Source organism: Streptomyces mesophilus (genome assembly GCF_040300965.1).
Classification (GTDB): Bacteria; Actinomycetota; Actinomycetes; order Streptomycetales; family Streptomycetaceae; genus Streptomyces; species Streptomyces mesophilus_A.
Genome location: NZ_JBEPEW010000010.1, coordinates 1 through 57037, shown reverse-complemented (window position 1 = coordinate 57037; position 57037 = coordinate 1). Strand labels below are relative to the sequence as shown.

At 70.8% G+C, this 57037-nt stretch carries 51 protein-coding genes, 3 tRNA genes and 1 pseudogene (1 of these 55 cut by a window edge); 24 read left to right on the top strand and 31 right to left on the bottom strand.

Annotation, left to right across the window (positions count from 1 at the left end):
* Positions 1 to 2332 carry the 5' portion of a tetratricopeptide repeat protein gene (locus ABT367_RS06240; RefSeq protein ID WP_352250113.1) on the bottom strand. The gene continues 785 nt to the left of window position 1, outside the view, so only the first 2332 of its 3117 coding nucleotides appear in the window; the start codon lies at positions 2330 to 2332; its stop codon lies off the left edge, out of view.
* Positions 2329 to 4194 (bottom strand): HSP90 family protein, encoded by a 1866-nt coding sequence (locus ABT367_RS06235; RefSeq protein ID WP_352250112.1) that lies wholly within the window; start codon positions 4192 to 4194, stop codon positions 2329 to 2331. Before ABT367_RS06235 ends, ABT367_RS06240 begins: the two co-directional genes overlap by 4 nt.
* A 239-nt stretch (positions 4195 to 4433) precedes the next feature.
* On the opposite strand from ABT367_RS06235, the gene ABT367_RS06230 reads away from it, so the two are divergent.
* Positions 4434 to 5177, top strand: coding sequence for an aquaporin (locus tag ABT367_RS06230; RefSeq protein ID WP_352250110.1), 744 nt, complete (start codon positions 4434 to 4436; stop codon positions 5175 to 5177).
* Here ABT367_RS06230 and ABT367_RS06225 read toward each other — a convergent pair.
* The 5 genes from ABT367_RS06225 to ABT367_RS06205 all read right to left on the bottom strand — a co-directional run bounded on the left by ABT367_RS06225 (position 5134) and on the right by ABT367_RS06205 (position 10574).
* Positions 5134 to 5691: an RNA 2'-phosphotransferase gene (locus ABT367_RS06225; protein WP_352250108.1), complete on the bottom strand. Its 558-nt coding sequence runs from the start codon at positions 5689 to 5691 to the stop codon at positions 5134 to 5136. The genes ABT367_RS06230 and ABT367_RS06225 overlap by 44 nt on opposite strands.
* A gap of 166 nt (positions 5692 to 5857) precedes the next feature.
* Positions 5858 to 6814 carry a MerR family transcriptional regulator gene (locus ABT367_RS06220; protein WP_352250106.1) on the bottom strand — a complete coding sequence of 319 codons (957 nt, stop codon included), beginning with the start codon at positions 6812 to 6814 and terminating at the stop codon, positions 5858 to 5860.
* 114 nt (positions 6815 to 6928) lie between these two features.
* Positions 6929 to 7900, bottom strand: coding sequence for a metal-dependent hydrolase (locus tag ABT367_RS06215; protein WP_352250104.1), 972 nt, complete (start codon positions 7898 to 7900; stop codon positions 6929 to 6931).
* Positions 7897 to 9693: an SDR family oxidoreductase gene (locus ABT367_RS06210; protein WP_352250102.1), complete on the bottom strand. Its 1797-nt coding sequence runs from the start codon at positions 9691 to 9693 to the stop codon at positions 7897 to 7899. The genes ABT367_RS06215 and ABT367_RS06210 overlap by 4 nt, the downstream gene beginning before the upstream one ends.
* A 38-nt stretch (positions 9694 to 9731) precedes the next feature.
* A complete protein-coding gene (locus ABT367_RS06205; protein ID WP_352250100.1) occupies positions 9732 to 10574 on the bottom strand; it encodes a M24 family metallopeptidase in 843 nt (280 codons plus the stop codon).
* Positions 10575 to 10779: 205 nt separating this feature from the next.
* Here ABT367_RS06205 and ABT367_RS06200 point away from each other — a divergent pair, with 205 nt between their 5' ends.
* The 7 genes from ABT367_RS06200 to ABT367_RS06170 all read left to right on the top strand — a co-directional run bounded on the left by ABT367_RS06200 (position 10780) and on the right by ABT367_RS06170 (position 16692).
* Positions 10780 to 11589, top strand: a complete 810-nt coding sequence (locus ABT367_RS06200; RefSeq protein WP_352250098.1) for a hypothetical protein — start codon at positions 10780 to 10782, stop codon at positions 11587 to 11589.
* Positions 11590 to 11718: 129 nt separating this feature from the next.
* Complete coding sequence (locus tag ABT367_RS06195; RefSeq protein ID WP_352250179.1) at positions 11719 to 12696, top strand: ABC transporter ATP-binding protein; 978 nt, start codon at positions 11719 to 11721, stop codon at positions 12694 to 12696.
* Positions 12697 to 12710: 14 nt separating this feature from the next.
* Positions 12711 to 13610, top strand: coding sequence for an ABC transporter permease (locus ABT367_RS06190; protein WP_352250096.1), 900 nt, complete (start codon positions 12711 to 12713; stop codon positions 13608 to 13610).
* A gap of 4 nt (positions 13611 to 13614) precedes the next feature.
* Entirely contained in the window at positions 13615 to 14526 is a 912-nt protein-coding gene (locus ABT367_RS06185; protein ID WP_352250094.1) for an ABC transporter ATP-binding protein, read from the top strand.
* Positions 14527 to 14540: 14 nt separating this feature from the next.
* Entirely contained in the window at positions 14541 to 15260 is a 720-nt protein-coding gene (locus tag ABT367_RS06180; protein WP_352250092.1) for an ABC transporter permease, read from the top strand.
* Positions 15261 to 15367: 107 nt separating this feature from the next.
* Positions 15368 to 15988, top strand: coding sequence for an NADPH-dependent F420 reductase (locus ABT367_RS06175; protein ID WP_352250090.1), 621 nt, complete (start codon positions 15368 to 15370; stop codon positions 15986 to 15988).
* A gap of 41 nt (positions 15989 to 16029) precedes the next feature.
* Positions 16030 to 16692 carry a rhomboid-like protein gene (locus ABT367_RS06170; RefSeq protein WP_352250088.1) on the top strand — a complete coding sequence of 221 codons (663 nt, stop codon included), beginning with the start codon at positions 16030 to 16032 and terminating at the stop codon, positions 16690 to 16692.
* 14 nt (positions 16693 to 16706) lie between these two features.
* Here the strand turns inward: ABT367_RS06170 and ABT367_RS06165 are convergent.
* Positions 16707 to 16798: transfer RNA gene (locus ABT367_RS06165), tRNA-Ser, on the bottom strand.
* 42 nt (positions 16799 to 16840) lie between these two features.
* A tRNA-Ser gene (locus ABT367_RS06160) sits at positions 16841 to 16928 on the bottom strand.
* Between the two features lie 631 nt (positions 16929 to 17559).
* Between ABT367_RS06160 and ABT367_RS06155 the strand changes: the two genes are divergently transcribed.
* Entirely contained in the window at positions 17560 to 19002 is a 1443-nt protein-coding gene (locus ABT367_RS06155) for a DEAD/DEAH box helicase (protein ID WP_352250086.1), read from the top strand.
* A 29-nt stretch (positions 19003 to 19031) separates the two neighbouring features.
* Here the strand turns inward: ABT367_RS06155 and ABT367_RS06150 are convergent, their stop codons facing one another.
* The 10 genes from ABT367_RS06150 to ABT367_RS06105 all read right to left on the bottom strand — a co-directional run bounded on the left by ABT367_RS06150 (position 19032) and on the right by ABT367_RS06105 (position 29456).
* Positions 19032 to 19382 carry a DUF488 domain-containing protein gene (locus ABT367_RS06150; protein WP_352250084.1) on the bottom strand — a complete coding sequence of 117 codons (351 nt, stop codon included), beginning with the start codon at positions 19380 to 19382 and terminating at the stop codon, positions 19032 to 19034.
* A 253-nt stretch (positions 19383 to 19635) separates the two neighbouring features.
* The gene (locus ABT367_RS06145) at positions 19636 to 20457 is read right to left on the bottom strand and encodes an HAD family hydrolase (RefSeq protein ID WP_199549037.1); all 822 of its coding nucleotides are present in this window, start codon (positions 20455 to 20457) and stop codon (positions 19636 to 19638) included.
* Complete coding sequence (gene serS / locus ABT367_RS06140) at positions 20454 to 21731, bottom strand: serine--tRNA ligase (protein WP_352250082.1); 1278 nt, start codon at positions 21729 to 21731, stop codon at positions 20454 to 20456. Before serS ends, ABT367_RS06145 begins: the two co-directional genes overlap by 4 nt.
* A gap of 605 nt (positions 21732 to 22336) precedes the next feature.
* Positions 22337 to 23272 (bottom strand): prephenate dehydratase, encoded by a 936-nt coding sequence (gene pheA / locus ABT367_RS06135; protein ID WP_352250080.1) that lies wholly within the window; start codon positions 23270 to 23272, stop codon positions 22337 to 22339.
* 69 nt (positions 23273 to 23341) lie between these two features.
* Entirely contained in the window at positions 23342 to 24613 is a 1272-nt protein-coding gene (efeB, locus tag ABT367_RS06130) for an iron uptake transporter deferrochelatase/peroxidase subunit (RefSeq protein WP_352250078.1), read from the bottom strand.
* A gap of 3 nt (positions 24614 to 24616) precedes the next feature.
* Positions 24617 to 26566, bottom strand: coding sequence for a copper resistance CopC/CopD family protein (locus ABT367_RS06125; protein ID WP_352250076.1), 1950 nt, complete (start codon positions 26564 to 26566; stop codon positions 24617 to 24619).
* 19 nt (positions 26567 to 26585) lie between these two features.
* On the bottom strand, positions 26586 to 27050 hold the full coding sequence (locus ABT367_RS06120) for a copper chaperone PCu(A)C (protein WP_352250074.1): 465 nt from the start codon (positions 27048 to 27050) through the stop codon (positions 26586 to 26588).
* On the bottom strand, positions 27047 to 27757 hold the full coding sequence (locus ABT367_RS06115; RefSeq protein ID WP_352250072.1) for an SCO family protein: 711 nt from the start codon (positions 27755 to 27757) through the stop codon (positions 27047 to 27049). The genes ABT367_RS06120 and ABT367_RS06115 overlap by 4 nt, the downstream gene beginning before the upstream one ends.
* Positions 27758 to 27794: 37 nt before the next feature.
* Positions 27795 to 28532, bottom strand: a complete 738-nt coding sequence (locus ABT367_RS06110) for a YcnI family copper-binding membrane protein (RefSeq protein WP_352250070.1) — start codon at positions 28530 to 28532, stop codon at positions 27795 to 27797.
* A 129-nt stretch (positions 28533 to 28661) separates the two neighbouring features.
* Entirely contained in the window at positions 28662 to 29456 is a 795-nt protein-coding gene (locus tag ABT367_RS06105; protein WP_352250068.1) for a hypothetical protein, read from the bottom strand.
* Positions 29457 to 29672: 216 nt separating this feature from the next.
* Here ABT367_RS06105 and ABT367_RS06100 point away from each other — a divergent pair, with 216 nt between their 5' ends.
* Positions 29673 to 30146 (top strand): ATP-binding protein, encoded by a 474-nt coding sequence (locus tag ABT367_RS06100; protein ID WP_165335032.1) that lies wholly within the window; start codon positions 29673 to 29675, stop codon positions 30144 to 30146.
* Positions 30147 to 30232: 86 nt separating this feature from the next.
* Here ABT367_RS06100 and ABT367_RS06095 read toward each other — a convergent pair whose 3' ends face one another.
* Positions 30233 to 31108, bottom strand: a complete 876-nt coding sequence (locus tag ABT367_RS06095) for a LysR family transcriptional regulator (RefSeq protein WP_352250066.1) — start codon at positions 31106 to 31108, stop codon at positions 30233 to 30235.
* 176 nt (positions 31109 to 31284) lie between these two features.
* Here ABT367_RS06095 and ABT367_RS06090 point away from each other — a divergent pair, with 176 nt between their 5' ends.
* Both ABT367_RS06090 and ABT367_RS06085 read left to right on the top strand, forming a co-directional pair.
* A complete protein-coding gene (locus tag ABT367_RS06090; protein ID WP_352250065.1) occupies positions 31285 to 31656 on the top strand; it encodes a DUF4267 domain-containing protein in 372 nt (123 codons plus the stop codon).
* A 30-nt stretch (positions 31657 to 31686) separates the two neighbouring features.
* A pseudogene (locus ABT367_RS06085) lies at positions 31687 to 31935 on the top strand (DUF2871 family protein); the annotation flags it as partial.
* Between the two features lie 24 nt (positions 31936 to 31959).
* Here the strand turns inward: ABT367_RS06085 and ABT367_RS06080 are convergent.
* From ABT367_RS06080 to ABT367_RS06070, 3 genes are all read right to left on the bottom strand, one after another.
* Positions 31960 to 33504 carry a PLP-dependent aminotransferase family protein gene (locus tag ABT367_RS06080; RefSeq protein ID WP_352250063.1) on the bottom strand — a complete coding sequence of 515 codons (1545 nt, stop codon included), beginning with the start codon at positions 33502 to 33504 and terminating at the stop codon, positions 31960 to 31962.
* A 95-nt stretch (positions 33505 to 33599) separates the two neighbouring features.
* Positions 33600 to 35072 (bottom strand): aminopeptidase P family protein, encoded by a 1473-nt coding sequence (locus ABT367_RS06075; RefSeq protein ID WP_352250061.1) that lies wholly within the window; start codon positions 35070 to 35072, stop codon positions 33600 to 33602.
* A 268-nt stretch (positions 35073 to 35340) separates the two neighbouring features.
* Positions 35341 to 36879: a PP2C family protein-serine/threonine phosphatase gene (locus tag ABT367_RS06070; RefSeq protein ID WP_352250058.1), complete on the bottom strand. Its 1539-nt coding sequence runs from the start codon at positions 36877 to 36879 to the stop codon at positions 35341 to 35343.
* 493 nt (positions 36880 to 37372) lie between these two features.
* On the opposite strand from ABT367_RS06070, the gene ABT367_RS06065 reads away from it, so the two are divergent.
* Entirely contained in the window at positions 37373 to 38038 is a 666-nt protein-coding gene (locus ABT367_RS06065; protein WP_352250056.1) for a bifunctional DNA primase/polymerase, read from the top strand.
* A gap of 96 nt (positions 38039 to 38134) precedes the next feature.
* Positions 38135 to 38767, top strand: coding sequence for a hypothetical protein (locus tag ABT367_RS06060; RefSeq protein ID WP_352250054.1), 633 nt, complete (start codon positions 38135 to 38137; stop codon positions 38765 to 38767).
* A gap of 358 nt (positions 38768 to 39125) precedes the next feature.
* Here the strand turns inward: ABT367_RS06060 and ABT367_RS06055 are convergent, their stop codons facing one another.
* From ABT367_RS06055 to ABT367_RS06045, 3 genes are all read right to left on the bottom strand, one after another.
* Complete coding sequence (locus tag ABT367_RS06055; protein WP_352250052.1) at positions 39126 to 40094, bottom strand: DUF5926 family protein; 969 nt, start codon at positions 40092 to 40094, stop codon at positions 39126 to 39128.
* Between the two features lie 90 nt (positions 40095 to 40184).
* Positions 40185 to 40763, bottom strand: a complete 579-nt coding sequence (locus ABT367_RS06050; RefSeq protein WP_352250050.1) for an ATP-binding protein — start codon at positions 40761 to 40763, stop codon at positions 40185 to 40187.
* A 120-nt stretch (positions 40764 to 40883) separates the two neighbouring features.
* A complete protein-coding gene (locus ABT367_RS06045; protein ID WP_352250048.1) occupies positions 40884 to 41699 on the bottom strand; it encodes a glycerophosphodiester phosphodiesterase in 816 nt (271 codons plus the stop codon).
* 217 nt (positions 41700 to 41916) lie between these two features.
* On the opposite strand from ABT367_RS06045, the gene ABT367_RS06040 reads away from it, so the two are divergent.
* Entirely contained in the window at positions 41917 to 43536 is a 1620-nt protein-coding gene (locus ABT367_RS06040; protein ID WP_352250046.1) for a S1C family serine protease, read from the top strand.
* A 67-nt stretch (positions 43537 to 43603) separates the two neighbouring features.
* Here ABT367_RS06040 and ABT367_RS06035 read toward each other — a convergent pair whose 3' ends face one another.
* From ABT367_RS06035 to ABT367_RS06020, 4 genes are all read right to left on the bottom strand, one after another.
* The gene (locus tag ABT367_RS06035; protein ID WP_352250044.1) at positions 43604 to 44512 is read right to left on the bottom strand and encodes an oxygenase MpaB family protein; all 909 of its coding nucleotides are present in this window, start codon (positions 44510 to 44512) and stop codon (positions 43604 to 43606) included.
* Between the two features lie 150 nt (positions 44513 to 44662).
* Positions 44663 to 45097, bottom strand: coding sequence for a hypothetical protein (locus ABT367_RS06030; protein ID WP_352250042.1), 435 nt, complete (start codon positions 45095 to 45097; stop codon positions 44663 to 44665).
* 246 nt (positions 45098 to 45343) lie between these two features.
* Positions 45344 to 45428: transfer RNA gene (locus tag ABT367_RS06025), tRNA-Ser, on the bottom strand.
* Between the two features lie 71 nt (positions 45429 to 45499).
* Positions 45500 to 46369, bottom strand: coding sequence for a bifunctional DNA primase/polymerase (locus ABT367_RS06020; protein ID WP_352250040.1), 870 nt, complete (start codon positions 46367 to 46369; stop codon positions 45500 to 45502).
* A 375-nt stretch (positions 46370 to 46744) separates the two neighbouring features.
* Between ABT367_RS06020 and ABT367_RS06015 the strand changes: the two genes are divergently transcribed.
* The 9 genes from ABT367_RS06015 (at position 46745) to ABT367_RS05975 (ending at position 55861) form a co-directional block, all read left to right on the top strand.
* Positions 46745 to 47056, top strand: coding sequence for a hypothetical protein (locus ABT367_RS06015; RefSeq protein ID WP_352250038.1), 312 nt, complete (start codon positions 46745 to 46747; stop codon positions 47054 to 47056).
* 235 nt (positions 47057 to 47291) lie between these two features.
* The gene (locus ABT367_RS06010; protein ID WP_352250036.1) at positions 47292 to 48458 is read left to right on the top strand and encodes an acyl-CoA dehydrogenase family protein; all 1167 of its coding nucleotides are present in this window, start codon (positions 47292 to 47294) and stop codon (positions 48456 to 48458) included.
* On the top strand, positions 48455 to 49396 hold the full coding sequence (locus ABT367_RS06005; RefSeq protein WP_352250034.1) for a bifunctional MaoC family dehydratase N-terminal/OB-fold nucleic acid binding domain-containing protein: 942 nt from the start codon (positions 48455 to 48457) through the stop codon (positions 49394 to 49396). The genes ABT367_RS06010 and ABT367_RS06005 overlap by 4 nt, the downstream gene beginning before the upstream one ends.
* Complete coding sequence (locus ABT367_RS06000; protein WP_352250033.1) at positions 49396 to 50436, top strand: acyl-CoA dehydrogenase family protein; 1041 nt, start codon at positions 49396 to 49398, stop codon at positions 50434 to 50436. The genes ABT367_RS06005 and ABT367_RS06000 overlap by 1 nt, the downstream gene beginning before the upstream one ends.
* 28 nt (positions 50437 to 50464) lie before the next feature.
* A complete protein-coding gene (locus ABT367_RS05995) occupies positions 50465 to 50935 on the top strand; it encodes a MaoC family dehydratase (RefSeq protein ID WP_352250031.1) in 471 nt (156 codons plus the stop codon).
* On the top strand, positions 50932 to 52098 hold the full coding sequence (locus ABT367_RS05990) for a lipid-transfer protein (RefSeq protein WP_352250030.1): 1167 nt from the start codon (positions 50932 to 50934) through the stop codon (positions 52096 to 52098). Before ABT367_RS05995 ends, ABT367_RS05990 begins: the two co-directional genes overlap by 4 nt.
* Positions 52099 to 52242: 144 nt before the next feature.
* Positions 52243 to 53064 carry a glycoside hydrolase domain-containing protein gene (locus ABT367_RS05985; protein WP_352250029.1) on the top strand — a complete coding sequence of 274 codons (822 nt, stop codon included), beginning with the start codon at positions 52243 to 52245 and terminating at the stop codon, positions 53062 to 53064.
* A gap of 299 nt (positions 53065 to 53363) precedes the next feature.
* A complete protein-coding gene (locus tag ABT367_RS05980) occupies positions 53364 to 53993 on the top strand; it encodes a SigE family RNA polymerase sigma factor (protein WP_352250027.1) in 630 nt (209 codons plus the stop codon).
* Between the two features lie 215 nt (positions 53994 to 54208).
* Entirely contained in the window at positions 54209 to 55861 is a 1653-nt protein-coding gene (locus tag ABT367_RS05975; protein ID WP_352250025.1) for a long-chain fatty acid--CoA ligase, read from the top strand.
* 85 nt (positions 55862 to 55946) lie between these two features.
* Here ABT367_RS05975 and ABT367_RS05970 read toward each other — a convergent pair.
* Positions 55947 to 57037 (bottom strand): response regulator (locus ABT367_RS05970; RefSeq protein ID WP_352250023.1); only part of this gene is annotated, 1091 nt, incomplete at its 5' end.

Genomic DNA, 57037 nt, shown 5'->3' with positions numbered 1-57037 from the left:
CGAGCGCGGACTGCAGCACCTCCGCCGCCTCCGGGACACGGCCTTGTGCCCGGTACGCCCGGGCGAGCAGCCGGCGCGCGTGGGCGCCGCCGTCCGCCTCGAGGCCGGCCTGGTCGAACCAGTGCGCCGCGTCCAGGGCATGCTCGGCCGCCTCGGCCGGCCGGTCGCGCCGCATCAGCACGTCCGCAAGGACCAGCCGTACGGTCCCCTGCTGCTCCGGGTCGGTCAGCTCGGCGCCGGCGTCGAGTGCCGCACGGGCCGAGGCCTCGGCCTCCTCCGGCCGGTCGAGGGAGAGCAGCAGACCGGCCCGCCGGACGAGCGGCTCGGCCGCGTCCCAGGGGCGGCCCGCGGCACGGAAGCGGGCGGCTGCCGAGGCGAGCAGCGGTTCGGCCGCAGTGATGTCCTCGTCGGCCAGGGCGAGTTGGGCGAGCGTCGTCTCCGCCTCGGCGGCGAGGTCGGCGAGGTCGGTGAAGTCAGTGAGGTCGGCGAGGTCGGTCCCGTCGGTACGCTCCCCGGTCTCCGCGACGAACGCCCGCAGTTCGGATACGTACACGGGGTCGGCCCCCTCAGCTTGTCCACCGGGGTCGACCCCGTCGGCATCGGCCCCGCTGTCCCGCCCCGACGCCGCCCGCTCCCGCAGCTGTGCCTCGATCCGGATCCGTATCAGCGCAGCCGAGGCAATCCGCCGCGACCGCCAGGGATCCGCGGGATCCAGCGACTCGGCGGCCTCTGCGGCCACGGCCAGCTGCTCCCGTACGGACTCGGGCGCCTCACCCGTCAAGGCGGTGTGCACGGCGAGATGCAGCTCGGCCAGAGCGGCCCGCGCCGCCTGTCCGGCGGACCGGTACGCAGCGGAGCAGGCACGCAGCAGCGCGCCCGCGTCCTCGGCACCGTTCTCGGCGGCCGTCACCGCTCGGTGCTCGAGAAGTTCGGCGACCAGGACCGGATCGGCCGGCTCCTGCGCACCGACGGCCTCGGCCACCCGCTCCCACGCGAGCCGGGCACCGGGGTGGCGCCGGTCACGCAAGGTCCGGGCCTCCTCGACAAGTTCGGCCGGCCCGGAGGACGCTGCGGAGCTCCGGCCGGCCCCCTGCGCACCGACCCCGGCCACCGCACCAGCCCTGCCGGACCCGGCCACCGCACCAGCCCTGCCCACCCCACCAGAACGCGTCACCCCACCAGAACGCGTCACCTCACCAGAACCCGCCACCCCCAAGAGCCGCCCACTGCGGATGCCCAGCGGCAGCGCATCCGTCAGCGGCTCCCGCGCCGCGCGCTCCTCGAAACGGTCGGAGATATACGTGTTCCCGTTGCGCAGATCGAAGCGCTCGGCGATCGCACGCGCCTGCCGGTACAGCAGGTCGTACAGCTCGCCCACCGTGCGCTCGGCGCCGCCGTGCCGTATCGCCGCCAGATCGGAGTGCCCCAGCTCCTTCAGCCGTCGCAGCAGCACCAGGATGCCGCCGTTCAGGGAGAGTTGGGCGTCCGCGTCCGCCAGCGGTCCGAGGTGGGCGGCGTGCTCGGTGAGGATCTCCAGACCGCGCGGCTCATTGCCGGTCAGGGCGCAGAACTCGATGTGCTGACCGATGGTCCGCAGCAGACTGTCGTTGCCCCGCGCGAGGCGGTAGCCCTTCAGGTGGTGGGTGCGGGCCTCGGCGAAGCGGCCCAGGCGGAGCAGGGGCAGCAGGGAGTGCCCGAGCACCCGGTGCGGCTCCTCACGGCAGGCCGAGCTGCCGCTCGTCACCGGCCGCCAGACGTCCAAGGCCTTCTCGTCCTGTCCGCGGGTGGCCCAGTAGCGGCCCTGCGTACCGAGCTCGCAGGCGTGGCAGTTGCTCATGCGGTCGCGCCGGGCCGCCATCCAGCCGGCCACGGCACGGTCGGCGCGCTCCAGGTCGCCGGTCGACTCGGCGAGATAGAACTCGCTCTGCCGTACGGCCCGTTCACTGTGCCCGGCCAGCCGGTAGCGGCGCTCCATCTCCTGGAACCAGGTTTCGACATCGGCGATCGCGACCTCGGGCAGGTCGATGATGTCGCCGGTCACCCACTTGAACGACCAGAACAGACTGTGGGTCTGCCAGCTCTCGAACGCACCGGGGTCGCGGTCGTACTCCTGCAGCAGCCGGGAGAACGGCACGAGCGCCTTGGTCCGCTCCGAGCTCCATGTGTACGCGTCGACCAGCGCGAAGAGCGCCTGGCGAAGGACGGCCGCGTCCCCCGACCGCTCGGCGGCAGCGGACAGCTCCTCTGCGCGGGCGGAGCGGGCCGTGCCGTACGGAGTGCCGTTGTTCTGGTGGATCGCCCGCTGGATGTCCTGCGGATCCGAGAGGTTCACTGCGAACCCTCCCCTTTCTCGGCCGCGCTGTGGGTCGCCCACTCCAGGAGCCCCAGGAACGACCGGTTGAGCAGTGTCGTATCGGCGGGCCGCAGCGGGCGCTGCGACATCAGCAGGGCCTGGCCGTACAGCGACTCGATCGCCATGCCGGTCAGCTCCGCGTCCGGGAGTGCCGAAATCCGCCTGATCAGCGCATTGTTGTGGTTCAGGACGAGCCGGGCGCGCGGCGCCGAGCCGCGCAGCGAGCCGAGGATGCTGCTCCACAGCGCATCGCCGCTCGCCTGCGCGCCCTCCTGGGCGCTCGCCCGGTCGCGCTCATGGCGGGCCTGCCGGTCGTCGAGGAACAGCGCCGGCACGGCCACCGGCTGGAAGGCGCGCAGCGCCACATCGCAGTCGAGCGCGTCCAGTCGGGCCCGCGCCGTCGCCAGGAACGGGGCGAGGGCCAGCTCGGTGGAGACCTCGACCGTGTCGAGGCGGTCGGTGACGGCGCCCGCGTCCAGTTCGGTGACGCTCACACCCGGCCGGATCCCGGGCAGCAGGGCGAGCAGCTCGGCGTCGTACGTATAGCCCGCATTGATCACGCCGAGGCCGTGCGCCGCCGCGATCGGGGCGATCTGGCGGAACTCCTCGACGGTGCGCGTGAAGTGGATCTGCTGGTGCGCCGCCGTGAACTCGTCCAGGTTCGCGGTGCCGTCGCTGGTCTCGAACGGCAGCCAGGGCAGCATGAGTTCGAGCAGTTCGGGATCGTGCCGCGCCAGGGACTTCACGCCCAGGTGGTGCACCTGGAGGAAGGCGGAGAGGCGCTGCGGATCGCCGACGGCGAGGCCTGCCAACCACTCCCGTACGCGGCCGCCGAGCGCTTCCCGTACGGCTTCGAGGGTCTCGTCGTCGTAGAGGCTCTCGCGCGAGGCGGTCGGGCGCAGGGTGTCGGTGTCGAGCACGGCGCGCACGAAGAAGGCCCAGTCCGGCAGCAGATTGTCCGCGCGGTCCGTGAGCAGCATGCCCTTCAGGTGCACGCGGTGGCCGGCGCGATGCGCGGGGCTGGTCGGCTCCGGCAGCACGTACGCCACCCCGCGGACGCCCGCGACCGGCAGATCGAGGTCGATGGAGTCGAGCGGCGTGAAGCCGAAGGTCCTGGTGCAGTGCCCGGCGAGCGCGACGCGGCGGGCGGCCGGGGACGGGAAGCCGCGGTCCCAGACGGCCGGCAGTTCGGTGATCCGCCGCTGCGCCGAGCCGTCGCTGAAGACGATGTCGTACGGGAGCAACGCACCGAAGTCCCGGGCCAGTTCCTCCACACGGGCCGGGGCGGTCCACTCCTCGGCGCCCCGACGCGGCTCCAGGTACACCGTGGTGCCGGGCTCGGTCCTGGCGTCATCGGGCAGGACGCGCACGGTGTACGAGCCGTCGTCCGATGCCAGCCACTCCACGGGCGGGGCCTCGGGGGAACGCGCGGACCGGGTGACCACCCGGATCCGGTGCGCGACCACGAAGCAGGCGAGCAGTCCGATCCCGAACTGCCCCAGGAACTCCTGTCGCGCGCTCTGAAGACCTTCGGCACCGCCGCGCTTGGAGCTGCGCCCGATCGTGGCGAGCAGGGTGTGCACCTCGGCCTCGGTCAGACCGATGCCGCTGTCCTCCATGGCCACCCGGCCGCCGCTCGCGGTCAGTTGGATCCGCTGCGGTGCGTCAGCGTCCGCGGCCCGGCGGGCGGTCACGGCGTCTACCGCGTTCTGCAGCAGCTCCCGTACGTAGACCCGAGGGCTCGAGTACAGGTGGTGGGAGAGCAGATCGACCAGGCCGCGCAGATCGACCTGGAAGGTGTCGGGGGAGGTCGGCGGACTGCCGGTCTCGGCGGACGTCATGGGTGATCACCTCGCGTGTGCGCATGGACGGATGGCGACCGCGAGGCCCCCCCTCACAGATCGCGAAGACGGGTGAAGCGTAGAGCCCGGGACTGACATCGAGCTCGGCAATTTCCCTCCACCCTCTGTTGAAATTCCAATCTACGGAATACATTTTCCGCGATGTGGTGACGGGGGTGCTCATCTCGCAATGAATCGGGCATCGGGTCGACCCCCGGCGAACAGAAGAGGGGAGTCCCGTGCACAGCAGCGCTTCGCCGGTCCGTAAGGCCGCGGCCGAACTCATCGGCACCGCGGCCCTGGTGGCCGTCGTCGTCGGTTCCGGACTGCAGGCCGCCCGCCTCACGGAGGACACCGGGGTCCAGCTCCTGGCCAACTCCCTTGCCTCGGCGATCGGACTCGGGCTGCTCATCGCGCTGTTCGGGCCGGTCTCGGGCGGACAGCTCAATCCGGTGGTGACGCTGTCGGCCTGGTGGCTGGGCCGGCGCGACGGCAGCGGACCCGGCTCGCGCGAAGCGCTCGCGTACGTCGCGGCGCAGACGGTGGGCGCGGTCGCCGGTGCGCTGCTCGCGGAGGCGATGTTCGGGCGCGCGGAGGTCGTGTGGTCCACGCAGGAGCGCATCGGGGACCGGCTGCTGCTCGGTGAGGTCGTCGCCACCGCGGGTCTTGTGCTGTTGATCTGCGGGCTGAGCAGGATCGGGCGTACGCAGCTCGCGCCGGTCGCGGTGGCCGCGTATATCGCCGCCGCGATCTGGTTCACGTCATCCGGCTCGTTCGCCAATCCGGCGGCGACGGTCGGGCGGGCGTTCACCGACTCGTTCACCGGGATCTCCCCCGGTTCGCTGCCGGGCTTCATCGCGGCCCAACTGGCCGGTGGCGCGCTGGGCCTTGCCCTGGCCGCGGTCCTTTACGGGAAGCCGGCGGGCCGGGGCGGCGGGATCAGCCCTGAAAGCGCAGATACTGCGGCGGTACGGATGCCGTGAGCCACACCCCGTTCGCGCTGACCTTGAAGACATGGCCGTCGCGGTGCATCGCGCCCGCGTCCACGGAGAGGATCACGGGGCGGCCGCGGCGGGCGCCGACGCGTGTGGCGGTTTCGCGGTCGGCCGAGAGATGGACGTCATGGCGGGCCATCGCGCTCAGGCCGTGGGCGCGGATCGCGTCCAGATTGCGGGCGACGGTGCCGTGGTAGAGGTACGGCGGCGGTGCGGCGGGCGGCAGGTCCAGGTCGACCTGGACGGTGTGGCCCTGGCTGGCGCGGATCCGGCCGCTGTCGACGGCGAACCGCCTCTTGTCGTTGTGCGCGACCACATGTTCCAGCTCGGCCCGGCTGAACACGAATCCGTGCGCGGCCGCGGCGGCGATCAGGGTGTCGATCTCGACCCAGCCGTTGGCGTCGAGCGTGAGGCCGATCCGGTCCGGCTGGTGGCGCAGGTGCTTGGAGAGGTATTTGGAGACGCGTACGGTCCGCCTCTCGTCGGGTGTTCTGTCAGTCATCGTCACAGAATGCCCGGAGGTCTTCGGGATGCGCATCAGGTTTTCCCGAGTCCAGATCCATGTGGCCCGTAATTCCCGGAAATTTAAGGAGAGTTAGGCATGATCCACAGGTAACCCGGGTTATCCACAGGCTGATTGAGGATTATGTGGACAACTCTCAGGCATCTCAGGGCACTTGATCAACTGCCGGTGTCTCACTCCGCTTTGCGGCCAAGGCGTCCAAAGTCCGTGCATGCACCTCGCGTTCGGCGGCCGTGGCGATGAATACGGAGATGCCTTCCGCGCCAACCAGACTCCGCACCACGTCGATTGTGTGGACGGGGAGCGCCACCGGAACGTCGCCCGAGTGGGTGGGCGGCGGCAGCGCGGCACCCAGATGCTGCTGCAGATGACGGGTCGCGAACGTGCGCATGGCGCGGGCGAGTTCGGCGTCCACTGTCTGCTGGGCGAGCGGCCGGAGTCTGCGGACGAGTGCGGCCGCTTCGGCCGCGTCCGCGTCCGTGGGCGGCTGATGTTCGAGGTAGCGCTGGAAGACATGCTCGGTCGTGAACTCCAGGAAACGGGAGGCTATGTGCTCCACCTGGACCCGCAACTCCCGCAGATGCCCGGCGATCGCGTGCAGCGGCACCCCCGCCGCGTGCAATTCGGCCGCCACTGCCAGCTCTTGAGGACTCGGCACAAGGAACTCGTCGTCCCGGCCCGGAATCCTTTCCAGTACGCCGAGTTCGACCGCTTCCTCGACCGCGGCCTCATCCGGTTCTCCGCCGAACTTCAGGTCAAGATCGGCGCGGCTGATCCGGTCGGCCTTCTCGTCCGTCCAGGGGCCGTCGACCTCGGCCACCAGACCGAGCACCCCGCCCAGGCCCCGGCCGGAGTCCCAGGCCTCGAGGAGTTCCTTGATCGACGCCAAGGTGTAGCCGCGGTCCAGGAGATCGGCTATCTGCCGCAGCCGGGCGAGATGGGCGTCCCCGTACACATTGGACCGCCCCCTGCGCTCCGGGCGGGGGAGCAGGCCGCGGTCCTGGTAGGCGCGGATCGTACGGACCGTGGCGCCGCTGTGGTGGGCGAGGTCCTCGATCCGGTACTCGGCCCGGTGCCCCGTGCCCGTCGTCTGCTCCGCCACGCTCCCCGCCCTCTCCTCAGCGCCGCGCACCCGGCGCGCTCACCGTTCCGCGCACCGGCTTGCGCTCCGGTCCGCTCACCGGCTTGCTCTCCGGTCTGCTCACCGGCGTACCCCTCATGCGATGGCCGACCGCCCGATCGCCCCCGCCGCGGCGCGCGCCGCCGGGGATACGGCCAGATACTCCACCGCTGTGCGCAGGGAGCCCTCCTGCGAGGGATGGTACGTCCGCCGCAGATAGCGGGGTACGGCCGCGCCGATCTCCTTCCAGGTGGGCAGCAGCCCTTTGCGTACGGCCCGGTTGTGCTCGCGCAGCGAGTACCTGAGCCGGCCGGCGGACCTGGGGATCCTCCGCGGCCCGGCGTCGCCCGTGCCCGTGCCCGTGCCCGAAGAGCTCAACGAGGGATCGTGCCGCAGCAGATACGCGGCACCCCACACCCAGAGGTAGAGCATCACCGGCGCGGTCACCGCCATGCCGGCGATGCGCCGCGTGTAGCGGGGCAGTCCTTCGCCGCCGCAGTGCTGGTACATGTCGAAGGCGACCGAGCGGTGCTCGACCTCCTCCGCGCCGTGCCAGCGCAGCAGATCGAGCATCACCGGATCCGAGCCCGCCTCGTCAAGGCCGTCCGCGTCCAGCACCCAGTTGCCCAGGACCGCGGTGAACTGCTCGATCGCCGCGATCACCGCAAGGCGGAAACGCAGCCACTCCTGGGCGGATATCGGTGCGCCCAGTGGCGGGCGCTCGCCGAGCAGCCGGTCGAAGAGCAGATCCACGTAGCGCGTGTACGGCTCCGTCTCAAGGCCCTTGACCGCGAGGTGGTCGAGCACGTGCGCGTGCTGCACGCTGTGCGTCGCCTCCTGGCCCATGAAGCCCTTGACGTCCTTCAGGAGCACCGGGTCCCCGACCAGCGGGAGCGCCTCCTTGAACACCTTCACGAACCAGCGCTCGCCCGCCGGAAGCAGCAGATGCAGCACATTGATGACATGGGTGGCCGTCGGCTCGTCCGGTATCCAGTGCAGCGGGGTGGACTCCCAGTCGAACGAGACCCGGCGCGGCACGATCGCGTAGTGGCCCTCCCCCTCGCTCATACCGGCGGCTCCAAGCGTGCGATGGCCCGCAGTGCCTTGGGCGTGAAGCGGGACAGCAGATGGGCGCCGCGCGCCTCCGGGGTCACGGGCACCACCGCCTGGTTGGTGAGCACCGCGTTCAGGATGGCGTCGGCCACCTTCTCCGGCGGGTAGTTGCGCAGCCCGTACAGCCGCGAGGTGCGCCTCTGCCGGCGCTTCTCCTCGGCGGCGTCGACCCCGGCGAAGCGGGCGGTCGCGGTGATGTCGGTGTTCACGAAGCCCGGGCAGATCGCGGAGACTCCGATGCCCTGGCCTGCCAGTTCGGCGCGCAGGCACTCGCTGAGCATCAGGACCGCGGCCTTCGACGTCGAGTACGCGGGCAGCGCCCTCGAGGGCTGATACGCCGCCGCGGACGCCGTGTTGACGATATGGCCGCCCTGTCCGCGCTCGGCCATCTGTCCGCCGAAGATCCGGCAACCGTGGATCACACCCCACAGATTGACGTCGAGGACCTTCTTCCAGTCCTCGCTCGTGGTGGCGAAGAACGAGCCGGACAGGCCGATCCCCGCATTGTTGACCAGCACATCGACAACGCCGTACTCCGAGGCGACCTTCTTGGCCAGCTTCTCCATGGCGGCCTCGTCCGAGACGTCGAGCTGCTCGCCCCAGGCCTCGGGCGCGCCGATCAGACCCGCCAACTCGGCGGTACGGGCGGCGCCTTCACCATTGCGGTCCACCGCGACCACGCGTGCCCTGGACTCGGCGAACGCGAAGGCCGTGGCGCGCCCGATCCCGCTCGCCGCGCCCGTGACCAGGACGAGCTGGCCGGCGAACCGCTCGGCGTAGGCGTGGGCGCGCTTGGTCCGCTTGGCGGGCACGGCGGCCACCGTCGGCGCGGGGGTCTCCACCGATGTCACGAACTCGCCGATCCACGCCGCAAGTTGATCCGGCCGGGTCCGCGGCACCCAGTGCTTGGCCGCCACCGTCCTGCGTGTCAGCCGCGGTACCCACTGCTCGAGATCGTCGTAGAGCTTCGGCGACAGGAACATGTCCCCGGTCGGCGTGATCAGCTGCACCGGCGCGTGCGCATGGGCGTCGGCCCGCGGCCGGCGCAGCCGCGCCCGTACGTTGTCCCGGTAGAGCCACGCGCCGTGGGCGGCGTCACTCGGCAGCGAAGGCGTGGGGTAGCCGCCGGCCGGCACCTTCTCCACCCGCGCGAGCAGCCGCGGCCACTGCTTGCCGAGCGGTCCGCGCCAGGCGAGCTCCGGCAGTACGGGGGTGTGCAGCATGTACACGTACCAGGACTTGGCGCCCTGGCCGAGGAGCTGGCCGACCTTGCGCGGGGTCGGACGGGTCATCCGCTTCTTGATCCAGTGCCCGAAGTGGTCGAGCGACGGGCCGGATATCGAGGTGAAGGACGCCACCCTGCCCTGCGTACGCTCCACCGTCGCGAACTCCCAGGACTGCACCGAGCCCCAGTCGTGCCCCACCAGGTGCACGGGCTCGTCCGGGCTCACCGCGTCGGCGACGGCCAGGAAGTCATCGGTCAGCTTCTCCAGGGTGAAGCCGCCGCGCAGCGGGGTCGGTGCCGTGGACCTTCCGTGGCCCCGTACGTCGTAGAGCACCACATGCAACCCGCACTGCTCGGCGAGCCGTACGGCGACCTCCGACCAGACCTCCTTGGAGTCCGGATATCCGTGCACCAGGAACACGGTCGGCCGGTCCGTCTCGCCCAGCTCGGCGACGCACAGCTCCACGCCCCCGGTCCGCACCCAGCGCTCGCGTGCACCCTTCAACAGTCCGCTCCCACCCATGAATTGACTCCCGCTCTTCCCGCGTCCGCCGTTCGTGCTCACGCCGCCTTCTCCCGCTCCCACCGCTGTACGTGCGGCAGCTCGTCGTCCAGCCAGAACGCGCTCTCGGCCGGGTCCTTGGAGTCCGTCACGACGAGGAGCTCCTCGAACTTCGCGCCCGTGCCCCGGAAGCCGAGGTGCGGTTCGACCGCCCAGAGCCCCGGCTGCGGCGGGTGGTCGGAGAACTTGTACGGCGACCACAGCGGCGACCAGCCGTCCCGGTGCCCGTGCAGCGCATCGCTCGCGAGGCCCCTGAGGGACTGCGTGCCGAAGCCGAACACATGCGGCGAGAAGCGCCGCTCCTTGACCTGGTCCACCTTGTGCGCGATCACGCCGAACGGGTAGGCGCGATGCCGGTTCGCGTATCCCTGCTGCCGCATCAGGCGCTCCACGTCCTCGTAGATCTCCCGCAGCGGGCGCCGTTCGCGCACCTCGCGCAGGATCAGCTCGCGGTGCGCTTCGAGGTCGTCGAGCAGCTTGCCGTGCAGCGGGTTCGGGCCGAGGCAGCCGGAGTAACCGATGTCCGCCGTATAGCCGTTGAGGACGGGTGCCATGTCGAGGATGTACGGCATCCCCGGCTCGAGCGCGCGGTTGGTCGGGAAGAACTGCAGCGGGATCTTGAACCCGGTGAAGGCCGTACGGTCCCCGAACCAGGCGAAGGGCAGATGGAACCAGTCCCGCACCCCGCGCTCCCGCAGCCACACCCGCTGCATCCGGGCGGCCTCGCGCTCGGTCACCCCGGGGGTGAGCTGGGCGGACACCGCCTCGGCGCACTCGTACGCGAGCGCCTGCACCTCCTTGAACCCCCGCAACCGCCCGTCGAGTTCAACCACTGAGCCCATGCCACCCCGCCCCGTCCGTCCGGTCGTGCATTTCGCGTGCTCTACGTGTCCGTAACTTGACACTGATGAATGTGACAATGTCCGACGGCGACGTCAAGGGGCGTGCACGGGCTGTGGATAACTTCGCCGGACAGGGCCCAACGGCCCGTATCGGCGAGGCATTTGGGCACCTGTGCCCCACGTATGGGCCGGATAAGTTCCGGCTATGCACACGCGCCGTCTCACCCGTCTCTCCTGCTCCGCAGCCGTATTCGCGGGAATCCTGCTCACTTCCTGCGGTACGGAGAAGGCGGCGGGGGGTGCGACGGCGGCCACGCAGGCCCCGGCTTCGGAGCAGACCGAGAAGAGGCTCGGCGCTCCGAACGGCATCGAGAAGCTCTCCGGCGCGGAGGCGATGCAGCGCTCCCGCGAGGCGATGGCCGACCTGAAGTCCTTCCAGAGGGTCTACACCCCGGCACGCCCGGCCGAGGCGGCGCCAAGCGTCGTCGCGCGGTCGGACCTGAAGAACGGCTGCTCGATCACCTACGACGTGGGGGACACCGGCACCATGGATGTGCGCGTCGGTGAGCGGGGCATCTACATGCGCGGAGACGAGAAGTCCCTCACGCAGCAGCAGGGCCCCGAGGCGGCCGAGCGCTTCCAGGGCAAGTGGATCCTGGACTCGCAGCCCGACCCCATGAGGTATGTGCAGATGCTCCAGCCCTGTGACTTCCAGGGCTTCAGCCTCGAGAACACGAAGGACGCCCCGGGGACCACGTACAAGAAGGGTGAGACCACCGAGATCGACGGGTTCCCCGTGCTGCCCCTCGAGGTGACAGAGGACGGCAAGGGCACCCAGACGATGTACCTGGCCCTGCAGGGCAAGCCGTACCTGGTGCGCACTTCGGGTCCGGAATCCGCCCAGGACCTGAGCCACTTCGACGAGGACCTCACCATCGACCTGCCGCGCGAGGACGAGGTCGTTCCGCTCGCGGAGGTCGAGGCGTTCCTCGGCGGCGGGGCCCCCACCGGCTGACCCCCGGAGCGGAACGGCACCTACCCAAAGTCGGACCCCTACGGGCCCGTACACCCCAAGTCGGATACGGAGACAGGAGCAGGGTCTGACGCCGGAGGTGACCCGCGCCACTACCTTCGGAATGTGACTGTGATCGCGACCGAAAGCCTGAGCAAGCGGTTCCCCCGGGTGACCGCTCTTGACCGGCTCTCCATGGACATCGGCCCGGGTGTGACCGGACTCGTCGGTGCCAACGGAGCCGGCAAGTCCACGTTGATCAAGATTCTTCTTGGTCTGTCCCCCGCCACCGAGGGCCAAGCCGCCGTGCTCGGTCTGGACGTCGCGACCAAGGGGGGCGAGATCCGCGAGCGGGTCGGGTACATGCCCGAGCACGACTGCCTGCCGCCGGACGTCTCGGCCACCGAGTTCGTCGTCCACATGGCCCGGATGTCGGGACTGCCGCCGGCCGCGGCGCGCGAGCGCACGGCCGACACCCTTCGCCACGTCGGCCTGTACGAGGAGCGCTACCGCCCCATCGGCGGCTACTCGACCGGTATGAAGCAGCGGGTCAAGCTGGCCCAAGCCCTCGTCCACGACCCCGACCTGGTCTTCCTCGACGAGCCCACCAACGGCCTCGACCCCGTCGGCCGCGACGAGATGCTGGGCCTGATCCGCCGCGTCCACACGGACTTCGGCATCTCCGTCCTCGTGACGAGCCACCTGCTCGGCGAACTGGAGCGCACCTGCGACCACGTCGTCGTCATCGACGGCGGCAAGCTGCTCCGCTCCAGCTCCACCAGCGACTACACGCAGACGATGGGCACCATCGCGGTCGAGGTCACCGACACCGACGCCCACCCCGACGGCACCAAGGCGGTACGCGAAGCGCTCGCCGCCCGCGGGGTCACCCTCCAGACCACGACGGAGGAGGGCCTGCCCGGCGCCGGCCACATCCTTCTTCTCGAAGCGACCGGCGAGGACACCTACGACCTCGTACGGGACACCGTCGCCGAACTCGGCCTCGGCCTCGTGCGGATGGAACAGCGCAGGCACCACATCTCCGAGGTGTTCAAGGACGGCCCCGCGCAGGCCCGGATCGGCGAGCCCGCGGAGGTGGAAGCCCGATGAGTACCCCAAGCCCGATGAGTGCCGGCACCCCGGCGCAGAGCGCGCAGACCCAGATCCACAACATCGGCTACCGCAAGTACGACGGACAGCGCCTCGGCCGCGCGTACGCCCGCCGCTCGCTCTACTCGCAGTCCCTGCGCGGCGCGTACGGCCTCGGGCGCAGCGCGAAGTCCAAGGTCACGCCGATGATCCTGTTCGCCGTGATGTGCGTGCCGGCGGCGATCATCGTGGCGGTCGCCGTCGCGACGAACGCGACCAAGCTGCCGATCGAGTACACCCGCTACGCGATCGTCACGCAGGCGATCATCGGCCTCTATCTGGCCGCCCAGGCACCGCAGTCGGTCTCGCGCGACCTGCGCTTCAAGACCGTGCCGCTGTACTTCTCGCGCCCCATCGAACGCGTCGACTACGTGGTCGCCAAGTTCGCCGCCATGGCCACGGCGCTGCTCATCCTCACCGGGGCGCCGGTGATCGTCCTCTATGTGGGCTCGCTGCTCGCGAAGATGGACTTCACGACCCAGACCAAGGGATTCGCCCAGGGGATGGTCTCCGTGCTGCTGCTCTCGCTGCTCTTCGCGGGGATCGGCCTGGTGATGGCCGCCCTGACCCCGCGCCGCGGTTTCGGCGTCGCCGCCGTGATCGCCGTACTGACGATCTCGTACGGGGCCGTCTCCACCGTCCAGGCCATCGCCGACGCGCAGGGTTCGTGGGACGCGGTCGAGTGGCTGGGCCTGTTCTCGCCGATCACGCTGATCGACGGTGTGCAGACCGCCTTCCTCGGCGCGACCTCCGCCTTCCCGGGCGAGCACGGACCGGGTGCCGGGCTCGGCGTCGTCTACCTCCTGGTCGTCTTCGCGCTGATCGCCGGCTCGTACGGAGCCCTGATGCGCCGCTACCGAAAGGCCGGGCTGTAGAACCATGGCCACCATCGAAATCGACCACACCAGCCGCTGGTTCGGCAATGTCGTCGCCGTCAACGACGTGACGATGACCATCGGCCCGGGCGTCACCGGTCTGCTCGGCCCGAACGGCGCCGGCAAGTCCACCCTGATCAACATGATGGGCGGCTTCCTGTCGCCCTCCACCGGCAGCGTCACGCTCGACGGCCGTCCGATCTGGAAGAACGAGGAGATCTACAAGGAGATCGGCCTCGTCCCCGAGCGCGAGGCGATGTACGACTTCCTCACCGGACGCGAATTCGTCGTCGCCAACGCCGAGTTGCACGGTCTCGGCAAGAAGGCCGCCCAACTGGCCCTCGCCACGGTCGAGATGGAGTACGCGCAGGACCGCAAGATCGCCACGTACTCCAAGGGCATGCGCCAGCGCGTGAAGATGGCGTCCGCCCTGGTCCACGACCCGTCGGTGCTGCTGCTCGACGAGCCGTTCAACGGCATGGACCCGCGCCAGCGCATGCACCTCATGGACCTTCTGCGACGGATGGGCAACGAGGGCCGTACGGTCCTGTTCTCCTCCCACATCCTCGAAGAGGTCGAGCAACTCGCCTCGCACATCGAGGTGATCGTGGCCGGACGGCACGCGGCCAGCGGTGACTTCCGCCGGATCCGCCGCCTGATGACGGACCGCCCGCACCGCTACACCGTCCGCTCAAGCGACGACCGCAAGCTCGCGGCCGCGCTGATCGCGGACCCGTCCACCGCGGGCATCGAAGTCGACCTCGGCGAAGGCGCGTTGCTGATCCAGGCCGTCGACTTCGGCCGCTTCACCGAGCTCCTGCCCCGCGTCGCCCGCGACCAGGGCATCCGGCTCCTGACCGTCTCGCCGTCCGACGAGTCGCTCGAATCCGTCTTCTCCTACCTCGTCACGGCCTGAAGGGAGCTACGACCATGTACAACCCCACAGTCGCCCGGCTCACCTACCGGGCCCTGCTCGGCCGCAGGCGCGCGCTCATCCTGTTCTCGTTGCCGGTCCTGCTCATCGCGATCTCGGTCGCGGTACGGGCGCTCACCGGCGCGGACGACCAGGTCGCCGCCGACGTACTCGGCGGCTTCGCGCTCGCCACGATGGTCCCGCTGATCGGCGTCATCGCCGGCACGGGAGCGATCGGCCCGGAGATCGACGACGGCTCGGTCGTCTATCTGCTCTCCAAGCCGGTCAAGCGCCCCACGATCATCTTCACCAAGCTGATCGTCGCGATCGGCGTGACCATGGCGTTCTCGGCCATCCCCACGTTCATCGCGGGCATGATCCTCAACGGCAACGGCCAGCAGGTGGCCGTCGCGTACACCATCGCGGCGCTCGTCGCCTCGATCGCGTACGCGGCCCTCTTCCTGCTCCTGGGCACCATCACCAAGCACGCGGTGGTCTTCGGCCTGGTCTACGCCCTGGTCTGGGAGACCCTCTTCGGCTCCCTCGTCGAGGGCGCCCGCACCCTGAGCGTCCAGCAGTGGGCCCTGGCCCTCGCCGAGAAGGTCGCGGGCAGCGACCTGGTGAAGTCCGACGTGGGCCTGCCGGCCGCGGTCATCCTGCTCGTCGCGGTCACGGGCGCGGCCACCTGGTACGCGGGCCAGAAGCTGCGCACGCTGACGCTGGCGGGCGACGACTAGGCCCTTTCGTATCCTCAACTCGGCTCCGGGACCTACGACTTACGTAGGTCCCGGAGCCGTTCCGTTGCCTGATCCCTTGCGTGGCCCGCGCTCGTAACGTCACTGCCATGCGAATCGGAATCCTCGGAACAGGCAATGTGGGCAAGGCAGTTGCGGCCGGTCTGGCGGCGGCGGGACACGACGTCGTCCTCGGCTCACGCGACCCCGACTCCCACAAGGACCTCGATCTCCCCGTCGTCACCCAGGAAGACGCGGCCGCCCACGGCGAGGTCGTGGTCGACGCGCTCGGCTGGGGCGCGCCCCTCACCACGCTGCCGGCGCTCGCCGGGCACCTCGACGGCAAGGTCCTCATCGACATCAGCATCGACCTCACCCCCGAGATGGACCTGATCCATCCGGACAGCTCGCTCGCCGAGCAGCTCCAGACCGCGCTGCCGGGCACCCGCGTCGTGAAGACCCTCTGCACGGTCGACAGCGCGATCATGGCCGACCCGCTCAAGACGCTGCCCACCCCGACCACGATCTTCCTCTCCGGCGACGACCCGGCCGCGAAATCCACCGTGGGCGCGCTCCTCGAAGACCTCGGCTGGGCTCCCGAGCACCAGCTCGACCTCGGCGGGATCGCCAGCGCCCGCGCCCAGGAGCACATGGCCCTGATGTTCGTGGCCGTGGCCGGAGCGGTCGGCGGCCACGTCTTCAACTTCTCGCTGGTCACCCCGGGCGCCTGACGCGACGCGCGTCCTGATCCGCCGCAGGCGATGATCAAGGGGTGACTGAGGACAGCGCCCCGGCACCGGAACGGTCACCCGAACCGTCCCGGCCCGTGCGGAGCTGGGTGCGCTCCGCACCCGGCACGCACGTATGGCTGCTGATCATCTTCTGCACCAGCATCGTGAGCGTCCTGGCCACGGACGAGCTCCAGACCTATCTGCTGCACCGCAACAGCAGCAATCTCGTCCAGCTCGACAAGCACCCGGTGCAGGCCCTGCTGCTCAGCGCTTTCTGGATCGAGAACCCGGCCTCGCTCCCCCTGTACGTGGTCCTCTTCGAGCTGATCCACGCACGGGTGGAGCGGGCGATCGGAACCCTGCGCTGGGTGGTCGTCGTCGCCACGGCGCATATCGCGGCGACGCTCATCAGCCAGAAGGTGGTCCTTCTGCAGATCCAGCATCATGACGCCCCGCGCCATCTGATCCACGTCGTGGACATCGGTGTCTCGTACGGGCTCGCGGCCTCGGCCGGCATCCTCACGTATCTGCTGCCCGGCCGCTGGAAATGGCTGTACGGCGCCGGCGTCATCGCCTTCTTCACGATCCCGTTGCTGGCGGACGCCACCTTCACGGACCTGGGCCACGCGATCGCCCTGTCCATCGGCTTCGCGTTCTGGCCGCTGACGCGGGGGCGGGCCAGTCATCCGGAGTATGCGCGGTAGTCCCGGGCTGTGGGCGGAAGAGGTGGGGGTCGAACCCACACGGGCAGTCCCCTGCCCCAACACTTTTCGAGAGTGCGGCCGTCGCCTGCTGTCGGCTGGCTCTTCCTTGCTGTTCTTTGCTGTTCTTTGCTGTTCTTTGTGTACGGCGCGGAGGATGCGCGGATCGAACGCGCGCGGGGTTTCCAGCCCCGACGACGGCTTAGCAAGCCGCTGCCTTACCACTCGGCCAATCCTCCAGAGCTGGGCGGGGTGTGGGGGCGCAGCCCCCACGAGCTCCCCGCGATACAGCACCCCCACGTCCACACGCACCGACGAATGGGCGCGGGGGTATGGGGGCGGCAGCCCCCCAAAGTCGGGAGGGGCGGCCCGTGCGGCACCGCGCACGAGAAAGCCGCCCCGGGCTGCTCACAGGGCGGCTGCGACGGAGCGCGGTGAACTACTCCGGAGCCGGGTGCTGTGAACTGCCCTGTCGGGAGCTCGACGAGCTCGAACTGGACATCGTCGTGCTCCTCTCCCAGTAGTCGGGCGCCATGAACAGGCGCTGCGGACATCACCACTGTGCCCGCCCGCGCAGTCGGCGCGCCACTCATTTATCGCGCATCTGTACGGCGGCCAGGCGCAGTTGGGAGCTCACGACCGCCGAGGCGCCGAGCCCTCACGAAGCGCTGCACCGCCGCGCGTCCCACTTTGGGGGCTGCCGCCCCCATACCCCCGCGCCCATCCGCCGGTGCGTGTGGCCGCGGGGGTCCTGTGTCCCGGCGGGCCCGGGGGGGCTGCGCCCCCACACCCCGCCGCCGGTTACCGTTGGTCGTTGGCCGCGCGTTCCTGCCGTGCCTCCTCGGTACGTTCCCCACGCGGAAGGCCCACATGAAGCACCCAGACCACGCAGACCGCCCGGAAGGCCCCGGCACCCCCGAAGCCGGCCTCGCCCCGGCAGCGCAGACGGCCACCTCCTTCGCCGACCTCGAGCTGCCCGCCGAGGTGCTGCGCACCCTCACCGAGCAGGGAGTGCGCGAGCCCTTCCCGATCCAGGCGGCCACGCTGCCCAGCGCCCTCGCGGGCAGCGATGTCCTGGGACGCGGGCGCACGGGATCGGGCAAGACGCTCGCCTTCGGCCTGCCGCTGCTCGTACGGACAGCAGGCCGGCGCGCGGAGCCGAAGCAGCCCCTCGCCCTGATCCTGGTGCCCACCCGGGAGCTGGCCCAGCAGGTCACCACGGCACTCACGCCGTACGCCGAAGCGCTCGGGCTGCGGATGGCCGCGGTCGTCGGCGGTCTGTCGATCGGCCGGCAGATCGCCGCGCTGCGCGAGGGTGCCGAGGTCGTCGTCGCCACCCCCGGCCGGCTGCACGACCTCATCGAGCGCAAGGCCTGCCGCTTGGGACGGGTCCGTGTCACCGTCCTCGACGAGGCCGACCAGATGTGCGACATGGGCTTCCTGCCGCAGGTCACCGAGGCGCTCGACCAGGTGCACCCCGACGGGCAGCGGATGCTGTTCTCGGCCACCTTGGACCGCGACGTCGACGAGCTGGTCCAGCGCTATCTGCACGACCCGGTCGTCCACTCGGTCGACCCGTCCGCCGGCGCGGTCACGACGATGGCCCACCATGTGCTGATCGTCCACGGCCCGGACCGGTACGCCGTCGCCACGGAGATCGCCTCCCGTGACGGCCGCGTCCTGATGTTCCTGGACACCAAGCACTCCGTCGACCTGCTCACCAAGCACCTGAGGGCGCACGGGGTGCACGCCTCGGCCCTGCACAGCGGCAAGTCCCAGCCGGAGCGGAGCAAGACCCTCGACGGGTTCCGGGCCGGCCGGATCACCGCCTTGGTGGCGACCAACGTCGCGGCCCGTGGTCTGCACATCGACGATCTCGACCTGGTGGTCAACGTCGATCCGCCCACCGACCCCAAGGACTATCTGCACCGCGCGGGCCGTACCGCCCGCGCCGGTGCGTCCGGCAGCGTCGTCACCCTGGTCCTGTCCGGTCAGCGCCGCGCCATGAGCGAGCTGACGGCCGAGGCCGGCATCGAGCCGACCGTCACCAAGGTGCGCTCGGGCGAGGCGGAGCTGAGCCGGATCACGGGCGCCAAGGCCCCTTCCGGGAGGCCGCTCGACGGTGCCCCGCGTCCCAAGAACACGAACGCGCCCTTCCGCGGCATGGGCACCAGCAAGGGTGCGTCCGGCGGTACGGGGCGCAGTGGCACTGGCGGTGGCGGTGGCGGCAAGGGTGGCAAGTCCCGGAAGTCGCGCGAGGCGCAGCAGCTCGCCGAGGCGCGCAAGGCCGCCCGGGTCCGGCGCGGCGGCTGACCACCGGCGACGCGTACGGGCTGAAAGACCTACTGGCCCAGCACCCGCAGCAGCACCGCCACATGACTGTGGTCGATGTCCTTCGACGCGGTCAGGAGCGTGACCGGTCCAGCAGCCGCGAGCCCCCGCAGTTCGTCGAGTGCGGCCGCCGCTTCCGGCTCCGCGAGCTCCGCCTCGTACCGCTGCGTGAACTCCTCGAAGGTCCCCGAGCCCGCGTGGTACCACTTCCGCAGCTCCGTCGACGGGGTCAGGCTCTTGGGCCATACGTCGATGCGCGCCGCGTCCTTGGCAAGGCCGCGCGGCCACAGCCGGTCCACCAGGACCCGCTGTCCGTCGGACGGTGAGGGGCCCTCGTAGATCCTGCGGCCGCGAAGGGTCATGAACCGAGCCTACGGGCGGGCAAGCTCAGGCGCCGGGCGGGGATGCCCAGGTGGTGAGCAGGCAAGCTCGGGCGCCGAGCCGAGCGTTGTCAGTGGTGGCCGATAGCCTTTGAAGGGCTCGGCCCCCGGGAGGGAGGGGTCTGTCCGGGCCACGCGTCGCTCACGCGCCGAGCGGCCCCACGCCCACACACCGAGCAGCCCCACGCTCACACACCCCGAGCAGCCCACACTCACACCCCGAGCGGCCCCACGCTCACGCCCCCAGCAAGCGCTCCAGCACCACCGCGATGCCGTCATCCTCATTGGACAGCGTCACCTCGTCGGCGACCGCCTTCAGCTCGTCGTGCGCGTTGGCCATCGCGACGCCGTGCGCCGCCCAGCCGAACATCGGGACGTCGTTGGGCATGTCGCCGAAGGCGATCGTGTCGACGGCCTTCACGCCCAGGCGGCGGGCCGCCACCGCGAGCCCCGTGGCCTTCGAGAGCCCCAGCGGCAGCAGCTCCACGATGCCCGCGCCGGCCATCGTGACCCCGACCAGCTCGCCCGCGACCCGGTGCGCCACGGCCCACAGCTCGTCGTCGGTGAGGTCGGGGTGCTGGACGTACACCTTGTTCAAAGGCGCCGACCACAGCTCCGAGGCGTCCTTGATCGGGACGTACGGGAGCGGGCCCTCCTGGGCCTGGTAGCCGGGGCCGATCAGGACGTCGCCGTCCACACCGTCGCGGCTCGCGGCCAGGGACAGCGGGCCGACCTCGGCCTCGATCTTGGCGAGGGCCAGGCCCGCGAGCTGGCGGTCGAGCGTAACCGAGGTGAGCAGCCGGTGCTCGCCCGCGTGGTAGACCTGCGCGCCCTGCCCGCACACCGCGAGTCCCTCGTATCCGAGGTCGTCGAGGATGTGCCGGGTCCAGGGCACCGCCCGGCCGGTGACGACGATATGCGCCGCACCGGCCGCGACGGACGCGGCGAGTGCGTCGCGGGTGCGCTGCGAGACCGTGTGGTCGTCACGCAGGAGCGTGCCGTCCAGATCGGTCGCGACCAGCTTGTACGGGAAGCCCTCGCCCTGTGCTGAACTCACTTGGCGACCGGCTCCAGGACCTCACGGCCGCCGAGGTAGGGACGCAGCACCTCGGGCACGCGCACCGAACCGTCGCTCTGCTGGTGGTTCTCCAGGATCGCCACGATGGTGCGCGGGACGGCGCACAGCGTGCCGTTGAGCGTGGCGAGGGGCTTGACCTGCTTGCCGTCGCGCATACGGATCGACAGGCGGCGCGACTGGAACTCGGTGCAGTCCGAGGTCGAGGTCAGCTCGCGGTACTTGCCCTGGGTCGGGATCCAGGCCTCGCAGTCGAACTTGCGGGCCGCGGACGAGCCGAGGTCACCGGTGGCGACATCGATCACGCGGTACGGGAGTTCAAGGGAGTCGAGCCACTGCTTCTCCCACTCCAACAGGCGCTGGTGCTCGGCCTGCGAGTCCGCCGGGTCGACGTACGAGAACATCTCGACCTTGTCGAACTGGTGGACCCGGAAGATGCCCCGGGTGTCCTTGCCGTGCGAACCGGCCTCGCGGCGGAAGCAGGGCGAGAAGCCCGCGTACCGCAGCGGCAGCCGGTCGGCGTCGATGATCTCGTCCATGTGGTACGCGGCGAGTGCGACCTCGGAGGTGCCGACGAGGTACAGGTCGTCCTTGTCGAGGTGGTAGACGTCCTCGGCGGCCTGGCCGAGGAAGCCGGTGCCGGCCATCGACTGCGGGCGCACCAGGGCGGGCACCAGCATCGGCGTGAAGCCGGCGGCGGTGGCCTGCGCGATGGCGGCGTTCACCAGGGCGAGTTCGAGCAGGGCGCCCACGCCGGTGAGGAAGTAGAAGCGCGAACCGGAGACCTTGGCGCCGCGCTCGACGTCGATGGCGCCGAGGATGTTGCCGAGTTCGAGGTGGTCCTTGGGCTTGAAGCCCTCCTCCTCGAAGTCACGGATGGTGCCGTGCGTCTCGAGGGTGACGAAGTCCTCCTCGCCGCCGACCGGGACGCCGGGGTGCACGAGGTTGCCGAGGCGCTGCAGGAGCTCCTCGGTCTCGGCCTTCGCCTTGTCCTGCTCGGCGTCGGCGGCCTTGACGGCCGCGGCGAGCTCCTTGGTCCTCTTCAGGAGCTCCTCGCGCTCCTCGGGCGAGGCCTTGGAGACGAGCTTGCCCATCGCCTTCTGCTCGGCGCGGAGTTCGTCGAAGCGGACGCCGGACGACCTGCGCCGTTCATCGGCGGAGATGAGGGAGTCGACGAGCGCGACGTCCTCACCACGGGCGCGCTGGGAAGCGCGGACACGGTCGGGGTCCTCACGGAGCAGGCGAAGGTCAATCACGCGTCCAGGCTACCGGGGCGGGCTCCGGACCCCCTACCCGATATTCCGGTGCGTCACGTTATGCCCTATTTATTCCGCTTGGTGAGGAATTAGGAATGCGCGGAATTCGGGCGGGGCTGCGCGTCAAGAAAAGTCTCCGCGCATGCCCGGAAAGTGGCAAACCAGGTTCATCGCCTTGACCCGACTCGCTTGTACGGAAGGGGACTTGGGGACGGGTTGTCCACAGCGATCCACCGGTTCGGAAAGTTATCCACAGGGTGTGCGGGCGATCTGTGGATTTCGGAGGTGATCATTCCGAGTCGTGAAAGTCCGCCTCAGGATTCCCGGTTCAAACCACTCGTACACCCACTTTCGAGTGGATTCGACTCGCTCCAACGAGTTGATCAATGGAAACAGGCTGACGAAGGGTGACATGCCCGGCTGTGGACAGATGTGGGCCGCAGGAGCCGATTTGTCGACCCTGTCGCAGTTTGTTGTCGACTTGTCCCCAGGTCGAGAAGCGGCCTGTGGAAAACTTCTGTGGACAGAGAAAATCCGCAGGTAGGACTGGGGGCGGGAGAGAGAAGGAGGGGATGGGGGCGGGGGATAAGTGACCGGGTGAGGGCTTACGCCCGACCGTCCTGCGCCCGCGTCAGCCAGTCCGAAGCCGAGACGAAGTCGGCGTCCGTGGTCCCCGGACGCAGCGCGCGTACCTCCGAGAGCGCGACACCCGCCCGCGGATACGAGCCGAGGAAGCGCACCTTCGGCGAGATCCGCTTGAGCCCCATCAGGGCCTCACCGACCCGGCGGTCCGAGATATGGCCCTCGGCGTCCACGGCGAAGCAGTAGTTGCCGATGCCGGCGCCGGTCGGTCGGGACTGGATCAGCATCAGGTTGACCCCGCGTACGGCGAACTCCTGGAGCAGTTCGAGCAGCGCGCCGGGGTGGTCGTCGCCGAGCCAGATGACCACGGAGGTCTTGTCGGCGCCGGTGGGGGCGGCCGGCCGGGCCGGGCGGCCGACCAGGACGAAGCGGGTCTCGGCGTTCTCGGCGTCGTGGATGTCGGTGACGAGCGCTTCCAGGCCGTACGTGGCCGCGGCGAACTCACCCGCGAAGGCCGCGTCGAACCGGCCCTCCTGGACTAGCCGGGCCCCGTCCGCGTTGGACGCCGCGGACTCCCACAGGGCGTCCGGCAGGTGGGCCCGCAGCCAGTTGCGGACCTGGGGCTGGGCCACGGGGTGACCGGTCACGGTCTTGACGTCGGAGAGCTTGGTGCCCGGCCGTACGAGCAGCGCGAAGGCGATCGGGAGCAGCACCTCGCGGTAGATCATCAGCGGTTCGCCGGTGGCGAGTTCGTCGAGGGTGGCGGTGACGCCGCCCTCCACGGAGTTCTCGATCGGTACGAGCGCGGCGGCGGCCTCCCCGCTGCGTACGGCATCGAGCGCCGCCGGCACCGAGACCATCGGCACGAGCTCGCGCGTGGCGGCCTCCGGCAGCGTGCGCAGGGCGGCCTCCGTGAAGGTGCCTTCAGGGCCGAGGTACGTGTAACGGGTCGCCGACATACCGTCACCCTAATGGGCCGCATGGGGGCATGCCGCCGATGCCCGACGGGTCACCCGTGCGAGGAGCCCTTAGCCCTCGAGCAGCCGCTGCCCCACGTACTCGCCCTTGCCCGGCCCACCCGGCACCGCGAACAGGCCGCTCGACTCGTGCCGGATGAACGAGGACAGCGCGTCCCCGCGGTCGAGCTTGCGCTGCACTGCGGTGAAGCCGCGCAGCGGATCCGCCTGCCAGCAGATGAAGAGCAGTCCGGCGTCCGGTGTCCCGTCCGCCGCGATCCCGTCGTGGTACGAGAACGGGCGGCGCAGCATCGCGGCCCCGCCGTTCTGGTCCGGGCGCGAGATGCGGGCGTGGGCGTCGGCCGGGATGACGAGCTTGCCGCCGGCGCCCACCTTGTCGAGCTCCGGCTCCGTGGTCTCCGTACCGCCGGTCAGCGGCGCACCGTCCGACTTGCGGCGGCCGATGACTTTCTCCTGGGCGTCGACCGAGAGCTTCTCCCAGTCGTCGAGCAGCATCCGGATCCGGCGCACCACCGCGTACGAGCCGCCGGCCATCCACGAAGGGTCCCCGGAAGCCGGCACGAAGATCCGCCGGTCGAAGTCGGACTCCGAGGGCTTGGGGTTGTTGGTGCCGTCGACCTGCCCCATCAGATTGCGTGCCGTCATGGGGTGGGCGGTGGCGCCCGGCGAACGGTTGAAGCCGTTCATCTGCCAGCGCACCCGCGCCGCGCTCCCGGCGTCCTTCTGCAGTGCGCGCAGCGCGTTGAAGGCCACGAGGGCGTCATCGGCGCCGATCTGGATCCACAGATCGCCGTCGGAGCGCTTTGGGTCCAACCGGTCCGAGGAGAACGGCGGCAGCGGATCGAGCGAGCCGGGGCGCTGCTTCTCGAGTCCCGTACGGGAGAAGAAGCTGTGGCCGAAGCCGAAGGTGACGGTCAGCGAGGACGGGCCCGCGTCCAGCGCGATGGCAGTGGCGCCGTCCGAGACTTCGCCCCGCATCAGCCGCTCGGCCGTCGCCGACCAGCGCCGCAGCAGCGCCGCCGCCTCCTTGCGGCCGGCGCCCGGCGCGAGGTCGAAGGCGATCAGATGGCCGCGGGCGTGCAGCGGTTCGAGGATGCCGGGCTGGTGCTCGCCGCCCCAGACGGCCTCGGTCGAGCCGAGCGTCGACAGCGCGGCCGGCGCATCGGACTCGGTCGCGGCGTACCCGGCCGCACCGCCCGCCGCGCCGAGCACCAGGCCGCCCGCGCCGACGGCACCTGCGGTGCCGAGCAGCCGCCGCCGCGAGATGCCCTCGGACCCGGACACCTCGGAGGCGTCCTCGGCCAGCTGATTCGTGTCCTGCATGGTTCAGCCGATCTTCACGTTCTTGCGCACGGTCACCTGGTCGATGTCGGAGGTCCGCACGGTCACCGCGAGTTCCCACTCGCCGCCCATCGGGATCTGCACGCCGGTCGACGACCAGTGTCCCGTGACGATGCGGTCGGGTGTGACCGGCAGCGGGCCGATGTCCTTGGACTCCAGGGTGAAGGCGACCGTGACCTCGGGGAGGTCGAAGGGCTTGCCGTTCGGACGGGTCGCCCAGACGTGCAGCTCATTGGCGCCCGTACGCCCCGGGGTCATGTCGATGCGCAGGTTGCCCTTGCCGTCCTCGCCCTTGGTGTCGAACGGCAGGGTGAGGTCGAGCGGCTGGTTCGCGGCGGCCGCCGGCGCGGACTGCTCCGACTGCTCCACGGTGCGCCCGGGTTCCGTCGAGGTCAGGACCGTCGTCACGGCGAGCAGCACGACCGCGACACCCGCCTCGGCGAGCACCGAACGCCGCAGCCCGGCCCGGCCGGGGTCCGCGTCCCGCAGCCGCTTCTCGCGGGCCGCGGCCACGGCGGCCTGCTGGCGGGCGAGTTGGGCCGCGCGCTTGGGGTTCTTCGGGGTCTTGCCCGCGGCCACGCCGACCTTGGCCCGCTGCTCGACCACCTTCGCGCCGGGGCCTTCGGCGGCCTTCGCGCCGCTCTCGGCCGTCGCGCTCTCGGCCAGCCCGGCGGTCCAGCGCCGGGAGATCCAGCCGACGCCGAGGAGTACGGCGACCAGGCCGATCTTCACGATCAGCAGCTGTCCGTACGACGTCCCGGTCAGCGCCGACCACGAGCCGACCTGCCGCCAGGACTGATAGAGCCCGGTCCCGGCGAGGACGACCACCGACCAGAACGCCAGCGACGAGAACCGCCGTGCGGCCGAGGCCTCGAGGGACGGCACCTTGAACAGCGCCACGAGCAGCGCGGTCAGACCACCCAGCCACGTCGCCACGGCAAGCAGATGCAGGACGTCGACGGGCATCGCGATCCCCGTCTGGATCCCGCTGGACGCGTGCTCGGCCAGCGCCCAGGTCGAGGCGATGCCCGCCGCGACCACGGTGCCGCCGATCGCCAGGCCGAAGGTCAGGTCCCGCTTCTCGGCAGCTTCCTCCGGCTTCGCCTCGGCGGTCTCGCGCTTCGCGTACGCCCCGAAGAGCACCGCGATGAACAGCGCCGCGGCCGCGAGCAGCAGCAGCCGCGAGACGAGCGCCGCGCCCGTCTTCGTCTGCAGGACCTCACTGATCTGCCCGAGGTCGAGGACGTCGGAGAGCTTGCCGGAGTCGGTGTACGGGCCGCGGAGCAGCAGCAGGGCGAGCGTCGCCGCGGTGAGCGCGACCCATCCGTACGCCACAAGACGCTGCAGCGGACGGGCCGTCGCCCCCTTCGGCCAGCAGATGAGGACGAAGGCCGCGCCGCCCGCCATCACGGTGAAGGCGGCGTACGAGACATAGCGTGCGATGCCGTAGAGCACACCGACCGCACCGCCGCCGGCCTCCTGGCCGGAGAGCTGCACGGTGGTGTCGGAGGGCGCGCCGATCGAGAAGCTGAAGGCGCCCGAGACCGGATGGCTGTCCGTGGAGACCGCCTTCCAGGCCACGGTGAAGGTGCCGTCGGGCAGCCCGGCGACCAGCTGCTTCTCGTACGAGGCGGACTTCCCGCTGCTGACGTCCTTGATCTTCCCCTTGTCGACCTGCTTGCCCTTGGGGTCGAGCACCCGCACCGAGTCGTCCGACATGGCGACCTTCTCGGTGAAATGCAGGGTCACCTTGTCCGGCGCCTGCTGCACCACCGACCCCTGCCCGGGATCGCTGCCGGTCAGCGCGGCATGCGCCGACGCGGGCGCGGCACCGGCGAGCAGCGCCCCGGTGACGGCCACGAACAGCAGCAGAAACTGCACGAGGGGAGTGCGGACGATCCCGCTCGTACGTGGACGGGGGTCGGTGGGCGGCATGGCTTGCGGTCCCCTTTTCTCAGCTGTTCTTCGGGTTGTACGTGGCGTCCTTGACCTCGAGCTCGGTCTTCACCGTGCCCGCCTTCTCGAAGCGCAGCTCCACCTCGACCTTGTCGCCCACCTTCGGCATGGACGTGAGCTCCATGAACATCAGGTGGTTGCCGCCGCGCTCGAAGTCGAGCTCGCCGTTCGCCGGGATGGCGAAGGAGGCGACGTGCTCCATCTTCTGGTCGACCGTGCGGTGGCCCATGACCTCTTCGGCGAGCGGGCTGCTCATCCCGATGAGCTTGTCGGAGCCGCCCTTGTTGACGATGGTCATGAACCCGCCGGCCATGTCCTTGAGCGCGGGCTTCGGCATATAGCCGTCGCGCACGCTCAACTGCGGCTCGGACGAGCCCTGTCCGGACCCGGAGTCCGAACAGCCCGCGAGCAGCACCACCGAGGTGAGGGCTATGGCACCGGCCAGGGTCGCGCGGCGCCTCACGGCTTCTCCCCCTTCATGATCTTGGGGAGGTCCTTGGCGTAGTCGTCCGAGGTGGCTTCCTCGCCGTTGTAGAGGACATAGCCCTCGTCGGTCTTCGGCGAGAACGCGATGACCTGCTTGCCGTGCGTGGAGGTGACGGTGCCGTCCTTCTCCTTCACCGGCTCCTCGATGACGATGCCGAGCGAGCGCGCGCTGGCCTGGATCGTCGGGAAGTCGCCGGTCAGGCCGATGAAGGACGGGTCCTGTGACTTCATCCACGTGCCCAGGTGCTCAGGGGTGTCCCGCTCGGGGTCGGAACTGACCATGATGACCTGGAGCTTGTCGATCTCGGCCTTGGGGAGCTTCTTCTCCAGCTCCTTCTTGGCCACGGCGAGATTGCTCATGGTGAGCGGGCAGACGTCGGGGCAGTGCGTGTAGCCGTAATAGATCAGTGTCGGCTTGCCCTTGGTCTGCTCACGCAGATCGAACTTCTTGCCGTTGGTGTCCGTGAGAACAAGGTCCGGCTTCTCGAAGGGACGGTCGAGGACCGTCGCCGCCTTCTCCACGGTGATGTCGGTGGCGGCGGGCGGCGTCTTGGAGTCGTCCCCGCTCTGGGTGACGGCGAGGGCGCCGGCCCCGAGGGCCAGCGCCGCGCCGACGGCGATACCGGTGATCAGGCCCACGCGTCGCTTGGGCCGCCCGGCATCGTCGTGCTTCTGGATGGGCATGGGTTTTCTCTCTCAGCAGGTGGTGCGGGTGCGGCCGTCAGGCCGAACGACGACGTCCGGCCAGCACGCCGAACGCCACACCCGCCGCACCCACCAGGATGCCCGCGATGCCGAGCGCCCTTGCGGTGCCGTCGCTGGAGTCGGCGGAGGCGGTGTTCTCCTTGGCGTCGTCGCCGCCCTTGGCGTCCGAGTCGGAGTCGGCGGCCTTGTCCGCGGAGCCGCCGCCGTGGTGGTCGTCGGCGGCCTCGCTCAGCTGGAGGACGGGCGCGGGCTTCTCCGGCTCCTCGCCGCCCTCGACCGGCTCCTCGATCCAGCGGACGACTTCCTTGTCGCTGTACGTCTGCAGCGCCTTGAACACCATCTGGTCGGCGTCCTCGGGCAGCTGGCCGAGCGAGACCGGGAACTGCTGGAACTGACCGGGCTGCACGCCCTTGTCGTCCGCGGTCCAGGTGACCTTGGAGACGGCCTCGGTGATCTTGTTGCCGTGCACCTCGAGCGGCTTGTCCAGCTTGGACTTGGTGACCTCGACGTCCCAGCCCGGGACCGGCTGCGGCATCACGGACGCGAGCGGGTGGTCGGTCGGGAAGTTGACCTCGACCTTGACCGTCGAGGCGGTGTCGGACTCGTTGGGCACCTTGAAGTTGACGGTGGCGTACGAGCCCTTGGCGGCCTCGCCCTGCGGCTGCACGGAGACATGCGCGAAGGCCGTACCGGAGAGCAGGACGACGGAACCGGCGGCGACGGCGGAAGCGGTCAGAACACGAGAGATCTTCATGGCAGAGAACTCCACTCGGCAGTGGTGAAAGGTGTCGGGACTTCAGCACGCAGCCGGCCGGTCGGCGGCCGTGCGTGCGTGTCTGCCGCGCGACACCTCCGTACCGAATGGGGTCGGAAGAGGGCCGCGTCAGGCAGCGAGTGCGAACGGGTCCGCGGGCGGCCCGCGCCTGTTCACCGAGTGCGCGAGTGCGGTGGTACGGGGCTTCGCGGGCGGATCCGGCAGCGCACCCCGCGCGCTCCCGGCGGTCCCGGGCGCACCCGGAAGGCCGGCCCGCAGGGCGCGCACCAGCGCGAGCGCGGCGCGCAGCCCTCGTACGAGCGCCACCTCCGCGATCCCCTGCACCGAGAAGACCGACAGCTCGACGACCCGCATCAGCGCGAGATCACCGCGGCGCAGCAGCCAGCCGAGCGCGAGCGCGGCCAGGAGGTGGCCGAGCAGCATCGGCAGATCGGGCAGCAGGTGTGCGCCCGGAGCCATGCCGTCGGGCATGTGATGGGCATGGCCGCCCGAGGTCGGCGGGGCGAGACCCGCGTTCGCGAGAATGCCGTACGCCTGGTGAGGGCTGGTGACCACGGCCCCGGCCCCGCACAGCAGACCGGTGGCCTGCTCCATCGCGGAGTGGTCGGCCATGCTCTGCGCGGCCAGCTGCTGGCTCTGCCCGAACAGACAGTGCAGCCCCAGCTGGCCCACCGCGAGCGCCCCGGTGATCACCGCGGCGGAGCGCGGCCGTCCGGAGAACGGCACGGTGACCGCGAGCGTCAACAGGAAGCCGAGGCCCAGGGACCAGACCGGCACGGCCCCGTGCGAGGCGAGGAGATGCCCGCCCGCGGACAGCGCGACACAGACCGTGGCAAAGGCCACGGCCCTGAGCAGCCGGAACTCGGTTCCGGCCCGTGGTGCGCGGGGCTGGGGGGCAGGCATGACCGGCTCATCATCGCACTGGGCTTATCCCGTCCGTACGGCAGGTCCGCAAGGTCCGGAACGTGAGGTTCTGCCCAGGGCCCGGGTTTCTTTACACCCGGTGATGTATGCGGCACATCCGCCGTATGGGCGGCATCACGTCAACTCGGCGATTGCAGACGGCCGTAGGCGGCAATACGTATCGGTATGCCGAGCCGCAGCCAGGAGGCCTGAGTCATGAGCCTTTGGTGGTCACTCCACTTGCGGCGCGAGGCTGCCAGCGTTCCGCTCGCCCGCCGGCTCCTGCTCGGCACGATGGAGACCGCGGGCGTCGACCCCGACATCTCCTTCGAACTGTCGGTCGCGCTGACCGAGGCCTGTGCCAACGCGGTGGAGCACGGGGCTTCGGAGTACGGCTCCGGCGAGCCCCGCCCGGATCAGGACGCGTACCGGGTCACGGCGTATCTGGACGGCGAGAAGTGCCGTATCGAGGTCGCGGACTCGGGTCCCGGATTCCCGCTCGCCACGATCGAACGGCCCACGACGCGTGACTACACCCCGCCGGCGGACTGCGAAGCGGAACACGGCCGCGGCCTGGGCCTGATCGAGGAGATCGCCGACCACGTCTCCTTCGCCAACCGCGACGGCGCGGTGGTCAGCTTCGACAAGATCCTCAAGTGGCGCACGGACTCACCGCTGGTGACGGTGTGATGCCGGCCGTACGCGTCTGAGGCCCGTCCACACCTGAAGTCCGTCCGCGGCCGAGGTCCCTGTGCCCCGGGGCTGTGGGCCGCCCGTCATTCCCCGCCGCACGCGTCGACGAGGCCGCGGATCAGCGGGTTGCGGTCGTCGGCGCGCCAGGCGAAGACCCAGCGGAGGGGGTCGGCATCGCGTACGGGGAGATAGACGAGGTGGGGCCAGGGATAGAAGGAGGCCGATTCGGCGGCGGTGGCGACGACGGCGTGCCCCGCGCTGACCACCTTGAGCAGGTCGTCCCAGGTGGCGACCTCCGGCCCGCGGGGAATGGGGCGTCCCGAGGGCGTGTGGAAGGGGGCGCAGGCCTCCTCCATGGAGGCCGGGATCGGCGACCGGTGCGACGGGAAGGCCAGCTCGCCGAAGTCCTCCGGACAGACCGACTCCCGATCCGCGTACGGGTGCGTCGCGGCCGCCATCAGGACCAGGGGCGAGCTGTGGGTGACCGGGCCGACGGCGAGGTCGGGCTCGCTGAACGGCAGCCACAGGTGCGCCACATCGATGTCGCCCGACCGCAGCGGGGTGATCGGGTCGACCGGGTTGAGGTCGCTGTGCACCAACTGCGCGGATGGGTGGCCGGCCCTGAACCGCTCGGTGATCTCGCGGATCATCCAGTTCTGCGGGCCCATGGTGCCCAGCTTCAGCGTGCCGCCGTCGCCGCGGACGGACGCGGACACCTCGTCGATCCCGTCGAGGATCTGCCGGTAGGCGGGATGCAGGTTCTGGTAGAGCCGCCGGCCGGCCGGGGTGAGGCGGACCGTGCGTGAGGTGCGCTCGAACAGCGGGGCGCCGATGCGGCGTTCCTGTTTTCTGATGGCGTGGCTCACGCGGGACGGAGTGACGTGCAGCCGCTCGGCGGTACGGCCGAAGTGCAGTTCCTCGGCCAGCGTCAGAAAGATCTCGATGTCGCGCAGCTCCATGAGCGCCTCCCCCGGCCGTGAACTTATAGGTCAACTCAGCGCTGACACAACGCTCATCGGTGACCTGTGGGGCAACGCAGCCTTGCGGAAACCGCTGTTGTTCGCGGGGGGCGACGCGACCAGCCTGGACAGCGGAGCCGCCGCCGGGCGCGGCTCGCGGAGGAAGGGAACGCGCCGTGCTCACTCCCATCGCCTATGGTCTCGCCGTCCTGCTGAACCTGTTCGTCCTCTACATCGGGTGCTGGTTCCTGCTGGCGCCCCGTACGGCGGCGGCCGGGTACGGGGTGCCCGCGCGAGCCGAGGGCGACCCCGCCTACCTCACGGTCAAGGGGCTGCGCGACGCCGGTTACGGACTGACCGGCCTGGGCCTCCTTGCGTTCGCCGGTGCCGAGGCCGGGGCGTGGTTCATGCTGCTTGTCGCGCTGGTTCCGCTGAGCGATGTGTTCGTCGTGCTCCGGCACGGAGGCACCAGGGCGGTCGCGTTCGGCGTCCACTTCGCCACCGCCGTGGCTGTACTCGGCAGCGCCGCTCTGCTGTTCGCCGTATGAGAATCCGAAAGCGGGTCCCACCGGCTCTGCGGATGGTTCCACTGGATCTACAACGCCGGGCTCGCTCTGACCATCGCCACCATGACTCTGCGCGGCACCCTGACGGTGCTGGGCCGGGAGAGCGCTGAGGCGCTCGCGCTGGTCTCCGGTCTCGGTCACATCCTGCTGACCGCAGGGCTGGTCCTGTTGTTCCTCACCCTCGAAAGGCGGATTCCCGCCGGAGCCGAGCCGGTTCAAGGCCCTGGCGCAGACGCGGCCCCGGCGCAGATGCAGACGTAGACGCTCCCCGCGGCACCGTAGAGGTCACCGCCCGGGAGCGGGCAGCACCGCACACAGCGCGTCCAGCGCCGGCCCGTACGCATGCTCCGCCGGAGCGGCGTACCCCACCACAAGACCGTCGCCGGACACCGGCGCATCCGGATGCCGGAACGCCGAAAGCCCGTCGACCGCGACCCCCGCCCGTGCGGCCCGCGCCAAGGTTCCCGCCTCCGTTCCGGCGGGCAACCGCAGCACCGCGTGCAGGCCCGCCGCGATCCCGGACACGGAGACGTGCGGCGCCCGCTCCGCGAGGACCGAGACCAGACGGTCCCGCCGCCTGCGGTAGCGCTGCCGCATCCGCCGCACATGCCGGTCGTACTGCCCGGAGGCGAGGAACTCCGCCAGCGTGAGCTGGTCGAGCACGCTCGCCCACGCCTCCCGTTCGCCCTTCACGCCGACCACCGCGTCGACGAGATGCCCCGGCAGCACCATCCACCCCAGCCGCACCGCGGGTGACAGGCTCTTGCTGACCGAGCCGAGATAGATCACGTGCTCGGGCTCCAACCCCTGTACGGCGCCCACGGGTTCGCGGTCGTAGCGGAACTCGCCGTCGTAGTCGTCCTCGAGGACGAGCCCGCCCCTGGACGACCGTGCCCACTCCACGGCGGCCGCCCGCCGCCCGGACACCAGCGGCCCGCCGGTCGGGAACTGATGCGCCGGGGTCAGCAGCACGGCCCGCGCGGCGGACGTCAACTCCTCGGTCCGGGCGCCCTGTTCGTCGACCTCGATGGGCACCGTACGCACGGAGGCGGCCTCCATCAGCGAGCGGTGGAACCCGAGCCCGTACGCCTCGACGGCCAGCGGGCCGCGCAGGACCCCGCGCCCGGAGCCGCCCGCGCCGCCGAAAAGGAGCCGCAGCGCATGCGCGAAGCCCGAGCAGACGACGATGCGGTCCGGCTCCGTGCGCACCCCGCGCACCCGCGCCAGATACTCCGCGAGCGCCTCGCGCAGCTCGGGCCGACCGCGTGGATCGCCGGGCCCGAAGGCCTCGTTGGGCGCGGAGGTCAGCGCACGGCGTGCGGCGGCGGCCCATGCCGTACGCGGGAACGACGCCGCGTCCGGCTTCCCCTGGCCGAGATCGTGCACCACGGCCGGCCGCCGAGTCCGCACCGCCGCGGACGCGGGCGTCCGCACCGGGGAACCCGCACGCGCGGTGGAGCCTGAACGTGCCGTGGCGTTCGAGCGCCCCGTGGAAACCGCATGCCCCGATGAGCCCGCACGCCCCGTGGAAACCGCCCGCGCCGTGGAAACCGACCGCCCCGCCACCCGCGTCCCCGACCCCTGCCGCGCCGTCAGCCACCCTTCGGCGACCAGCTCGGCGTACGCGCTCGCGACGGTGTTCCGCGTAAGCCCCAGATCGGCCGCGAGCGACCGGTACGGCGGCAGCCGCTGCCCCGGACGCAGCCGCCCCTCGGCCACGGCGGAGCGCAGCGCGCGGATCAGCGCCGCCCGCCGGCTGCCGCCGCCGTCGAGTTCCAAGTGCAGGTCGGCGCCGATGCGTTCGGCCTGGTCCGCCCAGGTGTCAGCCATGGAGGGGACCCTAACGGCCGCCCTGCGTCCGCACAGACGGAAGGGACGGCACGCCGGTCGCGCACCGTCCCTTCCGCACAAGCCGTACGGGCGGCTCAGCCCTTGAGCGAAGCCATCCAGGCCTCGACGTCCTCGCTGGTACGCGGCAGCGCGTCCGAGAGGTTCCGGTTGCCGTCCTGGGTGACGAGGATGTCGTCCTCGATCCGGACGCCGATGCCGCGGTACTCCTCGGGCACCGTCAGGTCGTCGGCCTGGAAGTACAGACCCGGCTCGACCGTCAGGCACATGCCCGGCTCGAGCGTGCAGTCCACGTACGCCTCACGGCGCGCGGCCGCGCAGTCGTGGACGTCCATGCCGAGCATGTGACCGGTGCCGTGCAGCGTGAAACGGCGCTGGAGGCCGAGCTCCAGGACGCGGTCGACCGAGCCCTCCAGGAGGCCCCACTCGACGAGCTTCTCGGCGAGCACGCGCTGGGCCGCGTCGTGGAAGTCGCGGTAGGAGGCGCCCGGCTTGACCGCGGCGATACCGGCCTCCTGGGCCTCGTACACCGCGTCGTAGATCTTCCGCTGGAGTTCGCTGTAGCGGCCGTTGATCGGCAGCGTGCGGGTCACGTCCGCGGTGTAGAGCTCGTTGGTCTCCACACCGGCGTCCAGGAGCAGCAGGTCGCCGGAGCGGACCTCGCCGTTGTTGCGCACCCAGTGCAGGGTCGTGGCGTGCGGGCCCGCGGCGCAGATCGAGCCGTAGCCGATGTCGTTGCCCTCGACGCGGGCGCGCAGGAAGAACGTGCCCTCGATGTAGCGCTCGGAGGTCGCCTCGGCCTTGTCGAGGACCTTGACGACATCCTCGAAGCCGCGCGCGGTGGACGCGCAGGCCTGCTCCAGCTGCCCGATCTCGAACTCGTCCTTGACCAGGCGCGCCTCGGACAGGAAGACCCGCAGCTCCTCGTCGCGCTCGGCGGTGACCTTGTCGGCCAGCGCCTGCTCGATACCGGCGTCGTGCCCGCGCACCACGCGGGTCGGGCCGGTGGACTGGGCGAGCGCGTCCGCGAGCTTGCGGACGTCGGACGCGGGGATGCCGTACAGCCTCTCGGCCTCGGTCAGCGAGTGGCGGCGGCCGACCCACAGCTCGCCCTGGCCGTCCAGCCAGAACTCGCCGTTCTCGCGGTCGGAGCGCGGCAGCAGGTACAGCGTCGCCTCGTGGCCGCCCTCGACCGGCTCCATGACCAGGACGCCGTCCTCGGTCTGGTTGCCCGTGAGGTACGCGTATTCGGTGGACGCGCGGAAGCTGTACTCGGTGTCGTTGGACCGGGTCTTGAGCTTGCCCGCGGGGACCACCAGACGCTCGCCCGGGAAGGCGGCGGACAGGGCGGCGCGGCGGCGGGCGGTGTGCCCGGCCTGGGCGATCGGCTCCAGATCCGTCAGCTCGGTGTCCGCCCAGCCCGAGCGCATGGACTCGGCCAGCTCATCGGACACGCCCGGGTACAGGCCGTTCTTCCGCTGCTTGATGGGCTTGTCGGCTGCCTCTTCGGCTGCTTCTTCGCCGGGCTTGTCGGTGAGCTCTTCGGCCACGGATGCCTCCTCGTAGTGACCTGGGGACCACCGTCCATCGTATGTCCGTACGGAAGGGGTTCCGGGGCCTGTACGTATGGTCAAAGTCACGCGAAAAGGACCCTCGTGGCGTTTCCGCTCCGAGGGTCCTCCGGCCGTGCTGTGAGTGGGCCGTGTGGTGAGCGGGCCGCGTTGTCAGTGGGCGCCGATAGCCTGGAAAGGGCTTCGGCCCCCGGGAGGGCGGGGACTGTCCCGCCTCAGTCGGGCCCCGGGTAGGGCCCGCCCCGCCTCAGTCGACGAACCGCGCCGCCAGCAGCACCACGTCCTCATCGCTGTCCGCCTCGTCCCGCCCGTCGGTGAGCACGGTCCGCAGGACGTGGTCCGCGATCGCCCCGGGATCGTCCCGCAGCGCCTTCGGCACGCTCGCCGCCGCCGCGTGCAGCCGGGCGAAGGCTCGGTCCATCGGGTCGCCGGTGCGGTGGAGCAGCCCGTCCGTATAGAGCAGCACGGTCTCTCCGGGCTCCGGGGAGAGGTCCACGCTCGGCGCCTCCCAGCAGCTCAGCATCCCGAGCGGCGCGGAGAGCGAGGTCTCCACGAACTCGGTGCGCCGCTCGCCGATGATCAGGGGCGGGGAGTGCCCGGCCCCGGCGAGCACGATCTTGCGCCGGCGCGGTTCGCAGTACGCGAAGAGCGCGGTGGCGCTGCGCGCGGGTTCGGTGAGGCGAAGCAGCAGTTCGAGATCGGAGAGCACCGCGACGGGGTCCTCGCCCTCCATCACGGCGTACGCCCGCAGGGACGCCCGCAGCCGTCCCATCGCCGCGACCGCGCTGGGTCCTGCCCCGGTCACGGACCCGACCGCGAGCCCGAGCGCGCCCTCCGGCAGCGGCAGCGCGTCGTACCAGTCGCCGCCGCCGCGCGGCCCGGTGCGGTGCCGGGCGGCGAGCTGGACGCCGGCGACCCGGGGGAGCCGGCTCGGCAGCAGTTCCTCGGAGATCGTCGCCATGGTCGTACGGGCGCGTTCGAGCTCGACCAGACGGGCCAGGTGCTCGCCCGCGTACCGCATGTAGAGGCCGATCAGATGGCGCTGGCGCTCCACGGGCTCGGCCGGCTCGTCGTACAGCCAGACCGCCGCACCGAGCCGGTCCGCCGCTCCCGGCCGGCCTGCCGTGTCGCAGGTGAGCGGCACGGCATAGCTGGCCGCGTAGCCGAGCCGGTCGGCGACCGAGCGGTGGCGCGGGTCGAGGTTCTCCTCGGCGAGCAGGTCGGGCTGGGCGATCCCGCATTCGCCGGGGCCGAGCGGTCCGGAGCCGTCGAGCAGCCGGCCGTACGAGGTGGCGTCGCGCGGCACGGTCTCCAGATGCCCGAGATCGGCCCGCTCGAGACCCAGCCCGGTCATGGTGTCGGGGCCGAGCCGGTCGGAGGGTTCGAGGATGACGAGTCCGCGGCGGGCTCCGACCAGTGCGGCGCCGGCGCGCAGCAGTTCGCGAAGGCAGTCCTCGAGCACCGCCGTGCGCGTCAGTCGCTCGGTCAGCTCGTGGAGCGTGGTGAGGTCGGAGACCCAGCCGGCGAGCCGGTCCTGGATCACGGCCGCCGGGGTGGCGGTCGTCGGGGCGCAAGGGAGCGCCGGGGTGTGCGCGGGGGCGGGAACCGAAGAAGAGCTGGGATCGATTCCGGCCACTTTCGGAAGGTGAGGGGCGTTCATGGCGCGGTTCGCATCCGGTATTCCGGACGTTCCATATTGCTCAATAGCATCGCAAACCCCCATGTCATTCTGCGCCGCCAGCAATAGGTCCACATCTACACGCCCTGGTCTGGGGATGTCCAGCATTGTCCTGCGAGGATTCCTGGTGTCCATGGGGTGTACGAGGCAACTGTGACGAAAAAGGGAACTTGGCGAAAAACAGCCCCGACCAATCCGTTATTGCTGTCGACTGGGCTGCGTTCGACGGCACGGCGGGCGGGACGGGTACGTACTCGGGGAAGAACAGCCACAGTTGGCGCTGTTTCTGAACCAGACGACGGACCTATACGTCTTAGAGAGCGAAGGCCGTGCTCCGGCCGTATGGCTCATGGCGGTTCGCAAGCGGGACAAGCACTCGGGCAGGCAAGGCGCGGCAAGCGCCAGGCGCACGCCACCCACCGCCATGGTTGTAATGGATGCATCTGCGGTGCGGCACGACCAACTGCAGTCAGGTACGAGCATCCGTAGCTCAGTCCGAGCTCCAAGCGTGACGCACGTGTCCGCAATGTTCGAAGTGGTCCGAAGCGGCCCGCAGTGTCGGTAGTGTCTCTGCGTTTTCAACGGAAAGGAACGAGCGCTCATGCGCGAGATCCTCGGAAGGCGACGCAGGCTCCTGTCGAAGCGCTCCGGTGGGAGGCCTGACCAGATCAGCGCGGCCCTGACCTTTGCCAGCACCTGGCAGTGGCCGGTGCTCCCCGGTGTGGGATTGCAGCAGCCGGGATCGCCGCAATGCGCATGTCCCGACCCCGACTGCGCCAGCCCCGGCGCCCACCCCTTCGACCCCGGCATCCTGGCCGCGACCAGCGATGAGCGGATGGTCCGCTGGTGGTGGACCAACCGTCCGACGGCGCCGATCGTCCTGGCCACAGGCGGCCCGGGGCCCAGTGCGGTGAGCCTGCCGGCCATCGCGGCGGCCCGCTCCCTTGCCGTGCTCGACCGCAAGGGCGTCCGTGTCGGCCCGGTCGTCGCGACTCCCGACCGCTGGTCGCTGCTCGTCGCGCCGTACTCGATGCCCCACCTCGGCGAACTGCTCTACGCCAGGGACCACGTGCCCGGTTCGCTCCGCTTCCACGGCAGCGGCGGCTATGTCGTTCTGCCGCCCTCGGAGACCGGCCAGGGCGAGGTCCGCTGGGAGCGTGCCCCGCTGCCCGGTTCGGCCAGTCCGTGGCTGCCGGACATCGAGGCCCTGGTGGATGTTCTGATCGACACCCTCACTCATACGGGTGTGAGCGCGCCCGAGTTCTAGGCGGCTTGGGCGCGCGCGGGGCCTGAGGGCCCCCGGCCGTCGCTATCTTCGGGCTCACCTCCGTTGTTGTGCCGTTCAGTTGAACAGGTGGGTCCGTTGCAGCGAGCACGTATGTCCGCGCTCCTCGCCGTTGTGCTGCTCGCGGTCCTGCTGCCGCTCGCGGGTGCGGCGGCGGGTCCGGCGGGATCCTTCGACGAAGACGTACAGGCGGACGTGCCGGCGAAGAACGGGGACGTACGGGCGAAGGCTGACGCGCCCGTCTCAGGTCCCGGCGGCGGGACGGACGACACGGCCGGGAAGCCGGCGAAGCAGGCTGGGACCTCCGGCCTGCTGTCCGGGCTCGGCCTGACGACCGCGGCGCAGTGCGGTCCCGAACTCGCCTCCCCCGAGGGCGTCGAGGCGCAGACCTGTGTGCTGAGCCAGGGCCGGGACACATGGGCTCGTACGTACTACCGCAATGCCACCGGCGAGGAACTGAGTTCGGTGCTCACGCTGATGGGGCCCGACGGGCGGACCGTGCAGATGCACTGCGCCGTCGACGAAGGGGACGAGCCCGGGGCGTGCGAGACGCCGCGTGAGCGGACGGCGGGTGAGCAGGAGGCGTACTCGGCGGTGGCGGAGTTCGCGGCACCGGCGGATGCCGACGGGAGCGAGGACCAGGGCCTGGGTGAGGGCCGCCCGATGCTGCTGCGCTCCGGTAGCAATGCGGCGCCTGCCACGGGCAGTTGAGCGGCGCCTGCCACGGGCAGTTGAGCGGCGCCTGCCACGGGCAGTTGAGCGCGGGCTGTCGGCCGACCGGGCCGGACATCCGGCCGCGGGCATGAAAAGGCCCGGTCGCTGGCGACGGGGGATGCACCAGCGACCGGGCTACTTGAACGGTAACAAGAGATCTGCTGTTCGCAAATTCGATCTCGGCCGGTATCGGCCAATCCGCTGGGGATTTACCGGGGAAGGCCGGGAGTTGTGACCGTTGTCATACCTTTTCTATGGCTTTCCTGTGTCTCTCGGCGATCATGAATGGCCATTTCTGATCACTCGGTGATCGCTCGATGCGTACGCAGTAAGTCGTCGCGGACTGACCGGCCGGTCAGCTCAGCGTGACCTGCCGGTTGGTGAGGCCGCCACGGGCGCGGCGCTCCTCGCCGGTGAGCGGAGCCTCGTCGGCGAGGGCCGTGGCGAGGCGCTCGGCGAACTCGGCGGCGGGCTTTTCGACATCGGCAGCCGACATGCCGGTCGGCAGATCCCACACGGGGACCATCAGACCGTGCGCACGGAACGAGCCCACCAGGCGCGTGTTCTCGCCGAGGCTCGAGGTGCCGGCCGCGTGCAGCCGCGCGAGCGCGTCGAGCAGCTTCTCCTCGGGGTGCGGCATGACCCAGCGCAGGTGGTTCTTCTCCGGGGTCTCGCACCAGTACGCGGCGTCCACGCCCGAGAGCTTCACGGTCGGGATCGCGGCGGCGTTGGCCCGCTCCAGGGAGGCGCTGACCTCCGCGTTGGCGTTCTCCGCGTCCGGCACCCAGAACTCGAAGCCCTCGTGCACGACCGGCTCGAACGGGCCCTTCGGGTCCAGGAGTTCCTGCAGCCGGGGCCCGTCGCCCGAGGTGCGGCGGGCGGCGATCGGGTTGCCCGGCTCGGTGGTGAGCGCCTGGGTGAGGATGTCGGCGAGGTCACGGCTGAGGTCACCGGACGAGGTGTCGTTCTGCAGCCCGATCAGGACCGAGCCGTCCTCGCGGCGCAGACCCGGCCACGCCATCGGCAGCACGGTCGCGAGCGTCACCGACGGCACGCCCTCCGGCAGACCGTCCTTGAGCGTGAGCTCCACCGTGGCGGCGGGCACCAGTTCGCGCAGCGCGACCCAGTCGCACTCGCCGGGCAGACCCTCGAACGGGCGGTGCACCAGCTCGGTCACGGCCTGCGCGGCGGCGCGGCCGTGACAGGCCTTGTAGCGCCGGCCCGAGTTGCAGGGGCAGGGCTCGCGCGCGCCGACGACGGGGATCTCGCCATCGGTGATCTGCGCCTTCTGTGGCTTCTTCGTCTGAGGGCGCTTCTTGGCCATCGTGCGTCTCCCGGTCACGGCTTGGGCGGTACGGCGGTGAGCCTAGCCGTTGCGCGCCGGATGCCGTGGGCGGTCGCCCGGGCGACCGGGTCAGCCGAGGTCGCCGTACAGCTCGCCCGGTCCTGTGACACGCGTAGCGAAGTCGTCGCGCCGGTGCCCCGTCGTCAGTACGACCCACACCGTGACCTCACCGGCCGTGCCGTCCCGTACACCCCACTCGTCGGACAGCGCCGCGATGATGCCGAGCCCGCGGCCGCCGCGCGCCGTGACCGACGGTGTGGCCGGAACCGGCCGGGTCGGGCCGCCGCCGTCCGTCACCTCGACCGTGAGCCGACCGGATGTGTCGAGCCGCCATGCCGCCCGCACATTGCCGTCGCCCACCATCGCGGCGTCCTCGAGCGGCCTGCCGTGCCGGCAGGCATTGCTGAGCAGTTCGGAAAGAATCAGGACGGCATCGTCGATCACCGCTTCGGATACGCCGCTGATACGCAGCTGATCACGCATGCAGTGTCTTGCTCGTCCTACGCCTGCAGGACCATGAGGTACGGCCATGCTCGACGACGCCGGCACCTCCTGTGCCACCACCAACGCCACCCCCGAGACCTCCTTAGCCCCACGCCACGGTGTGGATGCCCCAATGGCCTGGACCGGAAACCGGCCAATCCGCATACGGGACACCGTTATGACGGCCTCATGACGCACTCGGGTCAAACGGATACGGTCCGAACGCGCCGGTGCACTCTGCGTGAGTGACGGCTGGTGCCCGGGGTGGGGCACGGCAACAGCTGCTCAGCCCCGGCCGAGCTGTTCGAGGACCGCCCGCGGGCGGTTGGTGATGATCGCGTCGATGCCGAGCCGGACGCAGAGGTCCACGTCCTCCGGCTCGTTCACGGTCCATACGTGCACCTGGTGCCCGGCCCGCCGGAGCTTGTCGATGTACGAGGGGTTGTTGCGGACCAGCCGGATACCGGGCCCCGCGATCCCCACCCCTTCGGGAAGCCGGCCGTCGCGGGTGCGCGGCGTGAGGAACTGCAGCAGCTGCACGGTGGGCAGCGTCGGGGCGCCGGCCCGGATCCGGTGCAGGGAACGGGCCGAGAAACTCATCACCCGTACCGGAGAATCCGCCGGCGTCTTGGGCGCGTCCAGGCCGAAGCGCTTGAGCAGGAGCAGCAGCCGCTCCTCGACCTGGCCCGCCCAGCGCGTGGGGTGCTTGGTCTCGATCGCCATCTCCACGGGGCGGCCCGCGTCCGCGACCAGTTCGAGCAGGCGCTCGAGCGTGAGGACGGAGGTGTCCTCCCACTCCGGGCCGTCCTCTCTGTTCTTCCAGGAGCCGAAGTCGAGGGCGGCGAGGTCGGCGAGCTCCAGGGCGGAGACGGCGCCGCGGCCGTTTGACGTACGGTTGACGCGCCGGTCGTGGACACACACGAGGTGTCCGTCGGCCGTGAGCCGGACATCGCATTCCAGCGCGTCCGCGCCGTCCTCGATCGCCTTTTTGTACGCGGCGAGAGTGTGCTCGGGGGCTTCGTCGGAGGCGCCGCGGTGGGCGACGACCTGGATCGAGCGGGGATCGCGCCCCGAGGGCTGCGGGGTTCGTGCGGAAGTCACCGCGACATGGTGTCACTTCGCGGGGTACCCGTGGCGTACGTCGGGTGACCTGACGGGGTCTCAGCGGATGCGCCGGTTCCGGCCGCCGCCGAGGATGGGCGACGGACACACAGGTGCGGCTTATGGCGACCTGACGTCCGGTGGGAAAGGCTTGCGGAGCATAAGTGCGGCCAGCAGAAAAGATACTGACGGACGCCGTGGATCGAGGAGTAGAGCTGTGAGCACCGAGAACGAGGGCAACGAAGTTCCCCCCGCCCCGTCCGTACCTCCTGCGCCTCCGTCGGTTTCGCAGGAAGGCGCCGCCGGCGCGGGACCGTCCGACAAGGGCGCCACCGATGCGGCCGCGCCTGACGGGGCCGCATCTGGTGCGGCCGCGCCCGGCGGACCTCGTCCCGATGAGAACGTGACCGCGCCGCTGCCTCCCGTGCAGGCGGGCGAGACGGCGCAGCTGCCGCCGGTTCCTCCGGGGGGTGCTCCCGCGGGGGCTGCGAGCGCGCCTTCGGGTGCGCCGTATGCCGCGCCGACCGCCGCGGGTGCGCCGGGGCAGCCCGGTGCCCCGGGCCATCCCGGTGAGCACGCGCACGCCGCCGCCGGACATGAGCAGCCGACCGCCGCCGGTGGCGGCTGGCCCCCGCAGCCGCCCGCCACGCCCGCGTACGCGAACGGCGGTGGCGGTCAGGAGTGGGGCGCGACCTATCAGCCGGCCCCGGCCTCCCCCAAGTCCCGCAAGGGCGGCCTCGTCGCGGCCGCGCTCGCCGCCGCACTGGTCGCGGGCGGTGTCGGCGGAGGAATCGGCTACTGGGCCGCCGAGCGCAACGACAGCGGTACGGACTCCACGACCGTCGCCGCCTCGGACACCCCGGCCGACCTCAAGCGCGAGCCGGGCTCGGTCGCGGGCATCGCGGCCAAGGCGCTGCCGAGCGTCGTGACCATCGACGCGCAGGGCGGCGAAGGCGAAGGCGGCACGGGCACCGGCTTCGTCTACGACCGCGAGGGCCACATCCTCACCAACAACCACGTGGTGGCGACGGCGGCGCAGGGCGGCAAGCTGTCGGCGACGTTCTCCAACGGCAAGAAGTACGAGGCCGAGGTGATCGGCCGGGCGCAGGGCTATGACGTGGCCGTCCTGAAGCTGAAGAACGCCTCCGGGCTCAAGCCGCTGGCCCTCGGCGACTCGGACAAGGTGGCGGTCGGGGACTCGACGATCGCGATCGGTGCGCCGTTCGGTCTCTCCAACACCGTGACGACGGGCATCGTCTCCGCCAAGAACCGCCCGGTCGCCTCCAGCGACGGCTCCAGCGCCGCCCGCTCGTACATGAGCGCGCTGCAGACCGACGCCTCGATCAACCCGGGCAACTCGGGTGGTCCGCTGCTCGACGCGCGCGGCGCGGTCATCGGCATCAACTCCGCGATCCAGTCGGCCGGCAGCGGAATGGGCGGCCAGCAGGCCGGCTCGATCGGTCTGGGCTTCGCGATCCCGGTCAACACGGCGAAGAACGTGGCCCAGGACCTGATCAAGAACGGCAAGGCCACCTACCCGATGATCGGCGCCTCGGTCACCATCGACGAGACCAGCCGCGACGGTGGCGCGCGCATCACGGAGAAGGGCGCGGGCGGCACCGACCCGGTCACGCCGGGCGGCCCCGCCGACAAGGCAGGACTCAAGCCGGGCGACCTGATCACCAAGCTCGACGACCGTCCGATCGACAGCGGTCCGACCCTGATCAGCGAGATCTGGACCCACAAGCCGGGCGACACCGTGAAGCTCACGTATGAGCGGGGCGGCAAGGAGCACACGGTGGATGTGGTCCTCGGGAGCAAGGGCGAAGAGGACTGATCCTCGCCCCCCTTGCGCGGACTCCGTACGAAGGCGGACGGCTGTACTGCCGTCCGCCTTCGGCGTGTCAGGGCGCCGGAGCGGACCCGGTCCCGCCGCTGTGCACGGGACACCCCCGCAGCCCCGGTCGGGGCCAGGTCCCCAGGTCCTCGATGCGGTAGCCGTCGGGGTAGCCCTTGATCTCGCGGTTCTGGCGCGCGAAGTGCGGTGCCCTGCGCGGCGGGAGCAGCCGCACCGCGCGGCCGCGCAGGCGTACCGCGCGCCGGACCAGGGTGCGGGTGAGGGCGGGCGGGGCCTCGTAGCGGAAGGCGCTCAGCAGATGGTCGTCGAGGAGCGCGAGGACGCCCGTGCGCAACAGAGGTGCGAGCGGGGCCGGATACCAGGAGGCCATCAGGTCGAGCGTCGCGTCGGAGACCTCGCGCGAGCGGGCGTCCCACGCGAAGTGGGTGGCTTCGTAGGAGTCCAGGCAGTGCTCGAACTCCTCGTAGGTGGCGGGGATGTCGGGGATTCCCATGTGCCGGCCGAGGGTGCGGTAGTGCGCGACCGTGGCCAGCGTTTCGTGCTGCGAGAGCCGGCGCCAGCCGTAGGTGTCGATCCAGCGCTTGGGCATCACCACGAACGTGGACAGGACATAGCGCATGTCCTCGTCGGTGATGGCGTAACTGCGGTGCATCCGGTTGATCCGGCGGATGGCCGTACGGCCCTCGTCGGATCCGAAGCCGAACTCCACCACGGCGTCGAGCAGGAGGGCGGTGTCGTCGTACCGTTTCTGCGAACGGGCCGTCAACTCGGCCGTCTCCGCGAGCAGTCGGCCGATGCTCGGCACGGCGTACGTGCGGTACAGGGCGAGTTCGAGGGCCCGGGTGACGTCCCACGGGAACTCGTACGCGACCATCAGGCGGTAGATCTGTGTGGCGTCGCGCTCGGGGTCCAGGCGCCGGATCCGCGCGAGCCGCTCGTAGCGCTTCGACGTCATCGAGGTGCCTCCCTGCGGGTCCGCGGTCCGGGGACGCTGACGTTCCTACCACCCTGAGGGGCAAGACGGCAGAGGGCGGCCCGGTCCCGGACGGCACGGGGGAGGCGGGCGCCGCCGCCGTAGCGGCGCCCGCGCACGGCAGGTCCCCGGTCAGCGCACCGTGACCGCCACCGGGTCCGAGGTGTGGCAGACCGAGGTGTCGAGCATCGTGTAGGCGTCCGACTCCGGCCGGGTGCACGCGATGACGCGCAGCTCGTTGGGCCCCTTCATGCCGAGCTTGACCCGCATGCTGTAGCTGAGGTCGTTCTTGGTGCGCACCGTCGCGGGCAGGCTGACCCACCCCTTCTTCTGCCGCTGCTGCAGCGTCACTTCGGTGCCTGCCGGCAGGGTCGGGACGGTTCCGCGCATACGGAACTCCTCCTGGGCGGCGACGGTCCGTACGGTCGCCTCGGCCGTCAGCTGCGGCAGCTGCCGGTCGTCCGCCGGGCCGGGGTGGAGCGGACCCGCGGCGGCGGGCAGTGCCGGTACGGCGCACAGGAACAGGCCTGCGCCGACGGTCGCGATACGAGTGACGACGGGGTTCACGTGCTGTCCTCCAGGGGGATGTCGTGCCTCAGCGAACCCCTCAGCCATGCGCGCTTCGTCTCCGCCGCAAACGCCTGCTCGCCCGCGTGGCCCACGGATCGCCCGCGCGTCCGGACTCGGCACGCGACGCACGTACGCAGGGAGAAGGGGCGCCGCCGGGCAGGGAGAAGGGGCGCCGCCGGGCAGGCAGAAGGGGTGCCGCCGACTCGGCGACACCCCTTCTGAACCGGTCCTCGCGGACCACCGCGGTGGGTGTGGGATTTGAACCCACGGTGACTTGCGCCACGACGGTTTTCAAGACCGTTCCCTTAGGCCGCTCGGGCAACCCACCTCGCTCCGCCACCAGGGGCGGAGCCAGTACAGCGTACCGGCCGCGCGAGGGGGTGCGGGGGTGGGCCCGGCTCAGGCCTCCCGGCCGGCGGTGAGCCGTGCCGCCGAGGCGATCGTGGCGCGCGCCTCGCGTTCCGTGAGCCCTGTGCGGACCGCCGCGTCGGTGAGGTGGCGGGCCAGATCGTCGCCGATGCCGTTCTCGTACGCGCGGCAAGCCGCCCAGAACAGGCGGGTGTTGCGCTGACCGACCCGTGCGCCCAGGACGAACTGGACCAGGCCGCGGCCCTGATGCGAGCCGCCCGCAGGCGGCGCCTTCGTACGCGGCGGGGGTGTGAGGAGGCGCAGCAGGGCGCGCGGGCAGGGGGCGGGCGCCAGGTGGGCGGTGCCGGGGGCGGTGCTGTAGACGCCGTGTTCGCTGCGGGAGCCCGGGCCGACGAGATAGCCGCCGGCGCCGCGTACGTCGATACCGGGGGCCAGGCGGCTGGCCGAGTTGGGGACGACGATGTCGGGCGGGCCCGAGAGCCAGAGGTGGCGGCCGCCGCTGGGCGTCATCACGACGACGGTCGGCGGGATCGTGAAGAGGTGCCGTAAGGCCAGCTCGCGCAGGAGCGCCGAGGAGTCCGTGTCCGCCTTCGTGTCGAGGTCGATGCCGATCAGGTGGTGCGGCGGAAGCCCGCACGCGATGCCGTACCCCGTGGACCAGGGGGCGGCGGCGAAGAGTTCGCGGATACGGAAGGGGTCGGTGCTCGCGTCGTAGACCCCGTGTCCGGGGCGGCCGCATTCGCCGTGGCACTGGGGCGCGTCCACGGGGTCCTCGTGGTGCGGGGAGCGCAGCGCGGGGAGCTTGCTGCGGGAGAGCGGGATCACGGCGAGACCGCGTTCGGCGGCGGACAGGGCGTGGGCGAGGGCCAGGGTCGTGGCATGCCGGTCGAAGGTGGCCATGCGTTCATTTTCGTACGAGTGTTCGAAGAAGGGAAGGGGGGATCCCTGCCTCGTACGGGTGAGTCCGGCGGCGTCGAGGTGTGGGGAGCCGGAACGCTTCCTCCCTTGCGGCGCACGGCAGGCGTGCTCACCGAGGTGTCAGCACGCCACTGACCTGCGGCAACTTTCGGTTCGTGCAGGTTTATCGACTTGTCCTCACACTCGCGAGGGAAAGATCCGTTGCGGGGTGGTTCGCCGGGGTTCGTTGGGCAACTCTGATCTCGCGACGTCGTGCACATCGCCAAGGCGGTCGGCCAACTGCCCTGGCACAAGCCGCACTTACCGGCCCAGCCGGTTCTGATCCGCCGGGTCCGCCCGGTCGATGGAGGAATTGACATGGCAAGCATCCGTACCGCCCGCATCATCGCCGCCGCTGCCGCCCTGCCCCTCGCAGCCGCCCTGTTCACCGGGGTCGCACAGGCCGACAACGGCGGGTTCGCGGACGACGGATCGAACACGAGCGTGGCCACCATCTCCGGCAGCGGCGTGGGCGACGACAACAACGGCAACTCGGCCACCAACCAGCAGGTGGCGACCGGTTCCGGTGCTTCGAACCAGAACAACAACGCCCAGGTGAACGGCTCGGCCTTCACGGCCATCCACCAGTCGAACGAGAACATCGAGGTGAACTTCACCGAGCTCTGGTAGGCCCCGGGACCGGTTCGGCCGGCCCGAGGGGGATGGGGGAACGGCTCGCGCGGCGGCACCTTCCGGAGGGTGCCGCCGCGCAGGCGTGTTCCGGGGCGGTCTGTTCCGGCTCTGCTCCGGGCTGCCCGGGCGCCCCTCGTCCGACTACCGGAAGGCTCTCTGCACCTTGACACCGATAGGTATCTGACGGACAGTCAGAAACCTTCATTCGTACGAGGTCAGGGAGGCCGCCGCCGTGCACCTCGCCCCAACCGAGCGCCAGCAGGAGCTGCGCGCCGAGCTGCGTGCGTATTTCCGGGACGTGATGCCGCCCGACCGCACGGCACTCGCCGGCGACCCCGCCGAACAGCGCCGGCTGCTCAGGCGGATCGGCGCGGACGGCAGGCTCGGGCTCGGCTGGCCCGAGGAGTACGGGGGCCAAGGGCGCGGCCCCGACGAGCAGTTCGTGTTCTTCGACGAGGCGTACCGTGCGGGCGCGCCCGTGTCGATGGTGACGCTGAACACCGTCGGACCGACGCTCATGAAGTACGGGACACAGGAACAGAAGGACTACTTCCTGCCGCGCATCCTGAGCGGCGAGATCGTCTTCGCCATCGGCTACAGCGAGCCTTCGGCCGGCACCGACCTCGCCTCCCTGCGCACCAAGGCCGTGCGGGACGGCGACAGTTGGGTCATCGACGGCCAGAAGATCTTCACGTCCAACGCGCAGAACGCCGACTGGATCTGGCTCGCCTGCCGCACCGACCCCGACGCCCCCAAGCACAAGGGCATATCGATCATCCTCGTCCCGACGGACGCGCCCGGCTTCTCGCTGACCCCGATCCACACGGTGGGCGGCATCTCGACCTCCGCCACGTACTACGACGGCATCCGCGTCCCGGCCGGGAACCTCGTCGGCGAGGAGAACGGCGGCTGGGGGCTGATCACCAACCAGCTCAACCACGAACGCGTCGCCCTCGCCGCGATCGGGATGCAGGCCGAGGACTTCTACGAGGAGGCGCTGCGGTCCGCCCGTACACCCGATCCGGTGACGGGCGAGCGCCGGATCGACCTGCCGTGGGTGCGATCCCGACTGGCCGAGGTGCATGCCCGGCTCGCGGCGACGCGCCTGCTCAACTGGCGTCTGGTGGGGGATGTGGGAGCCGGGACGCTGGCACCCGGCGATGCCTCCGGCGTGAAATTCGTGGGAACCGAATCGGCCGTCGAGGTGTATCGAATGTGCCAGGAAATTACGGGGGAGGCGGGGACGGTCCGCGCCGGGTCGCCGGGAGCGTTCGGGGACGGCGAGCTGGAGCGGATGAACAGGGCGGCCCAGATCAACACCTTCGGGGGAGGGGTGAGCGAGGTGCAGCGGGAGATCGTCGCCACGATGCGGCTCGGTATGAGGAGGGTGAAGCGGTGAGCGACGGCCTGTACGAGGAGTTGAAAGCGTATGAGGGTCTGCACGCCGCCGAGGGCGGGGTCGGGCGTGACCTGGTCAACGAGCCGATGATCAGGCACTGGTGCGAGGCGATGGGCGATACGAACCCGGCGTACACGGGTCCGGATGCCATCGCCCCGCCCACGATGCTGCAGGCCTGGACGATGGGCGGGCTCGGCGGGCACCAGGGGCGGTCGGCCGCGCAGGACGAGCTGTTCCGGCTGCTCGACAAGGCCGGGTTCAGCTCGGTCGTGGCGACCGACTGCGAGCAGGAGTATCTGCGGCCGCTCAGAGTCGGGGACGAGATCACCTTCGATGCCGTGATCGAGTCGGTGTCCGAGCAGAAGACGACCAAGCTGGGGACCGGCCACTTCGTGACGACGCGGATGGATGTCCGGGCGAACGGGGAGTTGGCGGGCACCCACCGCTTCCGGATCCTCAAGTACGCGCCTGCTGACCGGTCTTCGAAGAAGCCGGCGGCCAAGGACGGCAAGCCCGCCCGGCGGCCGCGTCCCGTGGTCAACCGGGACAACGCGGGGTTCTGGAAGGGCGTCGAGGAGCACAAGGTGCTCATCCAGCGCTGCATGGAGTGCTCGGTGCTGCGCTTCCCCTGGCTGCCCGGGTGCAACTCCTGCGGCGGCGCCGAGTGGGACACCGTCGAGGCGAGCGGGGAGGGCACGGTCTTCAGCTACGTCGTGATGCATCACCCGCCCTTCCCGGCCTTCGATCCCCCGTACGCGGTGGGTCTGATCGAGCTTGCGGAGGGCGTGCGGATGATCAGCAATGTGGTGGGGGTCCCGCATGACGAGGTGCGGATAGGGATGGCCGTACGACTGGAATTCCTGCGCACCGACGAGGAGTTGGAGGTGCCCGTGTTCCGGCCCGTCGGAGCCGGCGCGGCCGTGGGGAGTGTGGCCTGATGGACTTCACGCCTACGGAGGAGCAGGCGGCCGCGCGGGAACTCGCCGCGCAGATCTTCGGAGATCTCTCGACACCGGAGCGGCTCGCGGCGCATGGGCAGGGCACGGACGCCGAGTTGTGGAAGGCGCTCGGGTCGTCCGGGCTGATCGGTGCCGTACGGGACATCGGGCTGCTCGGCCTCGTCCTGCTCCTGGAGGAGCAGGGGCGGACCACGGCACAGGTGCCGTTCGCGGCGACCTGTGTGTACGGGCTACTGGCGGTCGACACGCATGGCACGGATGAGCAGCGGGGGCGGCTGCTGCCGGGGTTCGAGGACGGTTCGGCGGTGGCGACGGGCGCGTTCCCGGCCGCTTCCGGCGTACGGGCCGAGGCATCGCGACTGTCCGGCGAGGTGGTCTGGGTGCCGTGGCTGCGCGATGCCACCCATGTCCTGGTCGCCGCCGCCGACCACACCCTGTGGATGGTGCGGGTGGCGGACGCCCGGGTCGAGGACGTCGAGCTGACCGCGCCGTGGTCGGGCGGGCGGTTGCTGCTCGACCGGACACCCGGCGAGCGGATCGGCGGGGAAGGGGCCTACGAGCGGGTGCTCGCCGATGCGCGGACCGCCTTCGCGGGCGTGCAGGCCGGGGTGTGCGCGGGGTCGCTTGCGCGTGCGGTCGAATACACCTCCGTACGCGAGCAGTTCGGCAAACCGCTCGCCGCCAAGCAGGCTGTGCTGCTGCGGGCGGCCGACGCGTACATGGACACCGAGGCGATCAAGGTGACCGCCTATGAGGCCGCCTGGCGCAGGGACGAGCTGCTCGGCTACCGGGAGGCCGCGCTGACCGCGGCCTGGTGGGCGGCCGAGGCCGGCACTCGGGTGGTGCACGCAGGACAGCATCTGCACGGCGGCATGGGCGCGGACCTGGACCACCCCGTGCACCGGCACTTCCTGTGGGGGCGGCAGACCGCGGCCTATCTGGGGTGCGGGGCGGAAGTCCTCGCCGAGCTCGGTGAGTTGATCGCGGGCCCGGCGCCCGCGGGGGAGGGTGCCCGATGAGTGCCGTACGGAAGGGGGAGGGTGCCCGATGAGTGCAGCAGACGTACGTACGTGGGCGCCCGGTGACGAGCTGCCGGCGCTCGAAGTGCCGATCACCCGCACCCTGATCGTCGCGGGTGCCATCGCCTCGCGCGACTACCAGGACGTGCACCACGACGCGGAGCTCGCGAAGGCCAAGGGCTCCCCCGACATCTTCATGAACATCCTCACCACCAACGGCCTGGTCGGCCGCTACATCACCGACCACTTCGGGCCGGGTGCCGTGCTGCGCAAGGTCGCGATACGGCTCGGTGCGCCCAACTACCCGGGTGACACCATGGTGTTGACCGGAAAGGTCACCTCCGTCTCCGCCGAGGAGGGCACGGCGCAGGTCGCGGTGGCCGGGGCCAACGGCATCGGCAAGCACGTGACCGGCACGGTCACCGTGTCCATCGGCGGGGGGACCGCTGGGGACAACGGCGGGGACATCGCTGGGGACTTCGGCGGGGAGGCATCATGAGCGTCCGCAACAGGGACAGCCTCGGCGGCAAGGCGGCGATCGCGGGGATCGGTGCGACGGAGTTCTCCAAGGACTCCGGGCGCAGCGAGCTCAAGCTCGCCGTGGAGGCCGTGCGAGCCGCCCTCGACGACGCCGGGCTCACACCCGCCGACGTCGACGGCATGGTCACCTTCACCATGGACACCAACCCGGAGATCACCGTCGCCCAGGCGGCAGGGATCGGCGACCTCTCCTTCTTCTCGCGGATCCACTACGGCGGCGGAGCGGCCTGCGCGACCGTCCAGCAGGCGGCGCTCGCGGTGGCGAGCGGGGTGGCCGAAGTAGTGGTCTGCTACCGGGCGTTCAACGAACGCTCCGGGCGGCGCTTCGGCTCCGGGGTCCAGCAGCGCGAACCGTCGGCGGAGGGTGCTGCGCTCGGCTGGTCGCTCCCGTTCGGGCTGCTCACGCCCGCGTCCTGGGTGGCGATGGCGGCACAGCGCTACCTCCATACGTACGGGCTGACGCCGGAGGCCTTCGGGCATGTGGCCGTCACCGACCGCAAGTACGCGGCGAACAATCCGGCCGCGTACTTCTACGGGAAGCCGATCACCCTGGCCGACCACGCCGCGTCCCGCTGGATCGTCGAACCGCTGCGGCTGCTCGACTGCTGCCAGGAGACCGACGGTGGCCAGGCGATCGTGGTCACCAGCGTGGAGCGCGCCCGGGAGCTGCGGCACACGCCGGCCGTGATCACGGCGGCCGCACAGGGAGCGGGCCGCAAGCAGGAGGCCATGACCAGCTTCTACCGGGACGATCTGACCGGACTGCCCGAAATGAGCGTGGTGGCCCGGCAGTTGTGGCGGACGTCCGGTCTGCGGCCCGAGGAGATCGACGTCGGGATCCTCTACGACCACTTCACTCCGTTCGTGCTGATGCAGCTGGAGGAGTTCGGCTTCTGCAAGCCGGGTGAGGCGGCTGACTTCATGGCCGAGGAACGGCTGCCGGTCAACACCCATGGCGGGCAGCTCGGCGAGGCGTATCTGCACGGGATGAACGGGATCGCGGAGGGCGTGCGCCAGCTGCGCGGCTCCTCGGTGAACCAGATACCGGGGGCGTCGAACGTGCTGGTGACGGCGGGGACCGGGGTGCCGACCTCGGGCCTGGTCCTGGGGGCGGACGGCTGATCCACGGGAGGCGGACGCCTGATCCCGTAGGTGGACGCCTGATCCCGGAGGCGGACAACCGATCTCCGGGGCGGACGGCTGAACCTTTCCCGTCCCGGGGCGTGTCCCCGGGGCGGGGCACCGGTACGGCCCTTCACTCGGTGCATGCGCACTCCCAAGCTGATCATTGGACTACTGGTCCTGGTGGCCCTGACCACGCTCACCGCACCCTCCGCGGCGGTGCCGACGCCCGAGCACCGCGGCGCCGCGCGCGGCAAGGTCTTCCGCGGCTGGGCCTTCGACACCTGTACGACCCCGCCCCTGCGCACCATGTCGGCCTGGCGGAAGTCGAACTTCCGGGGTGTGGCCGTGTACTTCGGCGGACGCGGGCGTTTCTGCAAGAAGCAGCCGCACCTGTCGGCGAGCTGGCTGCGGCAGGTCGACCGGATGGGCTGGAGCGTGCTCCCGGTGTACGTCGGCTCGCAGTCGCCGTGCGTCCTGGTCCCGCACAAGAAGAAGGTCAGGATCGGGCGCGACGCCTGGGGCCAGGGCCGCAAGGAGGGCCTGGACGCGGTCCGCCGCGCCAAGGCGTACGGAATGAAGCGGGGCAGCGCGCTCTACCTCGACATCGAGAACTACTCGATGGCGAAGTGGCAGTGCCGCAAGCCCACGCTGACCTTCGTGCGGGGCTGGAACCGCGCGGTACGCGGGCAGGGTTATGTGCCCGGCTTCTACTCCAGCCTCAGCTCCGGCATCTGGCACATGGAGCGCGCCCGCAAGGCCGGATACGGCGATCTGCCGGGGGCCCTCTGGTACGCGCGCTGGAACGGCAAGCCCCGCGCGCACCCCATCCCCGGCGTGAGCCCGCAGGCGTGGCGCGGGGCGAGCATCCATCAGTACCGGGGCCCGAAGAAGGAGAAGTACGGCGGCCACGCGATGGAGGTCGACCGCAATCTGGTGAACGCACCGGTCGCGGTCCTCCGCTGACGCCGCCCCGGACAGGTCCTCCGCTGACGCCGCCCCGGACAGCCGCCCACCGGACCCGCGACACCGGCCGGCCGGACCCGCCACCCCCGCCCACCGGACCCGCGACCCCGGCCGGCCGGACCCGCCACCCCCGCCCGCCGCCGTACCGCCTCTGTCTCAGGTATGACCCCGAGGGGACGTTCATCGCTCCCTCCACCCTCAGGAGGTGGAGGTAGCCCCCGTCCTACAACCTGAGGCGGACAAGGCTTCAGGCCCTGCGGCCGATCCGCGGGGGTAGGGGGCGCTTCTAGCGTGGAGCCATGACCACACCCGTGTGCACCAGCGCATCGAAGCCCGCCGGACTGGGAGCCGTGAAGGCCACCAGGACGGCGCAGCCGGCGAGGGGTTCCGCGCGGTCGTCCACCGTGAAGGCCGCCGCGACGCAGGCCGCACACGCGTACCCGAGCTTCGCCTCGTATGTGCAGGCCCGCCAGCCGGTCCTGCTGCGCACCGCTCGCTCGCTGACGTCGAACCCGTCGGACGCCGAGGATCTGCTGCAGACCGCGCTGACCAAGACGTATGTCGCCTGGGAGCGCATCGAGGACCATCGCGCCCTCGACGGCTATGTCCGCCGCGCCCTGCTCAACACCCGTACCTCGCAGTGGCGCAAGCGCAAGGTCGACGAGTTCGCCTGCGACGAGCTGCCCGAGCCCGACCCGGTGCCGGTGGCCGACCCCGCCGAACAGCAGGCGCTCAAGGACGCGATGTGGCGCGCGATCATGAAACTGCCCGACCGGCAGCGCTCCATGGTCGTCCTGCGCTACTACGAGGATCTCAGCGAGGCCCAGACCGCCGAGGTGCTCGGCGTCTCGATCGGCACGGTCAAGAGCGCGGTCTCACGGGCGCTCGGCAAGCTGCGCGAGGACCCGGAACTGACGCCCGTACGGTGATCTCACAGGTGCCGCAGCCGGTGCCGCAGCAGGACCCGCCGGCGCCTTGGCAGTGCCGTCACAGGTGCACAGGCAGGTGCCGTAACCGGCGCCATCGCAGGTACGCGAAACCTTCCCGGCTGATCGATCATCCCCGCTACTAGTGACATACCAGCGGGTATGCGGTGAGAATCGGCGCAACCCTACTGCTCCGTAGCGCCCACCGGGAGGACGCCGTGCTGAGCACGATGCAGGACGTACCGCTGACCGTGACCCGTCTCCTCATGCACGGGTCGACCATCCACGGCACGTCCCAGGTCACGACCTGGACCGGCGAGGCCGAGCCGCACCGCCGCTCCTTCGCCGAGATCGGTGCTCGCACCGCCCAGCTGGCCCACGCCCTCCACGACGACCTCGGGGTCCGCGGGGACGAGCGCGTGGCCACACTGATGTGGAACAACGCCGAACACGTCGAGGCGTACTTCGCCATCCCCTCCATGGGCGCCGTGCTGCACACGCTCAACCTGCGGCTTCCCCCCGAGCAGTTGGCGTGGATCGTGAACCACGCGGCCGACCGCGTCGTCCTCGTGAACGGCTCCCTGCTCCCCCTGCTCGCCCCGCTCCTGCCGCATCTCGCGCCCATCGAGCATGTCGTCGTCAGCGGACCGGGCGACCGTTCGCTCCTCGACGGGGCGAGCGTCCAGGTGCACGAGTACGAGGAGCTGCTCGCCGGGAAGCCGACCTCGTACGACTGGCCGGAGATCGACGAACGCCAGGCCGCGGCCATGTGCTACACCTCCGGCACCACCGGCGACCCCAAGGGCGTCGTCTACTCGCACCGTTCCATCTACCTGCACTCGATGCAGGTCAACATGGCGCAGTCGATGGGCCTCACCGACCGGGACACCAGCCTCATCGTGGTCCCCCAGTTCCACGTCAACGCCTGGGGACTGCCGCACGGTGTCTTCATGACCGGCGTGAACATGCTGATGCCGGACCGCTTCCTGCAGCCCGCCCCGCTCGCCGAGATGATCGAGCGCGAGCAGCCCACACACGCCGCCGCCGTGCCCACCATCTGGCAGGGCCTGCTCGGCGAACTCCAGCAGAACCCCCGTGACATCAGCTGTATGAAGCAGGTGACCATCGGCGGCTCGGCCTGTCCGCCCGCCCTGATGGAGGCCTTCGACAAGCTCGGCGCCACCGTCTGCCACGCCTGGGGCATGACGGAGACCTCGCCGCTCGGCACCGTCGCCCGCCCGCCGGCCCATGTGGTCGGCACGGAGGAGGAGATGGCGTACCGCCTCACGCAGGGCCGTTTCCCCGCGGGTGTCGAGGCGCGCCTGGTCGGCCCGGCCGGCGAACACCTGCCGTGGGACGGGCAGTCGGCCGGTGAGCTCGAGGTGCGCGGGCCCTGGATCGCGGGCTCCTACTACGGCGGCGCCGCGGGCGAGAACTTCAAGCCCGAGGACAAGTTCAGCGAGGACGGCTGGCTCAAGACCGGCGACGTCGGCGTCATCAGCTCCGACGGCTACCTGACCCTGACCGACCGCGCGAAGGACGTCATCAAGTCCGGCGGCGAGTGGATCTCGTCCGTCGAGCTCGAGAACGCCCTGATGTCGCACCCCGAGGTCGCCGAGGCCGCGGTCGTCGCCGTCCCCGACAAGAAGTGGGGCGAACGGCCGCTCGCCACCGTGGTGTTGAAGGAAGGCGCGACCACGGACTTCGCGCAGCTCAAGGAGTTCCTGGCCACGAAGATCGCCAAGTGGCAGCTGCCGGAGCGGTGGTCGATCGTGGAGGCGGTGCCGAAGACGAGCGTCGGCAAGTTCGACAAGAAGGTCATCCGGAAGCAGTACGCCGAGAACGAGCTGGATGTCGTAGAGCTCGGCTGACGGTCCCCGACGGTCAGCAACGCGAAGGGGCGGACCCGGATCACCGGGCCCGCCCCTTTCCGTATGCCAGTCGGTGTTCCCTGCGTCAGTTGGTGCCGATCTTCGCCAGCAGATCCACGATCCGCGTCTGCACCTCGACACTCGTCGACCGCTCCGCCAGGAAGAGCACCGTCTCCCCCGACGCCAGCTTCGGCAGATCCGACTGGTCGACGGCCGCCGTGTAGACCACGAGCGGGGTGCGGTTGAGCTGCCCGTTCGCCCGCAGCCAGTCGACGATCCCGGCGCGCCGGCGACGTACCTGCATGAGGTCCATCACCACCAGATTCGGGCGCATCTGCGTCGCGAGCGTCACCGCGTCGGCATCCGAAGCGGCCCGCGCCACCTGCATCCCGCGCCGTTCGAGCGAGGCCGTCAGGGCGAGCGCGATCTCCTCGTGCTCCTCGATCAGGAGGACCCGCGGCGGATGCTGCTCGCTGTCGCGCGGGGCAAGTGCCTTGAGCAGTACGGCGGGATCGGCGCCGTACGCCGCCTCCCGCGAGGCCTGCCCGAGCCCGGCCGTCACCAGGACCGGCACCTCGGCCGCGACCGCCGCCTGACGCAGCGCCTGCAGCGCGGTCCGCGTGATCGGCCCGGTCAGCGGGTCGACGAACAGCGCGGCGGGGAACGCCGCGATCTGCGCGTCGACCTCCTCGCGGGAGTGCACGATCACGGGCCGGTAGCCGCGGTCGCTCAGTGCCTGCTGCGTGGAGACATCGGGCGCGGGCCACACCAGGAGCCGGCGCGGATTGTCCAGCGGCTCGGGCGGCAACTCGTCGTCGAGCGGCAGAGGCTGCGGCTGGTTCGCCACCTCGACCGCACCGCCGGGACCGTCGAGCGCCTGCGGCCCCTCGGCGCCGTCGGCGGGTGCGTCTATCGCGTACGACCGTCCCCGGCCCTCGCTGCGGTCCGGCTGCGCGGGCGGCAGAGGCTGCGATACGGCGGGGGCCGCGGCCTCCTGCTGCGGCGCGGGGGTCTCCTGCTGTACGGAAGCGTCCGCGCGCCGCGGGTCCGGGACGGACTCCTGCGTACGGGGACCGGCCGCGGACTCCTGCGTACGCGGATCCGCCACGGCTTCCTGCGCGGGCTTCGGGTCCGGCGGCGTACCCAGCTTGCGCCGCCGCCCGGACCCGGCCGGCG

What these genes read in the sequence shown, in the direction of transcription:
- ABT367_RS06035 (WP_352250044.1), bottom strand. Translation starts at nt 44,512, where the DNA reads ATGACGTCGAAGCGCTACGAGCGGCTCGCGCGGATCCGGCGCCTGGAC.
- ABT367_RS05990 (WP_352250030.1), top strand. Translation starts at nt 50,932, where the DNA reads ATGAGCGTCCGCAACAGGGACAGCCTCGGCGGCAAGGCGGCGATCGCG.
- ABT367_RS06125 (WP_352250076.1), bottom strand. Translation starts at nt 26,566, where the DNA reads ATGCCGCCCACCGACCCCCGTCCACGTACGAGCGGGATCGTCCGCACT.
- ABT367_RS06150 (WP_352250084.1), bottom strand. Translation starts at nt 19,382, where the DNA reads ATGACCCTTCGCGGCCGCAGGATCTACGAGGGCCCCTCACCGTCCGAC.
- ABT367_RS06180 (WP_352250092.1), top strand. Translation starts at nt 14,541, where the DNA reads ATGTACAACCCCACAGTCGCCCGGCTCACCTACCGGGCCCTGCTCGGC.
- ABT367_RS06205 (WP_352250100.1), bottom strand. Translation starts at nt 10,574, where the DNA reads ATGGGCTCAGTGGTTGAACTCGACGGGCGGTTGCGGGGGTTCAAGGAG.
- pheA (WP_352250080.1), bottom strand. Translation starts at nt 23,272, where the DNA reads ATGTCGGCGACCCGTTACACGTACCTCGGCCCTGAAGGCACCTTCACG.
- ABT367_RS06080 (WP_352250063.1), bottom strand. Translation starts at nt 33,504, where the DNA reads ATGGCTGACACCTGGGCGGACCAGGCCGAACGCATCGGCGCCGACCTG.
- ABT367_RS06215 (WP_352250104.1), bottom strand. Translation starts at nt 7,900, where the DNA reads ATGAGCGAGGGGGAGGGCCACTACGCGATCGTGCCGCGCCGGGTCTCG.
- ABT367_RS06190 (WP_352250096.1), top strand. Translation starts at nt 12,711, where the DNA reads ATGAGTGCCGGCACCCCGGCGCAGAGCGCGCAGACCCAGATCCACAAC.
- ABT367_RS06225 (WP_352250108.1), bottom strand. Translation starts at nt 5,691, where the DNA reads ATGACTGACAGAACACCCGACGAGAGGCGGACCGTACGCGTCTCCAAA.
- ABT367_RS06070 (WP_352250058.1), bottom strand. Translation starts at nt 36,879, where the DNA reads ATGCTGGACATCCCCAGACCAGGGCGTGTAGATGTGGACCTATTGCTG.
- ABT367_RS05995 (WP_352250031.1), top strand. Translation starts at nt 50,465, where the DNA reads ATGAGTGCAGCAGACGTACGTACGTGGGCGCCCGGTGACGAGCTGCCG.
- ABT367_RS06110 (WP_352250070.1), bottom strand. Translation starts at nt 28,532, where the DNA reads ATGAAGATCTCTCGTGTTCTGACCGCTTCCGCCGTCGCCGCCGGTTCC.
- ABT367_RS06050 (WP_352250050.1), bottom strand. Translation starts at nt 40,763, where the DNA reads ATGCGGATTGGCCGGTTTCCGGTCCAGGCCATTGGGGCATCCACACCG.
- ABT367_RS06235 (WP_352250112.1), bottom strand. Translation starts at nt 4,194, where the DNA reads ATGACGTCCGCCGAGACCGGCAGTCCGCCGACCTCCCCCGACACCTTC.
- ABT367_RS06200 (WP_352250098.1), top strand. Translation starts at nt 10,780, where the DNA reads ATGCACACGCGCCGTCTCACCCGTCTCTCCTGCTCCGCAGCCGTATTC.
- ABT367_RS05985 (WP_352250029.1), top strand. Translation starts at nt 52,243, where the DNA reads ATGCGCACTCCCAAGCTGATCATTGGACTACTGGTCCTGGTGGCCCTG.
- ABT367_RS06020 (WP_352250040.1), bottom strand. Translation starts at nt 46,369, where the DNA reads ATGGCCACCTTCGACCGGCATGCCACGACCCTGGCCCTCGCCCACGCC.
- ABT367_RS06065 (WP_352250056.1), top strand. Translation starts at nt 37,373, where the DNA reads ATGCGCGAGATCCTCGGAAGGCGACGCAGGCTCCTGTCGAAGCGCTCC.
- efeB (WP_352250078.1), bottom strand. Translation starts at nt 24,613, where the DNA reads ATGCAGGACACGAATCAGCTGGCCGAGGACGCCTCCGAGGTGTCCGGG.
- ABT367_RS06055 (WP_352250052.1), bottom strand. Translation starts at nt 40,094, where the DNA reads ATGGCCAAGAAGCGCCCTCAGACGAAGAAGCCACAGAAGGCGCAGATC.
- ABT367_RS06000 (WP_352250033.1), top strand. Translation starts at nt 49,396, where the DNA reads ATGGACTTCACGCCTACGGAGGAGCAGGCGGCCGCGCGGGAACTCGCC.
- ABT367_RS05980 (WP_352250027.1), top strand. Translation starts at nt 53,364, where the DNA reads ATGACCACACCCGTGTGCACCAGCGCATCGAAGCCCGCCGGACTGGGA.
- ABT367_RS06185 (WP_352250094.1), top strand. Translation starts at nt 13,615, where the DNA reads ATGGCCACCATCGAAATCGACCACACCAGCCGCTGGTTCGGCAATGTC.
- ABT367_RS06105 (WP_352250068.1), bottom strand. Translation starts at nt 29,456, where the DNA reads ATGCCTGCCCCCCAGCCCCGCGCACCACGGGCCGGAACCGAGTTCCGG.
- ABT367_RS06095 (WP_352250066.1), bottom strand. Translation starts at nt 31,108, where the DNA reads ATGGAGCTGCGCGACATCGAGATCTTTCTGACGCTGGCCGAGGAACTG.
- ABT367_RS06115 (WP_352250072.1), bottom strand. Translation starts at nt 27,757, where the DNA reads ATGCCCATCCAGAAGCACGACGATGCCGGGCGGCCCAAGCGACGCGTG.
- ABT367_RS06175 (WP_352250090.1), top strand. Translation starts at nt 15,368, where the DNA reads ATGCGAATCGGAATCCTCGGAACAGGCAATGTGGGCAAGGCAGTTGCG.
- ABT367_RS06210 (WP_352250102.1), bottom strand. Translation starts at nt 9,693, where the DNA reads ATGGGTGGGAGCGGACTGTTGAAGGGTGCACGCGAGCGCTGGGTGCGG.
- ABT367_RS06015 (WP_352250038.1), top strand. Translation starts at nt 46,745, where the DNA reads ATGGCAAGCATCCGTACCGCCCGCATCATCGCCGCCGCTGCCGCCCTG.
- ABT367_RS06100 (WP_165335032.1), top strand. Translation starts at nt 29,673, where the DNA reads ATGAGCCTTTGGTGGTCACTCCACTTGCGGCGCGAGGCTGCCAGCGTT.
- ABT367_RS06155 (WP_352250086.1), top strand. Translation starts at nt 17,560, where the DNA reads ATGAAGCACCCAGACCACGCAGACCGCCCGGAAGGCCCCGGCACCCCC.